The sequence below is a fragment of the Photorhabdus aegyptia genome (assembly GCF_000612035.1).
Taxonomy (GTDB): Bacteria; Pseudomonadota; Gammaproteobacteria; order Enterobacterales; family Enterobacteriaceae; genus Photorhabdus; species Photorhabdus akhurstii.
The window spans coordinates 1-57,671 of the sequence record NZ_JFGV01000017.1 but is presented as its reverse complement, the minus strand read 5'-3'; the positions used below and the strand labels follow the sequence as shown (position 1 = coordinate 57,671).

Annotated in this window: 48 protein-coding genes, 1 tRNA gene and 3 pseudogenes (1 of these 52 running past the window's edge); 38 read left to right on the top strand and 14 right to left on the bottom strand. The window is 40.6% G+C overall.

What is annotated here, in order from left to right; all coding sequences use genetic code 11:
• Positions 1-517, bottom strand: partial view of a flavodoxin FldB gene (fldB, locus tag BA1DRAFT_RS07545; protein ID WP_036777608.1) — the 5' portion only. Its footprint begins 2 nt before the window's first position; only the first 517 of its 519 coding nucleotides appear in the window; its start codon is at positions 515-517; the stop codon is cut by the window's left edge — 1 of its three bases falls inside, at position 1.
• A gap of 107 nt (positions 518-624) precedes the next feature.
• Here fldB and xerD point away from each other — a divergent pair, with 107 nt between their 5' ends.
• The 9 genes from xerD to BA1DRAFT_RS07500 all read left to right on the top strand — a co-directional run bounded on the left by xerD (position 625) and on the right by BA1DRAFT_RS07500 (position 9,369).
• Positions 625-1,536: a site-specific tyrosine recombinase XerD gene (gene xerD, locus BA1DRAFT_RS07540; RefSeq protein ID WP_051560698.1), complete on the top strand. Its 912-nt coding sequence runs from the start codon at positions 625-627 to the stop codon at positions 1,534-1,536.
• 23 nt (positions 1,537-1,559) lie between these two features.
• A complete protein-coding gene (gene dsbC / locus BA1DRAFT_RS07535) occupies positions 1,560-2,258 on the top strand; it encodes a bifunctional protein-disulfide isomerase/oxidoreductase DsbC (protein WP_036777607.1) in 699 nt (232 codons plus the stop codon).
• A gap of 5 nt (positions 2,259-2,263) precedes the next feature.
• A complete protein-coding gene (gene recJ / locus BA1DRAFT_RS07530) occupies positions 2,264-3,997 on the top strand; it encodes a single-stranded-DNA-specific exonuclease RecJ (RefSeq protein ID WP_036777606.1) in 1,734 nt (577 codons plus the stop codon).
• A gap of 157 nt (positions 3,998-4,154) precedes the next feature.
• A protein-coding gene (gene prfB / locus BA1DRAFT_RS07525; protein WP_152544290.1) for a peptide chain release factor 2 occupies positions 4,155-5,253 on the top strand; the annotation gives its coding sequence in 2 pieces (ribosomal slippage) (positions 4,155-4,229 and positions 4,231-5,253; 1,098 coding nt in all).
• Positions 5,254-5,262: 9 nt separating this feature from the next.
• Positions 5,263-6,777 (top strand): lysine--tRNA ligase, encoded by a 1,515-nt coding sequence (lysS, locus tag BA1DRAFT_RS07520; RefSeq protein WP_036777602.1) that lies wholly within the window; start codon positions 5,263-5,265, stop codon positions 6,775-6,777.
• Between the two features lie 150 nt (positions 6,778-6,927).
• Positions 6,928-7,001, top strand: a tRNA-Gly gene (locus BA1DRAFT_RS07515).
• Positions 7,002-7,247: 246 nt separating this feature from the next.
• The gene (locus BA1DRAFT_RS07510; RefSeq protein WP_036777600.1) at positions 7,248-7,871 is read left to right on the top strand and encodes a CatB-related O-acetyltransferase; all 624 of its coding nucleotides are present in this window, start codon (positions 7,248-7,250) and stop codon (positions 7,869-7,871) included.
• Between the two features lie 202 nt (positions 7,872-8,073).
• Positions 8,074-9,057, top strand: a complete 984-nt coding sequence (locus tag BA1DRAFT_RS07505) for an Rpn family recombination-promoting nuclease/putative transposase (protein WP_036777597.1) — start codon at positions 8,074-8,076, stop codon at positions 9,055-9,057.
• A gap of 102 nt (positions 9,058-9,159) precedes the next feature.
• The gene (locus BA1DRAFT_RS07500) at positions 9,160-9,369 is read left to right on the top strand and encodes an RpnC/YadD family protein (RefSeq protein WP_036777595.1); all 210 of its coding nucleotides are present in this window, start codon (positions 9,160-9,162) and stop codon (positions 9,367-9,369) included.
• Positions 9,370-9,769: 400 nt separating this feature from the next.
• Here BA1DRAFT_RS07500 and BA1DRAFT_RS07495 read toward each other — a convergent pair whose 3' ends face one another.
• Entirely contained in the window at positions 9,770-10,537 is a 768-nt protein-coding gene (locus BA1DRAFT_RS07495) for a DJ-1/PfpI family protein (protein WP_051560697.1), read from the bottom strand.
• A gap of 301 nt (positions 10,538-10,838) precedes the next feature.
• On the opposite strand from BA1DRAFT_RS07495, the gene BA1DRAFT_RS07490 reads away from it, so the two are divergent.
• Complete coding sequence (locus tag BA1DRAFT_RS07490; protein ID WP_036777593.1) at positions 10,839-11,810, top strand: GlxA family transcriptional regulator; 972 nt, start codon at positions 10,839-10,841, stop codon at positions 11,808-11,810.
• Here the strand turns inward: BA1DRAFT_RS07490 and prpR are convergent.
• Entirely contained in the window at positions 11,807-13,483 is a 1,677-nt protein-coding gene (gene prpR / locus BA1DRAFT_RS07485) for a propionate catabolism operon regulatory protein PrpR (RefSeq protein WP_036777592.1), read from the bottom strand. The two genes, BA1DRAFT_RS07490 and prpR, sit on opposite strands and share 4 nt — an antisense overlap.
• Positions 13,484-13,784: 301 nt before the next feature.
• Here prpR and prpB point away from each other — a divergent pair, with 301 nt between their 5' ends.
• From prpB to BA1DRAFT_RS07450, 7 genes are all read left to right on the top strand, one after another.
• On the top strand, positions 13,785-14,675 hold the full coding sequence (gene prpB, locus BA1DRAFT_RS07480; RefSeq protein ID WP_036777590.1) for a methylisocitrate lyase: 891 nt from the start codon (positions 13,785-13,787) through the stop codon (positions 14,673-14,675).
• A 60-nt stretch (positions 14,676-14,735) separates the two neighbouring features.
• On the top strand, positions 14,736-15,902 hold the full coding sequence (prpC, locus tag BA1DRAFT_RS07475) for a bifunctional 2-methylcitrate synthase/citrate synthase (protein ID WP_036777589.1): 1,167 nt from the start codon (positions 14,736-14,738) through the stop codon (positions 15,900-15,902).
• A 55-nt stretch (positions 15,903-15,957) separates the two neighbouring features.
• Positions 15,958-17,409 carry a bifunctional 2-methylcitrate dehydratase/aconitate hydratase gene (locus tag BA1DRAFT_RS07470; RefSeq protein ID WP_036777587.1) on the top strand — a complete coding sequence of 484 codons (1,452 nt, stop codon included), beginning with the start codon at positions 15,958-15,960 and terminating at the stop codon, positions 17,407-17,409.
• A 7-nt stretch (positions 17,410-17,416) separates the two neighbouring features.
• A complete protein-coding gene (locus BA1DRAFT_RS07465; protein ID WP_268747228.1) occupies positions 17,417-19,366 on the top strand; it encodes a propionate--CoA ligase in 1,950 nt (649 codons plus the stop codon).
• A 70-nt stretch (positions 19,367-19,436) separates the two neighbouring features.
• Positions 19,437-19,646, top strand: coding sequence for an EamA family transporter (locus BA1DRAFT_RS21845; protein ID WP_338049274.1), 210 nt, complete (start codon positions 19,437-19,439; stop codon positions 19,644-19,646).
• Positions 19,647-19,938: 292 nt separating this feature from the next.
• On the top strand, positions 19,939-20,379 hold the full coding sequence (locus tag BA1DRAFT_RS07455) for a DUF2946 domain-containing protein (protein WP_235200991.1): 441 nt from the start codon (positions 19,939-19,941) through the stop codon (positions 20,377-20,379).
• Positions 20,380-20,528: 149 nt separating this feature from the next.
• Positions 20,529-22,622: a TonB-dependent copper receptor gene (locus tag BA1DRAFT_RS07450; protein ID WP_235200992.1), complete on the top strand. Its 2,094-nt coding sequence runs from the start codon at positions 20,529-20,531 to the stop codon at positions 22,620-22,622.
• 62 nt (positions 22,623-22,684) lie between these two features.
• Here BA1DRAFT_RS07450 and BA1DRAFT_RS07445 read toward each other — a convergent pair whose 3' ends face one another.
• Positions 22,685-23,479 (bottom strand): glycoside hydrolase family 16 protein, encoded by a 795-nt coding sequence (locus tag BA1DRAFT_RS07445; RefSeq protein ID WP_036777582.1) that lies wholly within the window; start codon positions 23,477-23,479, stop codon positions 22,685-22,687.
• Positions 23,480-23,913: 434 nt separating this feature from the next.
• Positions 23,914-25,188, bottom strand: coding sequence for a bifunctional O-acetylhomoserine aminocarboxypropyltransferase/cysteine synthase (locus tag BA1DRAFT_RS07440; RefSeq protein ID WP_036777581.1), 1,275 nt, complete (start codon positions 25,186-25,188; stop codon positions 23,914-23,916).
• Between the two features lie 719 nt (positions 25,189-25,907).
• Between BA1DRAFT_RS07440 and BA1DRAFT_RS07435 the strand changes: the two genes are divergently transcribed.
• The 5 genes from BA1DRAFT_RS07435 (at position 25,908) to BA1DRAFT_RS07415 (ending at position 34,462) form a co-directional block, all read left to right on the top strand.
• A complete protein-coding gene (locus tag BA1DRAFT_RS07435; RefSeq protein WP_036777580.1) occupies positions 25,908-27,269 on the top strand; it encodes an MATE family efflux transporter in 1,362 nt (453 codons plus the stop codon).
• Between the two features lie 890 nt (positions 27,270-28,159).
• Positions 28,160-28,906: a Slam-dependent surface lipoprotein gene (locus BA1DRAFT_RS07430; protein WP_036777578.1), complete on the top strand. Its 747-nt coding sequence runs from the start codon at positions 28,160-28,162 to the stop codon at positions 28,904-28,906.
• Between the two features lie 95 nt (positions 28,907-29,001).
• A complete protein-coding gene (locus tag BA1DRAFT_RS07425) occupies positions 29,002-30,489 on the top strand; it encodes a surface lipoprotein assembly modifier (protein WP_036777576.1) in 1,488 nt (495 codons plus the stop codon).
• 52 nt (positions 30,490-30,541) lie between these two features.
• Positions 30,542-33,556, top strand: a complete 3,015-nt coding sequence (locus tag BA1DRAFT_RS07420) for a TonB-dependent receptor domain-containing protein (protein WP_200868769.1) — start codon at positions 30,542-30,544, stop codon at positions 33,554-33,556.
• 81 nt (positions 33,557-33,637) lie between these two features.
• Positions 33,638-34,462: an energy transducer TonB gene (locus tag BA1DRAFT_RS07415; protein ID WP_036777574.1), complete on the top strand. Its 825-nt coding sequence runs from the start codon at positions 33,638-33,640 to the stop codon at positions 34,460-34,462.
• 70 nt (positions 34,463-34,532) lie between these two features.
• Here BA1DRAFT_RS07415 and BA1DRAFT_RS07410 read toward each other — a convergent pair whose 3' ends face one another.
• Positions 34,533-34,988 carry an acetyltransferase gene (locus tag BA1DRAFT_RS07410; RefSeq protein ID WP_036777571.1) on the bottom strand — a complete coding sequence of 152 codons (456 nt, stop codon included), beginning with the start codon at positions 34,986-34,988 and terminating at the stop codon, positions 34,533-34,535.
• Positions 34,989-35,415: 427 nt separating this feature from the next.
• Between BA1DRAFT_RS07410 and BA1DRAFT_RS07405 the strand changes: the two genes are divergently transcribed.
• Complete coding sequence (locus tag BA1DRAFT_RS07405; protein WP_036777570.1) at positions 35,416-37,362, top strand: autotransporter domain-containing esterase; 1,947 nt, start codon at positions 35,416-35,418, stop codon at positions 37,360-37,362.
• 112 nt (positions 37,363-37,474) lie between these two features.
• On the opposite strand, the gene BA1DRAFT_RS07400 is transcribed toward BA1DRAFT_RS07405, so the two are convergent.
• Complete coding sequence (locus BA1DRAFT_RS07400; protein WP_036777568.1) at positions 37,475-37,930, bottom strand: GNAT family N-acetyltransferase; 456 nt, start codon at positions 37,928-37,930, stop codon at positions 37,475-37,477.
• Positions 37,931-38,135: 205 nt separating this feature from the next.
• Positions 38,136-38,411: a FaeA/PapI family transcriptional regulator gene (locus BA1DRAFT_RS07395; protein WP_036777631.1), complete on the bottom strand. Its 276-nt coding sequence runs from the start codon at positions 38,409-38,411 to the stop codon at positions 38,136-38,138.
• A gap of 1,875 nt (positions 38,412-40,286) precedes the next feature.
• On the opposite strand from BA1DRAFT_RS07395, the gene BA1DRAFT_RS07385 reads away from it, so the two are divergent.
• From BA1DRAFT_RS07385 to BA1DRAFT_RS07365, 5 genes are all read left to right on the top strand, one after another.
• On the top strand, positions 40,287-40,775 hold the full coding sequence (locus BA1DRAFT_RS07385; RefSeq protein WP_235200990.1) for a bactofilin family protein: 489 nt from the start codon (positions 40,287-40,289) through the stop codon (positions 40,773-40,775).
• Positions 40,776-41,105: 330 nt separating this feature from the next.
• Positions 41,106-41,642: a GNAT family N-acetyltransferase gene (locus BA1DRAFT_RS07380; RefSeq protein ID WP_036777565.1), complete on the top strand. Its 537-nt coding sequence runs from the start codon at positions 41,106-41,108 to the stop codon at positions 41,640-41,642.
• A 79-nt stretch (positions 41,643-41,721) separates the two neighbouring features.
• A complete protein-coding gene (locus BA1DRAFT_RS07375) occupies positions 41,722-42,210 on the top strand; it encodes a YhfG family protein (protein WP_036777563.1) in 489 nt (162 codons plus the stop codon).
• A gap of 2 nt (positions 42,211-42,212) precedes the next feature.
• Complete coding sequence (locus BA1DRAFT_RS07370; protein ID WP_036777562.1) at positions 42,213-42,800, top strand: putative adenosine monophosphate-protein transferase Fic; 588 nt, start codon at positions 42,213-42,215, stop codon at positions 42,798-42,800.
• A gap of 1,150 nt (positions 42,801-43,950) precedes the next feature.
• Positions 43,951-44,238, top strand: a complete 288-nt coding sequence (locus BA1DRAFT_RS07365) for a gp53-like domain-containing protein (RefSeq protein ID WP_036777560.1) — start codon at positions 43,951-43,953, stop codon at positions 44,236-44,238.
• A gap of 497 nt (positions 44,239-44,735) precedes the next feature.
• On the opposite strand, the gene BA1DRAFT_RS07360 is transcribed toward BA1DRAFT_RS07365, so the two are convergent.
• From BA1DRAFT_RS07360 to gapS6a, 3 genes are all read right to left on the bottom strand, one after another.
• A complete protein-coding gene (locus BA1DRAFT_RS07360) occupies positions 44,736-44,990 on the bottom strand; it encodes a YceK/YidQ family lipoprotein (RefSeq protein ID WP_049582260.1) in 255 nt (84 codons plus the stop codon).
• Positions 44,991-45,986: 996 nt separating this feature from the next.
• Entirely contained in the window at positions 45,987-49,283 is a 3,297-nt protein-coding gene (locus tag BA1DRAFT_RS07355; protein ID WP_051560695.1) for a tetratricopeptide repeat protein, read from the bottom strand.
• Positions 49,283-49,612 (bottom strand): GapS6a family protein, encoded by a 330-nt coding sequence (gene gapS6a, locus BA1DRAFT_RS07350; RefSeq protein ID WP_036777559.1) that lies wholly within the window; start codon positions 49,610-49,612, stop codon positions 49,283-49,285. The genes BA1DRAFT_RS07355 and gapS6a overlap by 1 nt, the downstream gene beginning before the upstream one ends.
• Positions 49,613-49,888: 276 nt before the next feature.
• On the opposite strand from gapS6a, the gene BA1DRAFT_RS23730 reads away from it, so the two are divergent.
• The 4 genes and pseudogenes from BA1DRAFT_RS23730 to BA1DRAFT_RS21835 all read left to right on the top strand — a co-directional run.
• Positions 49,889-50,098: a hypothetical protein gene (locus tag BA1DRAFT_RS23730; protein WP_036777556.1), complete on the top strand. Its 210-nt coding sequence runs from the start codon at positions 49,889-49,891 to the stop codon at positions 50,096-50,098.
• A 230-nt stretch (positions 50,099-50,328) separates the two neighbouring features.
• Positions 50,329-50,640, top strand: a complete 312-nt coding sequence (locus BA1DRAFT_RS07340) for a toxin HigB-2 (RefSeq protein WP_036777554.1) — start codon at positions 50,329-50,331, stop codon at positions 50,638-50,640.
• 2 nt (positions 50,641-50,642) lie between these two features.
• The gene (gene nadS, locus BA1DRAFT_RS07335) at positions 50,643-50,933 is read left to right on the top strand and encodes a NadS family protein (protein ID WP_036777552.1); all 291 of its coding nucleotides are present in this window, start codon (positions 50,643-50,645) and stop codon (positions 50,931-50,933) included.
• 112 nt (positions 50,934-51,045) lie between these two features.
• Positions 51,046-51,234 (top strand): annotated as a pseudogene (locus BA1DRAFT_RS21835) (IS4 family transposase); the annotation flags it as partial.
• Positions 51,235-51,443: 209 nt separating this feature from the next.
• On the opposite strand, the gene BA1DRAFT_RS21830 reads toward BA1DRAFT_RS21835, so the two are convergent.
• The 3 genes from BA1DRAFT_RS21830 to BA1DRAFT_RS21820 are packed head-to-tail and all read right to left on the bottom strand — an operon-like array spanning position 51,444 to position 53,100.
• Entirely contained in the window at positions 51,444-52,088 is a 645-nt protein-coding gene (locus BA1DRAFT_RS21830; RefSeq protein ID WP_072164779.1) for a hypothetical protein, read from the bottom strand.
• Complete coding sequence (locus BA1DRAFT_RS21825) at positions 52,064-52,702, bottom strand: hypothetical protein (protein WP_152544288.1); 639 nt, start codon at positions 52,700-52,702, stop codon at positions 52,064-52,066. The genes BA1DRAFT_RS21830 and BA1DRAFT_RS21825 overlap by 25 nt, the downstream gene beginning before the upstream one ends.
• A 26-nt stretch (positions 52,703-52,728) precedes the next feature.
• Positions 52,729-53,100 carry a hypothetical protein gene (locus tag BA1DRAFT_RS21820; RefSeq protein ID WP_072164777.1) on the bottom strand — a complete coding sequence of 124 codons (372 nt, stop codon included), beginning with the start codon at positions 53,098-53,100 and terminating at the stop codon, positions 52,729-52,731.
• A 185-nt stretch (positions 53,101-53,285) separates the two neighbouring features.
• Here BA1DRAFT_RS21820 and BA1DRAFT_RS07325 point away from each other — a divergent pair.
• The 6 genes and pseudogenes from BA1DRAFT_RS07325 to BA1DRAFT_RS07300 all read left to right on the top strand — a co-directional run.
• A pseudogene (locus tag BA1DRAFT_RS07325) lies at positions 53,286-53,561 on the top strand (DnaB-like helicase C-terminal domain-containing protein); the annotation flags it as partial.
• Between the two features lie 426 nt (positions 53,562-53,987).
• Positions 53,988-54,659, top strand: coding sequence for a hypothetical protein (locus tag BA1DRAFT_RS07320; RefSeq protein WP_036777550.1), 672 nt, complete (start codon positions 53,988-53,990; stop codon positions 54,657-54,659).
• A 15-nt stretch (positions 54,660-54,674) separates the two neighbouring features.
• On the top strand, positions 54,675-55,874 hold the full coding sequence (locus BA1DRAFT_RS07315; RefSeq protein ID WP_036777549.1) for a helix-turn-helix domain-containing protein: 1,200 nt from the start codon (positions 54,675-54,677) through the stop codon (positions 55,872-55,874).
• A gap of 100 nt (positions 55,875-55,974) precedes the next feature.
• A pseudogene (locus tag BA1DRAFT_RS07310) lies at positions 55,975-56,565 on the top strand (DUF1367 family protein).
• A 15-nt stretch (positions 56,566-56,580) separates the two neighbouring features.
• Positions 56,581-56,841, top strand: coding sequence for a hypothetical protein (locus BA1DRAFT_RS07305; protein ID WP_235200988.1), 261 nt, complete (start codon positions 56,581-56,583; stop codon positions 56,839-56,841).
• Between the two features lie 24 nt (positions 56,842-56,865).
• Positions 56,866-57,381, top strand: a complete 516-nt coding sequence (locus BA1DRAFT_RS07300) for an antiterminator Q family protein (protein WP_036777547.1) — start codon at positions 56,866-56,868, stop codon at positions 57,379-57,381.
• Positions 57,382-57,671: the final 290 nt, after the last annotated feature.

Here is a 57,671-nt window from a genome sequence, read left to right as displayed (position 1 = left end):
AAAGTAGAGGCTCCATTTCTTGCAGGATTTGCATACACCATTGCGATAAACGATCATCAGTTTGTTCATACTGGTTTACGTCATCTAATGCCAGCCCGACAAATTGTGTGCCATTATCCGTTAATGGTTTCGGGCTGGTAAATTCATAGCCTTCGGTTGGCCAGAAGCCAATGAAATGGACACCTGAAGGGCGTAAATGGTGATATAGCATACCGAGAGCGTCAAGAAACCAATCGCTATAATCAATTTGATCGCCCATACCATACATGGCGACAATTTTCCCCTGTAAATCGAGGGAAGGAATTTGCTCCCAAATATCCAACCAATCTTCCTGTAATTCGCCAAAATCCCATGTCGGAATGCCAAGAATCAGTACAGCGTACTCTTCCATTAATTCAGGTGTTGTCTCTTTGATATTGTGGAGATCAACTAAATCTTCACCGAGGATATCGCGAATTTTCTCTGCTACCATCTCGGTGTAGCAGGTGCTGGAGCCGTAAAAAAGACCAATCTTCATCATTAATCATTATGGTTTTTGAATATCTGGATTGGCATTGTAACAGAATAATTGCTTTTTCAGGCATAATAGCCGACAGAGATGTGCAGATTTAAGGGAAGTATTTCGTGTCAAAACAACCAACTCAGTTGACTAATCCACTGATAGAACAATTTCTTGATGCTATCTGGTTGGAACATGATCTCGCGGAAAATACGCTTGCTTCTTACCGGCTGGATTTACAAGCCCTGGATAACTGGTTGATACATCATGGTCATAATTTATTATCTGTCCAGACGATAGATTTGCACTCTTTTCTAGCGGAACGCATGGATGGCGGGTATAAAGCCAGTAGCTCGGCGCGTTTACTCAGTGCTATGCGCCAGTTGTTTCTCTATTTTTATCGGGAAAAAATGCGGGAAGATGATCCGACAGCGCTTTTGTCCGCACCGAAATTACCAAAGCGATTGCCTAAAGATTTGAGTGAAAAGCAGGTCGAGGATCTACTTAATGCGCCCTGTACAGATCAACCGGTGGAGCTAAGGGATAAAGCGATGCTTGAAGTGCTTTATGCCTGTGGTTTGCGAGTATCTGAGCTAGTAGGGTTGACCCTTTCCGATGTCAGCTTGCGTCAAGGCGTGGTGAGAGTGATTGGTAAAGGGAATAAAGAGCGGTTAGTACCTTTAGGGGAAGAGGCGATTTACTGGCTGGAGCATTATGTAGAGTATGGAAGAGCCGGGTTACTGAATGGTGCAACGCTGGATGTGCTTTTTCCTAGCAAACGGGGGCGACAAATGACCCGGCAGACTTTCTGGCATCGTATTAAACATTATGCGCTGTTGGCTGGAATCGATACTGAACGGTTATCTCCCCATGTTTTGCGTCACGCATTTGCCACACATTTGCTTAATCATGGCGCTGATTTGCGAGTTGTGCAGATGTTATTGGGGCATAGTGATCTATCCACAACACAAATATATACTCATGTAGCAACAGAACGGCTTAAATTGCTACATCAACAACATCATCCGCGTGGGTGAGCACGGATTTAAAGGAACCGAAAATGAAAAAAAGCGTGTTATGTTTCCCTCTGTTACTGGCCTGGTTTAGCGGAAATGCGCTTGCTGATGATGCTGTCCATAGAACGATGCAGAAACTAGGGATAAAAGCAGAAAACATCCAGCCATCGCCTATTGTTGGTTTAAATACGGTAGTGACCGAGCAAGGGATCATTTATCTCTCTGATGACGGGAAATATTTATTGCAAGGGCCAATTTATGATGTCAGTGGCAGCTCTCCTGTCAATGTCAGTAATCAATTGTTGATGAAAAAGCTGGAAGCAATGACAGATCAAATGATTATTTACAAAGCGCCAAAAGAGAAGCATGTCGTTACCGTTTTCACGGATATTACCTGTGGTTACTGCCATAAATTGCATGAAAACATGCAAGAGTACAATAAACTGGGTATTACTGTGCGCTATCTGGCGTTCCCCCGTCAGGGTATGCAGCACCAATCTGCTAAAGATATGCAATCTATCTGGTGTAGCGCAACACCGCAGAAATCATTGGATGCTGCGTTTAAAGATGGAGATGTTTCGCCAATTAAGAGCTGTAAGGTGGATATTGCTAACCATTATAAATTGGGTCTCCAGTTTGGCGTCCAGGGAACGCCGGCAATGGTCCTTAAGGATGGCAGTCTGTTAGGTGGATATATGCCGCCAGAGGCTTTGACAGCGGCATTGGCGCAACGTGGTAAATAAGTTTAGTGAATATTGAAACACAACTCCGCCGCCGCCCGGTGGTGGATGACAGTCATCTTCCACAACAGATTCATCCATTACTGCGTCGTTTGTATGCCATTCGTGGTATCCAGCAAGCGAATGAATTGGAGCGTGGCGTTCAAGGCTTATTGAATTACCAGCATTTGAGTGGCGTGGAACAGGCGGTGGCGCTCTTGTTGACAGCACTTCATGAACACTGGCGTATTGTTATTGTCGGTGATTTTGATGCTGATGGGGCAACGAGCACGGCATTGGCGATCCGATCATTACGCTCGATGGGATATCGCCATCTGGATTATCTGGTGCCAAATCGTTTTGACGATGGTTATGGTTTAAGCCCGCAGGTGGTGGAAGAGGTCGTCAAAAAAGGCGCTGACCTAATTATTACCGTGGATAATGGTATCTCTTCCCATGAAGGAGTTGCGGCTGCTCATCAGCACCGTATGAAAGTGATTGTTACGGATCACCACTTGCCGGGCGATATTTTGCCGGCTGCCGATGCCATTATTAATCCCAATTTATCCGATTGCTCTTTCCCATCTAAATCTTTGGCAGGGGTTGGCGTTACGTTTTATCTGATGTCGGCTTTAAGGGCGGCGCTGAGAAAAGATCAGTGGTTTGAAAAGCAAGGAATTGCTCTGCCGAATCTGGCAGAAATGTTGGATTTGGTTGCGTTAGGTACGGTTGCCGATGTTGTACCTTTGGATGCCAATAACCGGATTCTGGTTTATCAGGGATTGAATCGCATTCGTGCAGGGCGTTGCTGTGCGGGAATTCGGGCATTATTGGAAGTTTCCAAACGTGATGCCTATAAGCTAGCAGCCAGTGACTTAGGTTTTTTTCTGGGGCCAAGACTGAATGCCGCCGGTCGCCTCGATGATATGTCCATTGGCGTCACTTTATTGCTAACTGACGACATGGCAAAGGCGCGCCAGATAGCTTGCGAACTGGACAGTCTTAACCATACCCGGCGTGAAATAGAGCAGGGAATGCAACAAGAAGCCCTGCAAATTTGTGACAAACTTGAACGTACCAGTACTGAGCTGCCTTATGGGCTGGCGCTTTATCATCCAGAATGGCATCAGGGAGTCGTCGGCATTCTGGCTTCCCGCATTAAAGAACGTTTTCATCGGCCTGTTATCGCTTTCGCACCGGCAGGGGACGGTATTTTGAAAGGTTCTGGTCGTTCAGTGCAGGGATTGCATATGCGTGATGCGCTTGAGCGGCTTGATACGTTGCATCCGGGGTTGATACTTAAGTTTGGCGGCCATGCAATGGCGGCGGGTTTGTCACTTGAGCAGGATAAATTTGAACAATTTCGGCGTCACTTTTCTGCGTTAATGGCGGATTGGTTAGATATTTCGCAACTTGAAGGTGTTATCTGGAGTGATGGTGAGCTAGCGATCAATGAACTGTCATTGGACATTGCAGAGATGTTGCGTGATGGCGGTCCTTGGGGGCAGGCATTCCCGGAGCCGGTTTTTGACGGAAAATTCAAACTACTGCAACAGCGCATTGTTGGAGAACGTCATTTAAAGGTGATAGTGGAGCCATTAAACGGTGGCCCGATGCTAGACGGGATCGCGTTCAATATCGATCCTACCCGCTGGCCGGATAACAGTGTCCGTGAAGTAGAACTTGCCTATAAACTGGATATTAATGAATTTCGTGGCAACCGTAATGTACAGCTTTTGATCCAACATCTCTGGCCTTATTAACCACGTGATCAGTAGGTAGCCAGTTATTGTCATGTACGCTTGTATGAATGAGTGACAAATCTGTTGAAGTGCTATAAACCCTGTGTCGAATCCGCTACAATACGCGGTTCGAAAATTATCCATTTATCTACGACTACACAACGTAAGACACGAAAATATGTTTGAAATTAATCCGGTAAAAAACCACATTCAGGACCTGTCTGAACGGACAACGGTTCTGAGGGGGTATCTTTGACTATGATGCCAAGAAAGAACGCTTAGAAGAAGTTAATGCTGAACTGGAACAGCCTGATGTTTGGAATGAACCGGAGCGGGCACAGGCTTTGGGTAAAGAGCGCTCTTCACTGGAAGGGATTGTTGAGACTATCGATCAGCTTGAGCAAGGTCTGGAAGATGTACAGGGCCTGCTGGAATTGGCAGTAGAAGCTGACGATGAAGAGACTTTTAATGAAGCAGTGGTAGAGCTGGGACAGCTTGAAAACAAGTTGGGTGAGTTAGAATTTCGCCGTATGTTTTCTGGTGAGTATGACAGTGCGGACTGTTATCTTGACTTGCAGGCCGGCTCTGGTGGCACCGAGGCTCAGGATTGGGCAAGTATGCTGATGCGTATGTATCTGCGTTGGGCTGAATCCAAAGGTTTTAAAACTGAAATCATTGAAGAATCAGATGGTGAAGTTGCTGGCTTGAAATCAGCGACTATCAAGATCATGGGTGATTATGCTTATGGTTGGTTGCGTACTGAAACTGGTGTGCACCGTTTGGTACGTAAAAGCCCATTTGATTCTGGCGGTCGTCGCCATACTTCATTCAGTTCTGCTTTCATCTATCCCGAAGTGGATGATGATATCGATATTGAAATTAACCCGGCGGACTTACGTATCGACGTTTATCGCGCATCCGGCGCGGGTGGTCAGCACGTTAACAAAACAGAATCTGCGGTGCGTATTACCCATATTCCAACCAACATTGTGACTCAGTGTCAGAATGATCGTTCTCAGCATAAAAACAAAGACCAGGCGATGAAACAGTTAAAAGCGAAGCTGTATGAACTGGAAATGCAGAAAAAGAACGCCAATAAACAGGAAATGGAAGAGAATAAATCCGATATTGGTTGGGGTAGTCAGATTCGCTCTTATGTTCTGGATGACTCACGCATCAAAGATTTGCGCACCGGCGTTGAAACACGTAATACACAAGCGGTGCTGGATGGCGATCTCGATAAATTCATTGAAGCAAGCCTTAAAGCTGGCTTATGAGGAACTAAAATGTCACAACAACAACAGGGTGCTGAACAGGCTCCCGATTTAAATAATGAACTGCAAACTCGCCGCGAAAAACTGGCTACTTTACGGGAAAATGGTATTGCGTTCCCGAATGATTTCCGTCGTGAAAATATTTCAGAAGATCTGCACGCGAAATACGACGACAAAACTCAGGAAGAGTTGGAAGCACTGAATATTGAAGTGACGGTTGGCGGTCGTATGATGACTCGCCGCATCATGGGTAAGGCTTCTTTTGTAACGCTACAAGATATGGGCGGTCGTATTCAGTTATATGTTGCCCGTGACGATCTGCCGGAAGGTATTTATAACGAACAGTTTAAAAAATGGGATCTGGGAGACATTCTGGGTGCGCGTGGCAAACTGTTTAAAACTAAAACCGGTGAACTTTCTATTCACTGTACCGAACTGCGTTTGCTGACAAAAGCGCTGCGCCCATTGCCGGATAAATTCCACGGTTTGGCTGATCAGGAAACTCGTTACCGCCAGCGTTATCTGGATCTGATCGCCAACGAAGAATCGCGCAAAACTTTCCAAATTCGCTCTCAGGTCTTATCGGCCCTGCGTAGCTTTATGGTCAGTAAAGGATTTATGGAAGTGGAAACGCCAATGATGCAGGTTATTCCTGGCGGCGCCTCGGCACGTCCATTTATTACTCACCACAATGCGCTGGATATTGATATGTATCTGCGTATTGCGCCGGAACTTTACCTGAAACGTCTGGTTGTTGGTGGTTTTGAGCGTGTGTTTGAAATTAACCGCAACTTCCGTAATGAAGGCGTATCTCCGCGCCATAACCCTGAGTTCACCATGATGGAACTCTACATGGCGTATGCGGATTACAAAGATCTGATCGTCCTGATAGAAGAGCTGTTCCGCACGCTGACGCAGAATATTTTGGGGAATACTCTGGTTAAATATGGCGAGCAGGAATTCGATTTCGGTAAACCATTTGCCCAAATGACCATGAAAGAGGCCATCTGCAAATATCGTCCTGAAACCAACATGGCTGATTTGGATGATATGGATAAAGCGGTGGCTATCGCTGAATCTCTTGGCATTGAAGTGGAAAAAGGTTGGGGTCTTGGTCGTGTTCAGTGTGAAATCTTTGAAGAAACGGCTGAAAGCCATCTGATTCAACCAACATTTATCACTGAATATCCGGCAGAAGTTTCTCCGCTAGCGCGTCGTAATGATGCAAATCCATTTATCACTGACCGTTTTGAATTCTTTATTGGTGGACGTGAGATTGGCAACGGCTTCTCAGAGTTGAATGATGCCGAAGATCAAGCGGAACGTTTTGCTGAACAGGTTCGCCAGAAAGACGAAGGCGATGACGAAGCCATGTTCTACGATGAAGATTATGTAACGGCTTTGGAACACGGTATGCCGCCAACAGCTGGCTTGGGTATTGGTATTGACCGTATGATTATGTTGCTGACAAATAGCCATACCATCCGTGACGTCATTCTATTCCCGGCAATGCGCCCGCAGAAATAACAGCTTGAATTAAATTTTAAATTCCAACTCCCCTGTAGCATAACTGCCAGGGGAGTTTTTATTTTCAACTGCCTTAAATATAGACAACTGAAACAGATAATGGCTTGCTGATGCCAACGAAGTCGCTATAATAATTTATGTTATCCTTAAGCGAGCGTAGTTCAATGGCAGAACGAGAGCTTCCCAAGCTCTATACGAGGGTTCGATTCCCTTCGCTCGCTCCAGTTCTGTATTCTTTCTAGAAAATGCTGTCGCATTGAAAATATACCTTTTGATATGATGTAAATTAAATCAAAAGAATTTAAGAATGATAATCAATATAAGTTAATAATTAACGCATCGTTTAATATGAAAAGAATCCCGTTATTAAATCAACCTCGAATCAGCTGGGCGTGATGTATTTTGAGTGCGAATACATCACCATAGAAAGCATTCTATGGTAAATAAATAATTAATAGAGATTATTTACCATGAAAGAAAAACATTGGTCGAAAACCCAATTTTTACATGAAGCTATAACTAATCAAAGTATTGTCATCAAAGGAACCCATAGCTATTATAGCGATTGCTGGAGTGGCGGTTTTGAAGAATCTGTCGTTCGCTATTTGTATGGTGATAAGATCAGTCTTCAATGGGAGTCTAAGTGGCCAATTGATAAATTGTATATTGGCGATTATGTTTGCATCGGCGCTGAAACTATCATTCTTATGGGTGGAAACAATACACACAGAGCAGATTGGTTCTGTTTATATCCATTCATGGAATATATTGAAGAGGCATATGTAGGCAAAGGTGACACGCATATTCATGATGGCGTGTGGCTTGGTATGCGTTCAATGATTATGCCCGGCGTTACTATTGGAGAAGGCGCTATCGTTGCTGCTAATAGCGTTGTCACTAAAGATGTTGAGCCATATAGTATTGTTGCTGGCACACCTGCGAAATTAGTTAAATATCGCTTTGAGCCGCACATTATCAATGAGATACTTGCGTTAAAAATATATGATTGGTCAGAAGAGAAATTTAATGCTTTAAAACCCTATCTCTGTGCTTCGGATATTAAGGCATTAAGATCTGCTGTAAGGTCATATTGATGGGAATAGTTAATTAGTTCCGTAGAATAATTAATTAGGCTTGATTAGACTAATTAAATGTGATTTTTAAGACGTTCTATTATTGAATTATTTAACTGAAATACATTAATTGTTAGTTTAAATACCGTTTCGGCATTCAAGCCGCAAACGGTATTTATTTAATATTCCTTCAATATAAAAGAAAATATGTTACTATCCTCTTATGAAAAGAAAAAATACACCGACGCCACATGATGCGATTTTTAAAAAGTTTTTAAGTCATATTGATACCGCCAGAGATTTTCTAGAGATACACTTACCTGCGACATTACGGGCAGTTTGTGATCTTGATACACTGCGACTGGAATCGGGATCATTTATTGAGGACAATCTGCGAGTACATTATTCCGACGTCCTGTATTCATTAAAAACTACGCAGGGTGAGAGTTATGTGTATTGCGTGATTGAACACCAGAGTTCCCCAGATAAGATGATGGCATTCCGTCTGATGCGTTACAGTATTTCAGCGATGCAATGGCATCTGGAACAGGGACATGAAAAATTGCCGCTGGTTATTCCGGTGTTGTTTTATCACGGAAAAATACGGCCGTATCCGTGGAGCACCAACTGGCTCGACTGCTTCGATGCTTCGGCTCTGGCGGAAGAGATCTATTCCAGCGCGTTTCCGTTGGTAGATGTGACGGTAATCCCGGATGATGAAATCCTGACGCACAAACGAGTTGCACTACTGGAAATAGTACAAAAACATATCCGGCAACGTGATATGGCGGAGTTACAGCAAGAGCTGACCATGTTGTTTGCGTATGATTATTATACATATGAGTTGCTAAAAAGCATGCTAAACTACATATTACTGGTGGGAGATACCGCCGATCCAGAAGGTTTTATCCGGCAACTGGCAGAACAGTTCCCGAAGTATGAGGAGGTACTGATGACAATAGCGCAGAAGTTGCAACATAAAGGACATCAAGAAGGGCTTAAGGAAGGGCTTCAAAAATGTCAAGAAGCACGCGAAGAAGGGCTTCAAGAAGGATTACAGAAAGGTGAAAAGAAAGGTGAAGAGAAAGGTAAAAAACAGGCGGTTCTGGAAATCGCCTGTAGAATGATGAACAATGGTATCGATCATGAAACAATAATGAAAAACACAGGGTTGAGCCAGAACGAACTTGAACAAATACATCACTGATTCGTGCTGAGAGCCGTAATTGGTATTTAAAGATTCGTGTTAGAAGAGGGGCTTGTCCAGCGAGTAACGGGACCGTCCCCTAGAAATATGAGGAGGTAATTGATGACAATAGCGCAAAAACTGGAGCAGAAAGCGTTCCAAGAAGGATTTCAGGAAGCATACCAAGAAGCATACCAAGAAGGATTACAGATAGGTAGAAAACTGGCGCTTGTGAAAATCGTGTATGCAATGATAGACAATGGTATAGACCATGAAACGATAATTAAAATCATTGTAATGAGCCGGAGTAAGATTGAACAAATAGCCGATTAACTTATGCTGACACTTTATTGGCATGAAAATTCGTGTAAATAAGTGGGCAAAACTTTACATATAAGCGGTATATTATTTGGATAAGTTTGAAATCATACTTTTTCTGTCGGGTATTAAGCTTTTTAATTGAAATAGTATTTGAATAATTAAAGAATATTCCTCAAATAGAATATTCGAAACATCGTAATCCGATAAATTTTCTCTTGGAAGCGGCAACCGGATTGGTTGCCTATACCGTTTAATCTAAAAAAATAAATCTGGATTTATGCACCTCTGAATTAGTCGTTCTTGGAACAGAAAGTATTGCCGTTATTGGTAAACGATCGATCGCTGAAATAAATCTGTTTAAGTTGTTGGCAAGGCTAAAACAGATTAATTAAGCCATCATACGAAAATAGATTCAGTAGATATCTGATATTCTTTTGGCGCTTTTAATTAAGATTTCTTTGTAATCAGGCGTCTGTTTTTCCACATTGGAAAATATAGCTTGAAGCGTGGCATGAGTTATTTCTTTGCCGGCGAATTCTGGCATGCCGCTATTGAACGGGGGTTCTGGGCTATATTGCATTGCCAATTGGACTGCTTGTGCATATTCTTCACCTTTGATTTTAGCAAGTAATGTTAAACCGAAATCAATACCTGCGGTGACTCCACCTCCAGTAACCCGGTTTCTATCAATAACGACTCTTTTATTAACCGGTATTGCACCGAATTCGTTGAGATCGTCTATCATCGACCAATGAGTCGCCGCCTGATACCCTTTTAGCAAGCCTGCGGCTCCTAATAGGACAGATCCTGTACATACACTTGTTACCCAAGACGCTTTATTTCCCACTTTATGCATCCAATCAAGCATGTCTAATTCGGCAAGCAAAGCATAAGGATTTCCTGTACCGGGAACACATAAAATATCCACTTTATCTAATTGCTCAAATGTAGTGCTCGGCGAGAATGATATATATTCCAGCTCAGTACGCACCGGAAGTAAATCGCGCCAAACATATTCGATATTTAACCATCCTCCTACTTCAAGAACTGTCGCGGGACCAATCATATCAAGCGGCGTCATGCCTGGGAAAATGACAAAGGCGAGAGTGGGTTTTTCTCCAGCCGATGCTTTCGTTAACGAAGATAATGCCGCAGGATGTTCCTTAGATGTGTTTTTCATGGAGAAGTTTTCCTTATCGAGATTGAAACGAGAACTGAAATTCATATGCCGCTATTTTTAGCGATCGCTGAACATCTGTATTCCCGGTAGTAAATTGATATACCCGTCATCTTTCAAGTTGCCTCTTTGTTGGCTGCGCTCGCTCACCCCGGTCACATAGTTTGCTATGCTCCCGGGGATTCACTCCCTTGCCGTCGCGATGCATCTTGAAATCCATAGGGTATAGAACAACTGTAACCGTAAGCTAATTGGCGTGTATGCCAATATTGCGACGATTTACGCCAAGTGCCATAATTGCCTTATGGACATTAAAACTCTCTATTTTCTGATCTTCCCCAACGTAAATCTGCTGGACCTCTCAGGGCCATTGCAGGTCTTTACCACAGCTAATGAACTGGCAGAGAAGGCTGGTCACAGGCGGCCTTACGCCATAAAAGTCGTGGCTTGTGAGTCCGGGCAGGTAATGACGCAAGCCGGAATAACTGTGCAGGCAGAACCCTTACCTAAGTTGGATTCTCCCGCCGATACTCTGATCGTTGCAGGAGGTATTGGCGTTGAATCAGCGGCGAACCATCCGCCATTGCGTAATTGGTTAAAGGGACATGCATTGCAGGCTAGGCGTATTGTGTCTGTATGCAGTGGGGCATTCATTCTGGCTGCTTGCGGGTTACTTGATGGTCGCAGAGTCGTCACACACTGGAGTAGCTGTGCTGAACTAGCCCGGCGTTACAGTAAATTGCGGGTAGAATGTGATCCTATTTTTATTCAGGATGGCCCGGTGTGGACTTCTGCTGGCGTCACCGCAGGAATCGATTTGGCTCTGGCATTGTTGGAGGAAGATTTCGGTCATAAATTGGCGCTGGATGTTGCACGGGAACTCGTTATGTTTCTCAAACGTCCCGGTGGGCAGGAACAGTTTAGTGCTCCACTGGCATTACAAAGCAGTACGAGTAAATTTGCAGATCTGCACGCTTGGATGACCAACAATTTGGCGGGAGACCTCTCAGTAGCCGCTTTGGCCGCCCGGGCCAATATGAGTGAGCGTAGTTTCGTGCGCCACTATAGCCAACACGCAGGAATTACGCCAGCCAAAGCGGTGGAGCGATTCCGCCTGGAAGCGGCGCGTCAACTTTTAGTTGAATCTACGCTATCGCTCAAGTGCATAGCCTCCCGTTGTGGTTTCGGCTGTGAAGATACTTTGCGTCGTAGTTTCTTCCGGGCATACGGTAGTACTCCACAGGATTATCGTAAGCATTTCAAAACGACGTTTTAAATCACGTTTTCGTTAACGTTCGTTCCTTCATTCCCGGCCAATTCTTGTTTCAGTCGTCGCCACAATGTAGTGCGGCTAATCCCCAGATACTCCGCGGCGGCTTGGCGATCGCCAGAAAACCGTTTCAAGGTTTCATGGGCTGAAAGTGGCGCAGCAAGTGAGGATTGTTCAGTCAACGAAGGTTTTATACTTTTTTCTGCCAGCTTGAGTGTAGATTTACGCTCCGGTGAAAGGGCTAATATCAATTCCGGTGTTAAGGTATGCTCAGGATGAGCACTGAGATATAACGTTACCCGTTCCATGAGATTACGTAATTCTCGGACATTGCCGGGCCAATGATAGGTTTGCAATGCTTCCTGACAGGCAGCAAGCTCTTGCACTCTTGATTGTGATACCGGCAAGTTCAATGCGGCAAATGCTCGTCGCAGATATTCCAGCGCCAATATACCAACATCGTTGCCCCTTTCTCTGAGGGCTGGAATATTGATCCGTAATACACTCAGACGATAGAACAGGTCTGTTCGAAAACGCCCCTCTTGCACCCAAGTATCCAAATCGCAATGTGTGGCGCAAATGATCCGAACATCAACGGCAATGGGGCGGTGCCCTCCTACTCTGACAACGGATTTTTCTTCTAGTACCCGCAATAGCCGCGTTTGAAGGGGCAGTGGCATTTCACCAATTTCATCCAGAAATAACGTGCCTCGATGAGCAACTTCAAAAAGACCCGCACGTCCTCCACGTCGTGAACCGGTGAAAGCCCCTTCCTCATAACCAAACAATTCAGCTTCCAATAGGGATTCAGCAATGGCGCCGCAGTTAACGGCGACAAACGGGCGTTGGTGTTTACCTGCAATCTGACCATACCGCAGAGCATATTCATGGTGAATGGCTTGTGCCACCAGCTCCTTCCCTGTACCACTTTCCCCTTGTATTAGCACTGTGGCAGGCGAGCGGGCGTATAGCATAATAGTGTTGCGCACATGTTCCATTACCGCTGAATCTCCCCGGATATCATTGAGAGTATGACGGGTACGCAAACTATTCTCGGTTGGATAAGCAGAAATTGAGGCTTGGTTGAGTTTGGTCATTCTGGCGATATCCAGAGCATCACGGAATGCCTGGCGGATAGAATTAGCGGAGTAGACAAAAACACCCACCAATTCAGCTTCATAGGCAAGATCGGTAATCAACCCGGCACCGACAATCACTTTAATGCCGATGGCTTTTAGTGCATTGACTTGGGCCCGTGCGTCTTCTTCCGTTACGTAACTGCGTTGTTCAATTCGCAAGTTGAACCGTTGCTGAAATTCTTCTAGCGCGGGTAACGTGTTCTGATAGGTGATAACACCAATACGAGAGCTGATTTGTCGTGCGCGGGCTAATGCCTGCATAAAATCAAATCCGCTGGCTTTGGCGATAATAACGGGCACTGACAAACGGCTTTTAAGATAGGCGCCATTAGAACCGGCACAGAGCACAGCATCACAACATTCAGTTGTTAACCGTTGACGAATATGCTGAACCGCATTTTCAAAACCGAGTTGGATAGGCGTGATATTGGCCTGATGATCGAACTCTGGTGTGATATCACGGAAGAGATCAAAAAGACGGGAAACAGATACTGTCCAAATGACCGGTTTATCACGTTCTGTTGACGGTATTTCTGCCATGCTATTCCTCTATCTGTACGCTGTTTTCGTTTTTCCCACCACAATAGTTCAATGTTTCGCAATTGTTTCATTCGTGTTTCGTGAAACGTAATTGATTCATTATGAAACAGGTGTGCTTTTCTATCAATGGTGCTTTCCTACAAACTAATAAATATTTTTATCGCTATTTTTCAATTAAAAAACAAAATATTAACTTTATTTTGTGTTTGTTTTTTAAAATCGCCAGCCATTTTTTATTTTATTGGTACACCTATTGCTAGGTAACAAGTGTGTTTCATTATAATAACAACGAGGTCCTAACATGGCGCTTTCCTCTGCTGGTTTGGCATTGCGTCAGGCTATAGAAGCCGAATCTCCACTACAGGTCGTTGGCGCCATTAATGCGAATCATGCGTTGCTGGCTAAACGGGCGGGCTATAAAGCCATCTATCTTTCTGGTGGTGGTGTATCGGCGGGTTCATTGGGGATGCCTGATCTGGGAATTTCAACGCTGGATGATGTGTTAATAGATATTCGTCGTATTACGGATGTATGTGATTTGCCATTGCTGGTGGATGCTGATATCGGTTTTGGCTCTTCTGCCTTTAATGTGGCACGTACAGTGCGCTCAATGATCAAAGCAGGGGCGGCGGGGTTGCACATTGAAGATCAGGTCGGTGCGAAGCGCTGCGGTCATCGCCCGAATAAAGAGATTGTATCCAAAGAGGAAATGGTTGATCGCATCAAGGCAGCAGTCGATGCCCGTACTGATAAAGATTTCGTCATTATGGCTCGCACTGATGCCTTGGCTGTTGAAGGATTAGCTGCGGCTCTTGACAGGGCAAAAGCCTATATCGAAGCCGGGGCAGATATGCTGTTTCCTGAAGCGATCACTGAATTACACATGTATCAAGCATTTGCGTCAACAACCGGGGTTCCAATACTAGCCAACATCACCGAATTTGGTGCGACTCCACTTTTCACGACTGAGGAGTTGAAAAGTGTGGATGTTTCCATCGTGCTATACCCGCTTTCTGCTTTCCGAGCAATGAATAAAGCAGCCGAGCAGGTTTATGCCACACTCCGTCGCGAAGGGACGCAGAAGAGTGTGATCAGCATGATGCAGACTCGCAATGAGTTATATGAAAGCATCAACTACTACGATTTTGAACAAAAACTGGATGTGCTTTTCTCCCAGAAAAAGTCTCAATGATGGACAGTTCCACCTAATTTCATCGTTTTATATGGCATAAAAACAGTAGAGGTGATACCCATGAGCGAACAGAACACGATGACTGAGTTAACCACTTTCAAGCCTAAAAAATCGGTAGCCCTTTCTGGCGTCAGTGCGGGTAACACAGCGCTTTGTACCGTTGGAAAGACCGGTAATGATCTGCATTACCGTGGTTACGATATTCTTGATCTTGCGACCCAGTGTGAATTTGAAGAAGTTGCATACCTACTGATTCACGAAAAATTGCCTTCCTACGCTGAACTGGCTGCCTATAAAACGAAATTAGCAGCACTGCGAGGTCTGCCGAGTAGTGTAAAGGCAGCACTGGAAACATTGCCCGCAGCCGCTCATCCGATGGATGTCATGCGTACGGGCGCCTCTGTTCTTGGTTGTACATTGCCTGAGAAAGACGATCACAACCTTGCGGGAGCGCGTGATATTGCTGATAGATTACTGGCCTCTTTCAGCTCCATGTTGCTCTATTGGTATCACTATAGCCACAATGGGCGTCGTATTGAGGTGGAAACGGATGATGAGTCGATAGGCGGGCATTTTCTGCACCTCCTGCATGGTAAAAAACCCAGTGAATCGTGGGAAAAAGCCATGCATACCTCCCTAATTCTTTATGCGGAACACGAATTTAATGCTTCGACATTTACCAGCCGGGTTATCGCAGGAACTGGTACGGATATCTACTCTGCCATTATCGGAGCGATTGGTGCGTTGAGAGGACCAAAACATGGTGGAGCAAATGAAGTCTCTTTTGAAATTCAACAGCGTTATGAAAATCCTGATGAAGCAGAGAGGGATATCCTGGCGCGATTAGAAAGAAAAGAGGTCATTATCGGCTTTGGTCATCCGGTTTATACCATCTCTGATCCCCGTCACAAAGTGATTAAAAATGTGGCTCTGCAACTTTCCAAACAGGCAGGAACCACCAAAATGTTTGATATTGCGGATCGAATAGAAGCGGTGATGTGGGCCAATAAGAAAATGTTCCCGAACCTTGATTGGTTCTCAGCGGTTTCCTATCACATGATGGGAGTGCCAACTGCGATGTTTACACCATTGTTTGTGATTGCTCGCACTGCGGGGTGGGCGGCCCACATTATTGAACAGCGTATTGATAACAAAATTATTCGTCCAGCAGCCAACTATACCGGGCCAGAAAATCAAGTATTTATGCCAATTAGTAAACGTGGGTAACGCTATTTTTGATGCAGAGATCCCTGTATACGTGTTTTTTTAACAAGGAATTATTATGTCTACCTCTGTTGTAAGCAATCGCCCTGAATATGATCAGGTGATTGTGGATATTGTGGATTATGTTATGGAATACGCCATCACATCATCCATCGCCTATGAAACGGCTTATTACTGTTTTCTGGATACGTTGGGTTGCGGGTTAGAGGCACTGGAATACCCGGCTTGTAAGAAATTGCTAGGGCCGATTGTGCCGGGGACAGTGGTACCTAATGGCGTGCGTGTGCCGGGAACGCAGTTTCAACTCGATCCGGTACAGGCGGCATTTAACATTGGTGCGATGATCCGCTGGCTAGACTTCAATGACACATGGCTTGCCGCTGAATGGGGGCATCCATCCGATAACCTCGGTGGCATCTTGGCAATAGCTGACTGGCTATCAAGAAATGCCGTTGCTGGTGGGAAAAAGCCTCTCACGATCAAAGATGTTTTGGCGAGTATGGTTAAAGCGCATGAAATTCAGGGATGTCTTGCATTGGAGAATGCATTCAATAAAGTCGGTTTAGATCATGTTGTGCTGGTAAAAGTGGCTTCGACCGCTGCTGTTGCTGAAATGTTGGGATTGAATCGGGAAGAGATCCTGAGTGCGGTATCACTGGCTTGGGTTGATGGTCAATCGCTGCGAACTTACCGCCATGCTCCGAATACCGGTTCACGCAAATCTTGGGCTGCCGGTGATGCGACATCCCGCGCGGTGCGTTTGGCTTTGATGGCGCAAAAGGGTGAAATGGGATATCCCTCGGTATTAACCGCAAAAACGTGGGGATTCTATGATGTTCTGTTCAATGGTCAGCCTTTTAAATTCCAGCGTGCCTATGGCTCTTATGTGATGGAAAACGTGCTGTTCAAAATCGCTTTCCCGGCAGAATTTCATGCACAGACCGCAGTGGAAGCGGCAATGAGCCTGCATCAGCAATTGAAAGACGCGGGTAAAACTATCAATGACATTACAAAGATCACCATTCGTACCCATGAAGCCTGCATTCGGATTATCGATAAACAAGGCCCGTTAAACAATCCTGCGGACCGAGATCACTGTATTCAGTACATGGTGGCGATTCCTTTGATTTTTGGCCGCCTTACTGCGGCGGATTACGAAGATAGCGTTGCGGCAGATCCCCGCATTGATGCACTGCGGGAAAAAATAGTGTGTGTTGAAGATCTTGATTTTACCCGTGATTATCACGATCCAGAAAAACGCTCTATTGCTAACGCATTAACTGTTACGTTTACAGATGGCAGCCAGCTTGATGAAGTGAAAGTCGAATTCCCCATCGGCCATGCTCGCCGCCGTAAGGAAGGCATTCCATTATTGCTGAAAAAATTCAGCACCAACTTGGCACGCCAGTTCCCTGAAACACAACAGAAAAAAATCCTGTCTGTTTCCCTTGACCGTTCGTTACTGGAAAACATGCCGGTAAACGAATACCTCGATTTGTACGTTATTTAAATTTGTCATGCTATCGGCGGCCGCTCTCCCAAGTGCCGCTCTATCATCTACGGCAGCACTAGGAGAGATTATGTCATTCAACGCTTTTTATCAGCAATCTATTGATGATCCCAATTCTTTCTGGGCAGAACAGGCGCAACGCATTTTCTGGCAACACCCGTTTGAACAAGTGCTGGATCATAGCAATCCTCCCTTTGCCCGCTGGTTTTGCGGTGGAAAAACCAACCTATGTTACAACGCGGTGGATCGCTGGCTGGAAAGCCAGCCCGATGCCAAAGCGCTTATCACGATTTCAACAGAAACCAATAGTGAGAAAGTATTTACTTTCAGAGAATTACATCAGGAAGTGAATAGAGTGGCTGCCATGATGCTCTCTTTGGGGGTTAAAAAAGGCGACAGAGTTCTGGTTTATATGCCGATGGTTGCCGAGGCGCTGTTTGTTTTGCTCGCTTGTGCCCGTATTGGTGCTGTTCACTCTGTTGTCTTCGGTGGTTTTGCTTCTCAGAGCCTTGCTACTCGGCTGGATAATGCTGAGCCGGTGTTGGTAGTGTCTGCTGATGGCGGATCGCGCGGCGGCAAAGTTATTCCTTACAAGCCATTGTTGGATGAGGCTATCGAACTGGCGAATCACAAACCCCGTCATGTGTTGATGGTTAACCGCGGACTATCGGAAATGGTTTGGGTGCCGGGGAGAGATATCGATTTCGCTACATTGCGGCAAGAGCACTTTGATGCAGACGTACCCGTGATTTGGCTTGAATCAAATGAAACTTCTTGTGTGCTCTATACATCCGGCACGACGGGTACGCCAAAGGGCGTACAGCGTGATGTTGGAGGTTATGCTGTCGCACTGGCAACATCTATGGATATCATTTTTGGCGGTAAAGCGGGGGAGGTGTTTTTTAGCACCTCAGATATCGGCTGGATCGTCGGGCATTCTTATATTGTTTATGCTCCTTTAATTGCAGGAATGGCGACGATTATGTATGAGGGGTTGCCGATACGGCCAGATGCGGGCATTTGGTGGAAAATAGTGGAGAAATATCAGGTAACGCGGATGTTTTCAGCACCTACGGCGATTCGTGTACTGAAAAAATATCCAATTGAATGTATTGGTAAATACGATATTTCATCACTTAAAACATTGTATCTGGCGGGAGAACCGCTAGATGAGCATACCGCCCGCTGGATTGCTGAGGCTATTAATGTTCCTGTCATAGATAATTACTGGCAGACAGAGACCGGTTGGCCAATTATGGCGATTGCCCGCGCTTTGGATGACAGGCCGAGCCGATTTGGCAGTACTGGCTTCCCGATGTATGGTTTTCATGTCAAGCTCATCAATGAACTGACTGGTAAGGCGTGTGGTGATAACGAAAAAGGAATGCTTGTTATTGAAGGGCCTTTACCCCCGGGTTGTATTCAAACTATTTATGGTGATGATACACGTTTTATCAATACCTATTGGCGACACTTTGATCATGCTGTTTATTCCACATTCGATTGGGGTATTCGTGATAGTGATGGCTATTATTTTATTTTGGGGCGTTCGGATGACGTGATTAATGTGGCCGGGCACCGTCTGGGAACAAGGGAGATAGAAGAGTGTATTGCCGGCCATGAAGATGTTGCCGAAGTGGCTGTTATTGGCATTAAAGATGTTATTAAGGGACAAGCCGCGGTTGCTTTTGTTGTCCTTAAGGAGGGGAAGGAGATCCAGAATGCTGAGCATTTTGCTGTTTTGGAAAAAGTCTTGATGGATTTGGTCAATAAGCAAATTGGCAGTGTAGGCCGCCCGGCACGGATCTATTTTGTCTCTCAGCTTCCCAAAACACGTTCAGGAAAAATGTTGCGTCGAACCATGCAGGCAATATGTGAAGGACGTGAACCCGGTGATCTTGCCCTGATTGAAAATCCTGCTTCATTAGAAGTCATTCGAGAAGCTGTTTTTCAGTGAATAGCTTTTCATAATATTGCGGCGCTTTGATTTTTCCTTGTTGATTTTCTAGAAGCGGGATACTGCCTCCATAAACTGCTTTATTAACAATTATTATATACCCTATGGATTTCAACATGCTTCTCGAAGCCTTGCCGCGTTAGTTTCAGCACTGAGGGAAACAAGTGTGATTTTTGGCATTATTTTCAGTGCATGGATTCTCAAAGAGAAGATAGGGCTGGTAAGATTGATTTGTACTTTGATAGTCATGGTTGGCATTTTTTTAACCATTTTAAAGTGAAATAGCATTTGTGTTTTGCCGGGCATAGCTTCTTCGTATAAAAATTCTTCTTGCAAAGAAAAACGGTATTGTTGGAAATACGACGGTTATGGCGAGCTGAAATTTTGGTCGAATTTAATGAAAAAATTCCATTGGTTTTAGAAAAATAATAAATTTTGCCGCTAAAGCGACATTCCTGCATAAAGTGTTTTAACATTTGGTCGTTAAATACGTACAATCCCGTCCCTGAATGTGTTCTCTACAGAATAGGCTTAGTTTGTCACTGATCCAATTTTATACATCGCGAAGCCGCTTGCCAGCTTGGCTCGGTATATTCGCGATACTGATGTTGTTCATTGCGCCAGTGATCTCTCGGTCACTGGAACATGCGCGCATTGGTGAGGCTCATTCATCGAGAGTGGTCGATTGCCATGTGGCGATGTCATCTGACGATGATATGCCTCGCAATATGCCTCATTCTGACATTTCTTCCGCATCATATGTTACTAACCATCATGATGGCATGCAGATGGGTATGCATGGCGGTATGTCGATGTTGGAGGATATTGCCTGTGGATACTGCGTTTTTCTGATCCATGTACCTATGCTGGATTTGGCGAATACACCGCTATTTTGGTCAACTTCGCTGACTTCACGGCCACCACCGATTCAAACCGTAGCTTCATTTCTGCCGCATTTCATCTTTTCTGATTCGTTGCCTCGCGCTCCGCCTGAACAGATCTCATCTCATTAATTTAAACATAATGAAATGTCTTGTCCTGCTCATTGTTGAGTCAGGAAAAGTTTGTTCATACCAAAAACACTTTGGTTGGATTCTATAACGTATTCCGCTTTTGATAGAAATATCACTTTGGAAGGTGGATTTACATTTAAGGCAAGATGATGATATTCGAAAAAAATATTTCTCATAAAAAAAATACGCTGTCCCGTTGTATTAATTCGGCAATGCCGCTTTTTCTGTTAGCTGCTTTTAATGGCTATACGGCTGAAACTTCACCTGATTCACGCGACCATGTGCACGGTTTAAAAACCAATGATGGTGATGTGATCACGGTAACAGCACCTCTGCATTCTCCTTTGTCAATTGTCACCTCGCCAAAAACGCCTCGTCAGCCGGTTCCGGCCAGTGACGGCTCTGACTATTTGAAAACCATACCGGGATTTTCTCAAATCCGTAACGGTGGCACCAATGGGGACCCGGTATTTCGCGGAATGTTTGGTTCAAGGATTAAACTTCTGACTGATGGCGCAGAAATGCTAGGAGCGTGTCCTGGCAGAATGGATGCCCCTTCATCTTATATTTCGCCAGAAAGTTATGATTTGCTGACAGTCATTAAAGGGCCTCAAACGGTATTGTGGGGACCCGGTGCTTCCGCTGGGACCGTAAGGTTTGAACGTGAACATCCGCGATTTGATGAGCTGGGAGCAAAAATCAATGCCAGTGGACTGACGGGTTTAAATGACCGTTGGGATGGCAATGTTGATGCGAGTATCGGCAGTGAATTGGGATATTTACGTTTAATGGCAAATAAATCCCGTTCAAATGACTACAAAGATGGCGATGGGTATCGCGTTCCTTCACGTTGGGATAAATGGAATAGTGATCTTGCGTTAGGGTGGACGCCGGATAAAGATACATTGCTTGAATTGACCGCCGGGAAAGGTGATGGTGAGGCCCGTTATGCTGGACGTAGCATGGATGGCTCGCAATTCAAACGTGAAAGTCTCGGTTTACGTTTTGAGAAATCCCACCTCAGTGAGGTGCTTGATAAGGTTGAAGCTCAAGTTTATTACAACTATACCAACCATATTATGGACAATATCACTTTGCGTTCTCCGAATAGTCCCATGTCGATGGGGATCTCTTCTTCGGGTTGTAAGCATGGATGTGGTATGCACATGAATATGAACCACGGTATGTCGATGCAACTGGATCGTCGCGTTGTCGGGGGGCGAGTCATGGGCACTTGGCTATGGCAAGACGTTAAATTGGAAAGCGGCGCAGATACGCAAACCAATACCCACCGTAATAAATCAGGTAGCTCATGGCAAAAGGATGCTCAATTTTATAACTATGGCCTGTTTAGCGAGCTAACTTGGTATACCACAGAACAGAGCGAATTAATAACCGGCGCCCGTCTTGATCGCAGCCGAGTAAAGAAATTTGCTGGCAATAGTGAAAAAGAGCGTAATGATACTTTACCGAGTGGTTTTATGCGCTTAGAGCATACTCTGGCTGATATGCCAATGATGTTTTATGCCGGTATTGGTTACACCGAGCGTTTCCCTGACTATTGGGAACTGTTTTCGCCTAAATATGGTCCGGCGGGGAGTGCCAGTGCTTTTGATGGGGTAAAAAGTGAGAAAACCACTCAGCTTGATATTGGCGCTCAATATACCGGGGAACGTTTTAATGGTTGGGTATCCGCTTATGTAGGGCGTGTAAATGATTTCATCTTATTTAGATATAGCCCGACAAACGCCCGTATTAGCCAGGCTGATAACGTTAATGCCAATATTATGGGAGGGGAGATGGGCTTTGGTTATCAATTGACAGATCATTGGAAAACGGACGCCAGCCTTGCCTATGCTTGGGGAGAAAACAGAACGGATGGCAAACCGATGCCTCAGATCCCGCCTCTGGAAGCCCGCTTCGGATTGACCTATGAACGTGGTGATTGGAGCAGTACCGGTTTGTGGCGATTGGTGAGCAGCCAGCATCGGATTGCCGAGGGGCAGGGAAATGTTGTCGGTAAAGATTTCCAAGATAGTTCAGGTTTCGGCGTACTTTCTGCAAACGCTGCCTATAAGGTTAACAAAAATATAAAAGTGAGCGCGGGTATCGACAATATTTTGGATAAAGAATACAGCGAACACCTCAACCTTGCTGGTAATAGCACTTTTGGTTATTCAGCGAATACCTCAGTGAATGAACCCGGCCGGACAGTGTGGGCGAAATTAGATATAAAATTTTAATGAGAAAATGGCGTCCAATTATTGGGCGCCAATTATTTGCTTTCCTTTTTCCTGAACGATGATTATTTCTTATTACCGATATACGGATAAACTTTTACATAATCCACATCGAATGTTGCGGTTGTTGTATTTATCGGGCCATAACCTTGAGCTGGATAACTGCGCGGTACTTCGGAGCTTAAAATAATATATTGGTTGGCGATTGAAATAGGGATTTGATCTAGCCCCGACAGATTTTGAGGAATATCATCAACATAAAATGTGTAACCTTTTGGTGTCCATGCTACAGCAAATTTATGGAACTTACCGTCAGTAAGTTGACTCATAGACATTTTCTTTGACCACTGCTTATGAGCGCTGCTATAACCATTCCAGTGAATAGCGTGATTATATTGATCCTGTGTCGCTTCGGCTAAATGTTCAAACACATCAATTTCGACACCTGATTTTTCTGGATTGGTTAAATCGAGGCCCATTGTCGGTGATTGAACCCAGAATGCAACTTGATTACCTTCCGCACGATTAAATCTGACAGCGGCTTCCCAATAGCCATATGATTGTAGGAAACTTTTTTGTGTTGAAATCATGCCGCAATAATTCTGTAGCTTGCCGGAAGAACTATCGGAATAGGTTTTTATGGTTAAATGGCCATTTTGCACAATAACCGCTGATTGAGTATTAATACAATTTTTTCTGACGCCTAGGCCACGATAATCCCATTTTTGGGTATTAAGCGTTGTGCCATCGAAATTATCTTCAAATGATGGTGTTGGGCTGAATTCATTGGGGATTTGTGCTAGAGCATATCCACTGAACAATGTGCTGAATAACAACGTATAGGCTAACTGAATTTTCATCTATTTTCCTTGTATATTTGACGTGAATAACCGTTATTTATCCGAGAGTTATTATTGATTTCCTCTTTTTGTCACGGAGATATGAATTACTTTATCGAATATTGGCGACAGTGTTACCGATTTAATTTATTACCCCTATGCTTTTCGTTTTAGTCATTCAATAGGTGTTAATATTGATTAATAAAAATGAAAGGTAATTAAAGTCGACAACATGGATTAGGAAAAAATAATTGAGATAGGTAGAAAAAAACAGTGAGGATCTATGAATAAGACCCCGTTCGTGAGAACGGGGTATATACCCGTCATCTTTCAAGTTGCCTCTTTGTTGGCTGAACTCACTCACCCTGGTCACATAGTTTTCTATGCTCCCGGGGATTCGCTCCCTTGCCGTCGCGATGCATCTTGAAATCCATAGGGTATATGACAACTTTAAATTATTTCGATGCATCCAGAGCTTGGGCAAGATCGGCAATAATATCGTCGATATGTTCAATGCCGATAGATAAGCGAATCATATCCTGTGATATGCCAGCTTTAATTAACTCCTCATCATTTAATTGGCTATGGGTTGTTGACGCTGGATGACAGGCGAGTGATTTAGCATCGCCAATGTTAACCAGTCGTACAATCAATTTTAGTGCGTCAATAAATCGTGCGCCGGATTGTTGCCCGCCTTTAATGCCAAAAGAGAGGAGCGCGGATGGCTTCCCATCCACATACTGTTGAGCCAGTTGATGTTCTGGGTGGTCTGGCAACCCGGCATATTTCACCCAACTCACTTGAGGATGATCTTGCAGATAATGAGCGACTCTCAGCGCATTTTCAGTATGACGTTCCATTCTTAATGCCAGTGTTTCCAATCCTTGCAAAATAAGGAAAGCATTAAAAGGCGACAATGCAGCGCCCATATTACGTAGCGGAACCACACGGCAATGCCCGATAAATGCCGCTTTACCGAATTGCTCGGTATAAATGACGTTATGATAGGAGGGATCTGGGGTAGTCAATACAGCAAACCGTTGCTTATATTTTTTCCAGGGGAAATTGCCGGAATCGACAATGATGCCGCCAATAGAGTTACCATGCCCTCCCATATACTTGGTTAAAGAGTGAATAACGATATCAGCGCCATGCTCGAAGGGGCGACAAAGCACAGGCGTAGCGACGGTATTATCAACAATTAAGGGGACGCCATGACGATGGGCGACTTCGGCAAATTTTTTCAGATCAACAATATTACCGGCCGGGTTACTAATAGATTCACAAAATACCGCCTTGGTACGATCATCAATCAGTGACTCCAAGGCTGCAATATCATCGTGTTCAGCAAACCGAGTCTCAATCCCGAATCGCGGCAGTGTGTGAGCTAGCAGATTATGAGTGCCGCCATATAACTTAGCAACAGATATAATGTTATCTCCAGCGCTGGCAATGGATTGAATCGCACAGGTAACAGCCGCCATGCCAGATGCAACCGCTAAAGCAGCGATGCCTCCTTCAAGTAGAGCAACCCGTTTTTCTAATACATCATTAGTTGGGTTCATAATGCGGGAATAGATGTTGCCTTCAACCTTTAAATCAAATAGGTCGGCGCCGTGTTGGGTATCGTCAAATGCATAGGATGTCGTTTGATAGATAGGAACGGCAACGGCTTTGGTTGTTGGATCAGGGGAATATCCGCCGTGGATAGCAAGAGTTTCTGGTTTCATTTTCGATCTCTTTTTTTACGGTAAGATGACATATATCTTTGATAAATAGGTGTAAGCGGCTTTTGTTAAAACCATAGCCTTACTTACTATTGTTCATAAGGAATTGCTCACAAAGAACTTGATTTATATCTCTTTTTGATTAATGAACTATTACTGCCTATCCCAATAGGGCTATTTTATTTGCCATTTTGAACCTGGGCAGTGCTCAAAATCCTCACGTACTACGTGTACGCTCCGGTTTTTCCGCGCTGTCCGTGTTCAAACTGCCTGCAACAATTACGCCTAATTGGAACAGGCACTTAGAATAGATATCTGTATAGACATGATATTTCCGCTAATTATTTATTAATTAAAGAAACAATTTGAAAAAGTTACTAATTATCTACTTTAGCTATGCTGGTCTCTTTATTTTTTAATAATGTGGATGTTATCACAAAATACTTCAATAATTTCAGCCAAGTAACATTAACTATTAAAATATAAAATTGAAACAAAATACTTAAATAAATATTCAATCTTTTATAAAGATCACAAAAATTTCTGTGAAATAGTTAGTTTTCGTTAGATTGCTTTAATTTATTTATTCGCTGTTGCCTGAGCGAAAATAGAAGGTATACTCGTAATTCTAATTTTTTCAGACTTTTTTAAATGATTTTGGTCGTAATTTATTGTTAGTATGATCAATTATTGGAACTAACCAATAAATTAATGGGATTCTTATGGCTAAGTTTTCAAACCGGCGGGAGTTAAAACAACTTTTATTTTTCTCTTTCCCTATCATTGTTAGTCAGATAGCACGTACAGCAATGAGTTTTGTTGATATTGTGATGTCTGGTCACTATGCTACGGCTGATTTAGCAGCAGTAACATTAGGAAGTAGTATTTGGTTTCCTATATTTGTATTAGGGTATGGGACGATTATCATGCTGGCGGCAGATGTCGCAAAGCAGAAAGCTGAACATGATGACGAAGGGATTAAAGACAGTCTTAAAAATTACTTGTTTCTGGCGGTGATACTTTCGATACCAATAATTCTTTTATTAATGTTAGTGAGCTGGCTACTTTCGTTCATAGGTATCGATGAGCATATTTTAGACATTACACAGGGCTATGTTATCGCTCTGGCGTGTGGTGTTCCTAGTGTGATGATATTTAATGTTTTTCGTTCATTTCTACAAGGATTGGAAGACACAAAAATCGCCATGTATTTGTCTGCGGGTTCCTTATTATTGAATATACCATTAAATTACATATTTATTTATGGAAAACTGGGTTTGCCAGAAATGGGAGGCATTGGTGCGGGTATTACAACTGCAATTATTAATAATCTAATTGCTGTATTCTTGATTATCTATTTCTTGCTAAAGAAAGAATATCGTCGATATAGGCCAGATTTTAGTTTACCGAAATATAATGATTTGATTAAGACTTTTTATATTAGTATGCCAAGTGGATTGGCTCTTTTTGTTGAAATGGTTTTTTTAGATGTAATTGCGATAACCGCTGCTCCTTTAGGTGCTCAAGTCATTGCTGCGCATAATATTATGCTTAATATTACCTCTATCATCTATACCATAACTGGGGGGATTGCGGCCGCTGTGACTGTAAAAGTCGGTTCCTATATTGGGAAGAGAGATAGAACAGCATTAACAGGGACTATAAAGATCTCAATTGCTTTAATTTTATCTATTTCCGTAGTTATTGGCGTTTTAATCTATTATTTCGCCGGTTCATTTATTTCACTCTATACTAACGACAACGGCGTCATAATAATTGCGCTTAACATAATCTTCCTATTATGCCTGTTCCAATTCTTTGACTCTTGTCAGGCGGCTTTATCCGGTATTTTACGGGGCTTTCATGATACCCGATCGGTATTTTACGCGCCGTTATTCGGTTATTGGCTAGTTGGTTTGCCATTAGGGTTTGTTTTGGCTTTGACAGACTGGGTAACCGAGAGTATGGGAATTATAGGGTTTTGGTATGGATTGGTTTTGGGTCTCTTTGTGAATGCTATTTTGCTGTTTGCCATATTAAAGGTTAGACAGAGAGGAATGATTTCTCAAGTAATTGCGTATTAACCTAATAACCACTATACCCTATGGATTTCAAGATGTATCGCGACGGCAAGGGAGCGAATCCCCGGGAGCATAGGAAACTATGTGACCGGGGTGAGAGAGTGCAGCCAACAAAGAGGCAACTTGAAAGATGACGGGTATATATCTACATAAATTCCCTGTCGAGAGATAGGGGATTTTTCTGGATTTATTTAAATAACTTAATTCAACTCTTTAATCTTAGAGCTAAAAGAGTATCAATTTTGTTATTTAATTATTTATTTTATAAAAAATTACAGTGAATGAAAATTTACTCTCTAAAACTGTGGTTATTTTATTTTTCATCAATGGGAAATGATATTTAGTTATAATTTAAGTCATGTTGGTAATATTTTTGTTTTAGTGAATTTAATAATTGATATATTAGTGATCATTCTCGGAATAAATATATTTATATCTGTGGGGATAATTTTTCTATTTAAATCATTTAGATGAAATATATATTTTTGATTTTCATTTCTCATTGTTAAATGTTTCTTAATTAATACGGAATGGCTAATTTTATATCAAATAGTTGCTATTGTAATAATAATATTTATGTTAATTTACAATTGAAATAATTTCTTATTTCATCTATCTGTGTGTATTGATTTTTTTTACGCTCATTATTGGTGATTCACCTAATATTATATCCATCATTATATTAAGGTTATGGTGAATATTTATTTAATAATTAAATAGTTAGCTGAATTAATTGCCATTCTATACAAATAGACACAATTGTTTTATGATAATGATTATCATTTCATTTTTTATTAAAAGTACGTTAATATGCGCGCCAGTCTTCGGACGGTACTAAAACTATGTAATAAGCAATACTCTAACATTTAATTAGTTAACATAAGGAATATGCTATGAACAAAGTTAAAGTGTTAATTGCAGTATTAGGTACATGTGGATTAGTAACACAGGCAATGGCTGTACCTGGCTTTGGGCAAACTCAAAAGTTTGATGCGAATAAACCTAGCATTAATATAGGTGTGACTAAACAGGGTGGGTCTGGTCATGGAAGCCCTGGGGGGGAACCGGGAGTTGGGGTACATTCCATTGCTGGTGGTCAAATTGTTAGCTTTTCAGGGCTTACCCGTTATGCCGCAGCGGATGCGAATGGAATTCACAAAATTTCTATGCCGGGATCGGGCAGCCACAGCGGGATGGGGGTATTTAATTTTAGTAAAGTGGCTAATGCTGATGTCTATTTTGGTGAATGGTCACAAACCGGCAAGGTGAATGATACTACTCATACCGCCTATTATTCCGGTAAAGATGTGACCACTAATTTGCCTACTGGTGGTATTGCAACTTATACGGTTAAAGGAATTAACCAATATAGTGGCAGCAATGCTCTACATGGAACATTTACTGCTGATTTCGGTCAGAAAAGGCTTACTGGTTCAATAGCAAATAGCGCATTGACTGTCGGTATTAATTCTATTATTAAAGCTGATGGTTCATTTGTGGGTAGTGCGACTGCTGGAGGGGCTGTTGGTAGAAATAGCGGGCATTTCTTTGGTGATAATGCCGCTAGTTTAGCAGGAACTGCTACGTTTACTTCGGACCATAGTAAAGACACCGCCTTTGGCGGAACTAAGAACCCATAATATGCGTTCTTAGTGACTGGATAAGACAAAGTTCATATTGGCTTTGTCTTATTTTTGTTTATTTTTGGCTCGACAATTAAGCAGTGATATTAACGATGTTAAATACCCCAATTGTTCGTTTTGCTTTACTCATTAGCTGTTTGTTTATAAAGCCATCTCTGGTGTTGGCAGATGAAGATACCGGTAGAAGATTGTGGCATAACGTACAGCGGAATTTACAGGATCAAGAAAAAGCGCTGGTTACAGATGAAACTGTAAATAAAAAGACAGATCATTTATCGATAGTACTTAATGGTCAAACGTTTAGTGTTGAAAATAATGTGAATGATATTGGCCAGGCGCTTTATTTAGCCATTAATCATCAACAAGTGAAGGATGTCGAGCGTTTTTTGTTGATATATCAGAAGCTACTTGGACATGATACCCAATTGGTCCATTTTGCTCAGGCAAATCTGGCGCGTTCTCAGGGTGACTTGGCAGCAGCAGAACAGCATTATCAGGCTATCTTGCAGCAACAACCTGATTTTACCCGGGCTAAATTAGAGTTAGCCAGGGTCTATTATGAGAATCAAAAAAATAGAGAAGCCAGTTTACTATTTAATGAAATTTCAGTGGCTAGTCGCGATAATGAAAATAAATTACCACCGGCAGTCATTAAGAATATAACTAATTATCAGGAGGCGATTAATTTGCGCAATGCCTGGCGTGGATCTTTTTCCGTGGGATATATCTTTAACGATAACACGAATATGTCGCCGGATAAGCCTCCTGACTGCATTGAATATCATAAAGATGTTGGTTGTATAACTAAACGTAAGTTGCCTATGGCAAAGAAAGCAAATGGTATTAGTTATGATGCTACGTTACGTAAGATATATCCACTAAGTGGTCATCATGGTATTTTTTTACGTTCGATGACTTATGGAGAAAGCTATCGTCATCACAGTGAGGAGAATGAAAATACTACTTCTACTTATTTAGGTTATAGCTATAAAGCACAAAAAGATGATTTCCTAATGGGGCCAGTCGTTGAGTTTAATTATGTTGGTCATCATTCCCGTTATCGTACTACGGGAGTGAAAACCGAATGGATGCATATTCTATATAAAAATCTGGCATTAAATTTGGAAGGTGAATATAAGCAGTTTCGTTATCATAAACTTTATAATCATAATGACGGTAATATGAGCTCTGTTTATGCCACTTTATCTTATTATTTAACTGATCAAACAGTTACCTTTGCGGGGGGGGATTGGGTTAATAAAACCAGTGTTGAGAAAGCGGATGATTATCAACAAAAAGGCGTGCGAGCAGGCATTTCCACTCAATTGTATCCAGGAATTAATGCAGTGGTATTTACTGCATTGCGCCAGCGGCAATTTGGTGATTACAGCGTCCCTCTAAATGCACGTCGTAAAGATAATGAACAATTCTATGCAGCAATTGTGAGTATGCCTAAATTTGAAGTTTTCGGTTTAACCCCAGTAATTACTTATCGATTTAGAAAAAATAGTAGTAATGTTGATTGGCTCTATTCCTATAATAAGAATGAAGTGTTAGTCAAGTTTGAAAAGTATTTTTGATACTGATTGAAGTAATAAGTTATTTCAATTCACACTATGGCAGATAATGATTATGTATAAATTGAATAATAAATATAGCAAAATAACATTCATGCTGGCATTGGCCTACAGTATGATGCCTTATCGTGCCGAGGCAGAAACACTAATAGCCCCGGCTCAGTCATCTAAACAGCCCGCTGAAAATAAGGCTGACCTCGGTAAAATTAACGTTTCAGCGACCAGCGAAAAAGATGAGGCAGGTTATGATGCGGTTTATGATAAAGATATTACTAATATTTACTTGGGTAAGGATTTGGTAGAACGCTATAAGGGCGCTTCACCGGCGGATGTTTTAAAAAGCGCAGTCGGCGTATTTAGCGGTGATTCGAGAAACAGTGGCGCATTAGATCCTAATATTCGTGGTATTCAGGGGCAGGGACGGGTGCCTGTTACCATTGACGGTACTGAGCAGGCAATTACCACCTGGCGTGGTTATAACGGTGCGAATAATCGTAACTATATTGATCCTAATTTGATCAGCAGCATTGAAATAGAAAAAGGCCCATCACTGACACGTGGAGTAAAAGGTTCGATCGGTGGAGCGGTAATGATCAAAACCTTGGGGATTGATGATGTAGTACCAGTAGATGAACGATTTGGTATTAACTTGAAATTGGAAACCAGCAGTAATGCTGTTAAGGAACGAGTACCGCATCTGGTATTGGGACAAGATTATCGGGATATTCCCGGTTTTAATCAGGGATTTAATTATGTTGATCCTGCGTTAGAAATTACGCCGAAAACTTCAAAAGATAATAAATTATTGGGCCTAAAAGATAATGCGATACGTCTGGCGCTAGGTACCCGGCAGGAATATTTTGATTTAATGGCAGCTTATAGTTACCGCAGTAAAGGAAACTATTTTGCCGGCAAGGGTGGTGCTCATCGTTATGATGATCCCATTAGTAAAGAGGATATAGAGATCCTTGATGGCGGTACCCGGTCATATGATCCTTATCTGCCTTTTGTGGCACGTATATATCGCCCTGGAAATGAGGTGCCTAATACTTCCAGTGAAATGGAATCTTGGTTGCTTAAAAATAATTGGTACCTAGCTAATCAACAGACGATTGGGTTTGGTATTCGCGATACTAAAACGATTTACGGGGAGATTATGCCTTCGCGGATTGGTTGGGTTCGTGCTAAAGATAATGTTGTATCGCAGTGGCCGTTGGCGAATGTGCATCAGCAGGCATTTAATCTGGATTATAAGTGGAAACCTGATGGAAATAAGTGGGTTGATTTTGATATGAAATTTTGGATTACCCGTACTATCAGCGATACCAATACTGCCGGGGGATATCCACGTGAACCGCGAGAACGAGATGAAGTATGGGATGTGAATAAGGATGTGAATAATAAGCAAAGAGATCCAAATAAAGATGGTCGTCTGGTAGATACTGCTTCTACCAATGCTCATAATAACCGTTGGGGTGTTGATCTTTCTAATGCTTTCGAATTGACCTCAAGTTTAGATTTAACCTTGTCAGCTAGCCTACAACAGGAACGTTTAGGTTCCCATGATGATTATAAAGGGAAGAATTTTTCTAATTTTCGATCGCCACCAAGAAAAGGACGCCGCCAAGAGAATAATATTGCTTTTAATTTTGATTGGCGGCCTACTTCATGGTTGGCATTAAGTGCCGGCGCTAGACGGGTAAGTTATTGGTCTAAGGATGATTTTTTAAATGAACGTTTGGCTGCCCGTGATATTGGTTATAGTAAGCATGAAAAATTAGTTGGTAAGGGGTTGCAATATATGAGAACACTTACTGAGCGGGAAGCTATATTGTATAAGAAATATAGCAGTTGCATTGATGATTGTTTCGATGATTTAGATGAATTTTTCGAATATGAAGAAAAGAAGATTACAGAATTAAAAGAACGGGATTCAATTCTTCGTCCTATGGTGCCGGTAGATGTGCTTTGGAAATATCATGACGATGGTAAGTTATATAAACAAGATAATCCCTATTTTAATGGGAAACTTGATATGAACGAACGCGTTATTGATCCCGTGACGAATAAAGAAGTGTATAAATATGAATACAGTACTGCTCAACAGAATAGCCGTTATATTGATGACTCTGGAGAAATACTAAATAACAGTGATAAGGGCGTTTATAAAGCGAAAAATGAACAGGAGCGCTGGTCTAAACAACCTAAACGTAAAGATCATGCCTGGGCGCCGGTATTTTCCGCGACAGCCTATGTGAGTGATAATGCACGTATCTATACCCGCTATGCCGAAGCAGTACGTATGCCAAGTATTTTTGAGGATACCGTTGGCTTTTCTTCCGGTTTGACTGATAAGCCTACACGTGCCTTTAAACCTGAACGTAGTAAAACAGTGGAAGTGGGTTATGTGCATGATTTAAGTCAGTTATTGGGTGCGGAACGTAATGCGGATATTAGATTCGCTTATTATAATACCATCATTGAGCATGTTTTTGACCGTGACAGTAACTTTGTATTTACTCAATTAGATAAACAGAAATTATCCGGTTTAGAAGTACAAGGACGTTATGATAACGGTAGTTTCTTTACCCATTTTGGCCTATCTTATAATCTTAAGAATAAAGTTTGCGATAAAACCGAATCGCTGATGTTAGATCCAAGAAACCAATTTGGTGTTCCTGAATGTATTGATGGCGGTTTTCCCGGTGGCTATTTAAGGACAACTATTCCACCTCGTTATTCTCTTAATCTGAATATTGGTGGTCGGTTATTGGATGAAAATTTAGAAATCGGCAGCCGAGTATTATACCACAGTAGCGTGGAGAATAAGGATGAAAAATGGTTAATGAAGAAATTACCCGGTGCTTATAAAGGGATAAATAATAACCCGATGCGCTGGAATTCAGTAATGACTATAGATGCTTATATTAATTATCAGGTTACGCCAGATGTAGTCGTTGAATTATCCGGCACCAACTTAACCGATCGCTATTATCTGGACCCGTTAACACGTTCCATGATGCCAGCGCCTGGGCGGACGTTTAAGCTTAGTGTCACCAGTCGGTTCTGACTCTTTAAGAGAGATTCGCCAGTTGTCATTAGGAGCGCTGGCAATCTCCATAGATAACGAACGGAAAGATGGCTTGAAGTTATGATAAAAAATCGTTTTTATATTGGCTTGTTTGCTTCCTTACTGTTACACGTGGGTATTGTTGGGCTTATGGCGCGGCATTTACTGCGTGATGACAGTGCGAATAATCAATCAGTGAATTCGCCAATAATCAGTATGTCAATAGAAATGGTTGCTTCGGCAGCACCGGCCGGACAGGAACAACCTGTAGAACCGGAACCTGTTCCGCCCCCGTTGCCGCCAGAGATAGTGGTAGCGGAATCGCCACATGAGGCAAAAATAGCACTTAATAAGCCAGTGGATAGGCCACGGAAACAAGAACGCCCGAAACCGCCGCCAGAAAAACGTACGGATGCTAAACCGAAGAGCAAGCCTCAGCCACAGAAAGAACCGGTAGAAGATCCTCAACCAAAACTGGCAGAGCGTGGGCGTAAACAGGAAGCAGAGCAAAATCAGCCAGAGCAAACGGAAGGCAGCGCTCAATTAGCGGGGAGAGATGCTGCGGATTCACAAGCTGGCGCCCGTCAGGCGACGACCAGTCAACCAATGACTGGCGTGGGAGCTGATGAGTTACAAAGCTATCAGGCTGCCCTGCGTCGTGAAATTGAAAAGCATAAACGCTATCCGCGTCGGGCTAAGAAGATGAAGCAGCAAGGGATAGTTCAGGTCAGGTTTAGCTTGCTGGATAGCGGCGATTTGGCGAATCACCAATTAGTGCAGAGTTCAGGCGCTGATGAATTGGATCGCGCTGCCCTTGCGGCGATCCAGCAAGCTCGGTCGGTAGGGCTGAAACCGGCCGGTTTGCCAAGGGAGCTGACTTTAGCGATAGAGTTTAATTTGAAATAAATATAGGTTTGGGCAGCGAAGAGATTGTCGCTGCCTCGATAATAGTAACGTTATGTGAGGAAAGTGTGAGTTAGGTGGCTTCGGCGTTCGGCCGTTCAATTCGCATATGTAATAACGGAAATGGATTACCTTGACCGTCAATTTCTGAGCGGTTGAAAACTTCAAACCCCAAGTGCTGATAGAATCCCACTCCTTGAGTATTTTGTTCATTAACATCAAGTTCATTGATACCTAATTCGCTAATAGCAAAATTCAGCAACGATTTGCCGATGCCTTTACCTCGGGAATCCGGGGATATGAATAGCATTTCAACTCGATGCTGATCAACACTAATAAAACCCTCAATTTCGTGTTTGTCATTTATCGCTTTATAAACAGTCAGTGCTGGTAAATAAGTATGCAGAATTAATGGGCGCAATTCATTAATCTGTTCGCCAGATAAAAAGTCATGTGTTGCTCGTACCGAGGCTTCCCAGATTTCGATCAGCTTATTGAAATCGGCCTTTATTGCTTGCTGAATTCTCATATTCATTCTTCTTAATATTTTATTTTGCTAAACCGATGATGAATTAACACTATCACATTTATTGTGATGGATCGATTCAGATATTAATTAGATTTAGCCATTATTCTTATCAGAATCTTCTTCTGTCTGTTTTGTGATCTATTTCATGAAACAAAGGAGAGAATTCAATCTATTTGGTCTAATATTACTTCTTATAGATAGTTGAATTTTAACCGATTTGATTAATTGAACAATCAAGCAGCACTACACTTTAAAATCTAAAAAAACAATGCGGGATTCTCTCTGTTACTAACTATAATGAGGTATTGGCTAATCAAAAAAGGAATTGCGTCATATCTCATTAACGTAGTTTCGATTTGGATTGATCATTTCAATTGAACGGCTAGTTCAATGATAAATATAAAATAACTTCTTGAGGATCATATTAATGAAAAGGGCATTTATATTTACACCAGGCATGTTAGCACTTTCGATAAGTGCAATTTCGAATGCACACACTTATGACCATCTATATGTTTTTGGTGATAGTTTGAGTGACAGTGGAAATGGAGGTCGATATACGACCGATGGTACAACCAGTGAGTTGTATAATGATCTTATTGCTCAACACTTAGGGACTAAACTGACTAATTCCAACAGTGGGGGGACTAATTACGCCGTGGGTGGATCGACGGCTGTTCCTGATGTGAACAAAGATAACAATACTCAAAATCAAGTAGACAATTATTTGGCAAGCCACGGTAATCGTGCTGATCCTAATGGCATGTATATTCACTGGATTGGTGGTAATGATATTCAGGCGGCATTAAAAGATCTGGGTAAAGCACAAGGAATGATTGATAAGAGTGCGAAAGCCGCTGCATTCCAAGTACATACGCTGCTCAATACGGGGGCCGGGTTGGTGATCGTACCTACGGTTCCTGATGTTGGTGTTACTCCGAAGCTTATGGAAACCATTATCTTTGAAGGGCTGAAATCCAAAGCTACCCCAAGCCAACTTGAGGCAGCAATGGATAAAGTTCATGCAGCAGTTAACAAGTATCCAACAATCGATGCAGGCACTCGCTTTCAAGTTATCCAAGGTGTTTTCAAAAATATCGGACTTGAAGCTTCTGGGGGGGATGCTAAAAAAGCGGAGGAGATAACTCAGCAATTGTTTGGTGCTTATGAAAAAATGAGCCGTAGTGCGTCAGAGCTGGTTGAGAGTTACAATCGATTAGAAGATATGGAACTGAGTCATAATAATGGCAATATTGTTCGGGTTGATGTTAATGCACTTTTGCATGAAGTCATTGATAATCCTTTACGCTACGGTTTTTCCAATACTTTAGGCTATGCTTGTGCTCGGGGTGTTGAAGCTAAATCCTGTCATTCCACTGTTCCCGGTTTTAATGCCAGTCAACTCTTTTTATTTGCTGATAATTTTCATCCAACTCCAGCCGCACAGCGTATGATTGGTCAGTACACTATTTCAATCCTTAATGCTCCACATCAGGTTATGTCACTGACGAATACCAACAATGTGCCGGTGAAAGGAGCGCTTTCCTCTCTTGACAACCGTTTGCAGCAGCTGCGCAGCGTGGGTAACGAGCAGGGTAAAATAGGTGTATTCGGTGGTTATAGTGGTAATCACAACAGTACACTGACACTGGGTAGTGACTATCAACTTACGGATAATATTCTGTTAGGGGGAATGATCTCGCGTTATCAGGATAAGCGCTCAGTGAATAATTTCCGAGCTGATGGTCGTGGTTATGTATTCACCACTTATGGCTTATGGCGTTACTACGATAAAGGTTGGGTTAGCGGCGATCTTCACTATTTGGACATGAAATATGAGGATATTACGCGCAGTATCGTGCTCAATCAGTGGTTGCGCAAGGAGCATGCTTCGACTACTGGTCATCAGTGGGGAGGACGCATTACAGCAGGTTGGGATATTCCGCTGACATCTACGGTTATGACCAGCCCGATTATCCAGTACGCTTGGGATAAGAGTTATGTTAAAGGTTATCGTGAATCAGGTAATAGCAGTACGGCTATGAATTTCGGTAATCAACGTTACGATTCTCAGGTCGGAACATTAGGCTGGCGTCTGGACACTAATTTCAGTCGTTTTAACCCCTATGCTGAAGTTCGGTTTAACCACCAGTTCGGCGATAAGCATTATCAGATTAGTAGTGCCATTAACTCAACTCAGACATCTTTTGTTAGTAAAAGCCAAAAGCAGGACACCAACTGGCGTGAATACGTTATCGGTATGAATGCTGCTATTACAAAAGATTGGGGCGCTTTTGCGTCAATATCACGTAATGATGGTGATGTTCAGAATCACACTTATGCTTTCAGCTTAGGTGTTAACGCCAGTTTCTAATTTCTGGTTAATAAAACAGTAGCTTCCTATTTATCGCAATAGTGTGGCTATTGTCGTAGTAATGCCCGGCCACCTTGTCGGGCATTTTTCATGACTAATTGATATGACTACTTCATTGCTTAGATTGTTTGTAAATATCTGGTCGAACAATTTGCCAAACAAAGTTTTCTTCGTTTACCGGGGAATAACCCATTTTTTCATATAGCCACGGCGCCATAGAAGTGACCAGCATAATATGACGAAGTTGTGCTATTTGGGGATGTTCCAGGCAACATGTCATTAGCCAACGTCCTAATCCCAATCCGCGATAATCGTCCAAAACAAAAACATCAATAAGATAACCAAAGGTTGTGAAGTCAGTCACGATACGAGCAAATCCTATTTGCTGAGTATTTTTATACAGACCAAAGTTCAAGCTATTTTCGATCGACAACTTAACCGTCTCCTTGTCGATTCCTTCTGCCCAAATGGATTTCGTCAGAAACTGCTGTATGATCGTGATATCTAATTTATTCTTATCTGTAGAGACAACATATCCATCCTTTTCCCAACGATGCAATTTTTCCATTCTGACTACCTCTGAAATAAAATGATAATAATTGATTATGATATCTCTGCGCTTGAATGCGTTGTTGAGACTTTTGTAATGGGAAGAATACAGTGATTTGAATGAATAACACCATAGGGCCGTATGTTGTCTTATCAAGTTTTCGACTATATAGACAGGCCCTACTGTACAGAACAGACATCCATTTCTTCATATTTGCTTGACATTAGACAGACTTAATTTTGTCTTCCGGTATATACCATCGGAGAGAATTCTTAATGGGAGATGGAGTGACCATAACTAATCCTTTGTTAGCCAGTTTCAATAACAGATAACGCGCTTTGTAAATGGTGAAATCGCATTGTTCCGCTACATCACGCGTACTAGGCCATGATTCTGGCGGGGGAGCCGCTTGCATTTTCCGAATAGTACATAATTCGGATATGACATTGAGTACTTGATCCGTCTGGGAAGGGTGAGTCGAATCTTTCCGATTTTCCATATTAACTCCAGGCTTTATTGAACCCAGTTGGATATCTTGGGCAATTCGGATAATCCAACGGTTAATTTCAACACATGAGGGCAATCTGAATGCTCTCCAGTCATAAAAAATTGCCGGGCATATCCTGTTTTGTCAAGGTTGGTTTTTGTACGATGCAGATCAATTATATCGAAAAATTAAAATTTTAGATCTTTTAATTTGAAAAACAAACTGCATAAAGTATTTTATACTTATATAGATATAATTTGCGACACTATAGATCGCAAATGATCGTATTGAAATGTTATCTAAGTATTTTGTTGTGAAATTATTTGAATTTGTATTTTTTGTTTTTATTAATTGAATTATTCTGTAATACTTGAAAGGTCGATAAGGTCATTGTTCATATATAAATGTTTTTGATGATTTATTCCTAGGGTGAAATTTTTTTCTATTCTTCATAAAATTAAAATAGGATTGACAATGAAATTATTTAGAATATGTTGTTGTTCTATACTGGTATGAATCATTATTAGATAATCGTAATAATTCGAAATGAAACTGAGTAAAATTATAATAGCGGCCATATTAATATTGGGCGTTGTGTCTATTTTAAATAAAACTGATCTAAGTTATATCGCAGTGACCCTTAATGGCGCTATTATTGCTGTACCTTATTCTACCGATCAGGATTTTCTTGATAAGACTATCAACCCGAGAAGAATTTCTAACATAATATTGAAAAAGGTGAGAGCTTCAACTCATAAGAGTCTTGAGAATCAGTTGGTAAATTGCAGATTACAGCCAGTGGTTCATCAGTTATTATCCCGGGCAACATTGAAAATATTGCTGGCTTTACCTTGGGGAGCTAATAAGGCTGATAAATCTCCGAAGCTGTGTCAGAGAAAAAAGCTTCATATATTCAGATTAATGATAAATTTTACTTTCTAATTGCTATTTCTTAATTATGAGACAGTTGAAGTCTGATTATTTTCAATAAAATTTTGGCGTTTAAGTTATTCCTACTATATAATTTTTCATTCATTATATCTCCCAATGTTGAATTATTTTCATATCGATCTTATCTCTTTTTTATAGTGATATAATTTAAATGAAGAATTTAGGATTATTGCCCCAGTCTATAATTTATCTTATGAACTTGTAATGGAATCATTTATTCATAAAAATAATTGATTTATCGGATATTAATTGTATTTTTATCGCACAATAATATTGATATTTTTAATAAATTAATTTATTTGTATAAATAAGTGGTATGTTTATTAGATAAATATCAGTAGATATTAATTGAGAAGTATTCTTATAACATATCATTTGTAAATAAAATTAAACATTAATGAAGTGACTTTATTGTTGATTTATGTTAACAATTATAGAAATAAGGCTTCTACTTTAATGTTAATTTTTCCTTGTTAATTATTATCGAAGAATGAATATATACCTTATAGATTTCAAGATGCATCGCGGCGGCCAGGGAGCGAATCCCCGGGAGCATAGCAAACTATGTGACCGGGGTGAGTGAGTGCAGCCAACAAAGAGGCAACTTGAAAGATGACGGGTATAGGTTTTTAACCGTTTAATAACGTTGTAAATACCTGCTTTCCTTTAGTATTGATTGTTATCTGTTCTGTTAAAATAGTGATTTTGGTTTTGTATTTTCTAACGAAAAAAGCATGAAAAATAACAAAAACGTGAACAAACATGGCAAAACATCGTTTTTCGGACAACATTTTTTTGAGCTGTATATGGATCATGTGGAGCATTGCTCTGGGATTCTATCTGGCTGGTAATCTTTTGGGCTGTGCAGTGACAGCGATTCTCTCTTTTTTGGCGCTAATATTTTGCTTTATTCACATGAGGTCGAGATTAAAAACTATGTTTGGAAAAAAATCAGAGGCAGCGGCTGTTGAACCCATGTCTCAATTTGTTGATGATAAAAAGAACGCCAGTGCGGAAGCTCACCGTTGTACTATTGTTGCTAAAAGCTCGGTATTTAAGGGTGATATTGATGTAGAAGGTGATATACAGATCTGGGGCAAAGTGATTGGCAATATCCGAGTGAAAGAGGGTGCGATCCGTATTATGCACGCTGGACGGGTTGAAGGTGAACTTAGTGCGCCGGAAATCATTATTGATGGTAATGTTGAAGGGACTTGTTGTGCAGCGACGTTGGATATTCTTGAACATGGTGAGCTGCGTGGGATCAGTCGTTGCAGCAGTATGTCTATCAAGCGTGGAGGCTTGTTTTTTGGACAATCGGAACAGGTTGAAAACAAAACTGCGTCTGAACGTGTTGTACCGATGATAAAAGATACCAATAATGATAAATCTAAAGATAAGGCCACGGTAAAAACAAGTGCCTGATAAAACAGGCCCGTGTGATATCTGATTCAGATCCTGCCGGCACGGGCCTTTCCTTTTAGTTTCTAACGAGTTGTTCTATACCCAATGGATTTCAAGATGGATCGCGACGGCAAGGGAGCGAATCCCCGGGAGCATAGATAACTATGTGAGCGGGGTGAGAGAGTGCAGCCAACAAAGAGGCAACTTGAAAGGTGACGGGTATATTTCCTCTTTAGTTTTGTTTACTATAACAATCTACCTATTTAACTGTTTTAATTACTCTGATTAAAGTATGTGGTTTGTCGCATGGTAGGTATCCTGTTTATTAATTAATATTGGGAAGAGAAGAATATGACTGTGGTGTTGGAAACAGATAGATTAATCATGCGTGCATGGAGAGAAGAAGACAGATTACCATTTTGCCATTTGAATAATAACGCAGAAGTCATGGAATATTTTCCTGCCACTTTGACGGCTGAACAAAGTAATACGATGGTGGATACGATTATCCAGAGATTTGAGCAACAGGGAGGTTGGGGGTTATGGGCTGTGGAGCTGAAAGAAACTGGGGATTTTATTGGTTTTGTCGGTTTGAATATTCCTGTGGCGGAATTACCATTTTCACCTTGTGTTGAAATTGGATGGCGTCTTGATAAACCATTTTGGGGTAAAGGTTATGCCAGTGAAGCCGCACGTAAAGCTTTGGATTTTGCTTTCACCCAATTAAAACTTGAGGAAATAGTTGCATTTACGACAATTTTTAATTTGCGATCTCAAAAAGTTATGGAGCGGCTTGGTATGGTGAAAGATGAAAATACTTTTTTACATCCTTTATTACCGGATGGACACCCACTTCATGAACATGTGCTTTACCGGATTCGTCAATAATAGCGTGATTCTCTTTTCTGGTTTTCGTTACTTTGATGTTTTATACTATCGTTGCATAGATTGTATCTTGGAAATTCAAATGAAATATGAATTAGCTGTTATGGCGGCCTTGACGAAGTTAAATCATCCTAACACGCGTTCAATTGTAGAAGCGACAGGGATATCTGAACGTAAGGTACAACAGGTCTTGCAAATATTGCAACAAGACTTAGAAGTAAAAATTAATCGTATTAGGGATGGAAAAATCAGTTATTTTGAAGTTATTTCTTGGGGAATATTTGAAAGCGGTCAGGCGATTAACTGTAAATTAAGCGATTTGGATCTGGCTAAGTTTAAATATTCCCGCCAACAAGAGAAAGGTATTAGAAACCAAAAGAATAGAAAAACAATAATGACAACTTATGATGAAAAAAAACATTATTTTGACAATGTAAAATTAAAAAACTATAGAGACAGTATGCGTCTTGAAGGAATGAATATTGTTATGAATAGTTTGCCTGAAACGTCGAAAGAGCAAAAAAATCTTAAAGATAAACTCATTAGAAAGTATAGTTTACAATTGAGGTAATTATGGTAGATAAATATGGAGCAGGGCAAGATCCCTACACATATCCGGGTATCGACACACTTATTAATAAATTAGGTATTCGTGATTCTGTTGTGCTTGAACAGGCAGAAAGGGAACTCACTGAACTTGCTATATTGAATATTTCATTCCAGGAACCGCCTTACGATTTGGTCTTTTGGCGTCAACTCCATAAACAGATATTTTCTGATTTATATGACTGGGCTGGTCAGCTAAGGATAATTGATATATCTAAAGGGGATACCCGTTTCTGTCATGCTAAATGTATTGAGATAGAAGGGAATAGGATATTTAATATGTTAGAGAATGAAAATTATCTTGTGGGATTAAACTATAAAGAGCTTATTAAAAAGCTTGCTGAATATTATGCAGAATTAAATGTAATTCATCCTTTTAGAGAGGGAAATGGTCGAACCCAGCGGCTGTTATTTGAATATATTGTTATAAACTGTGGATATAAAATCTCTTTTGAATCTATAAATGTTAAGCAATGGATTGACGCTAATATTTCTGCTTATCAATGTAACTATCAGCCATTAATAAGAATTTTCGCAGATTGTGTTTCTATTTGATATTTTTGGCTATTTTATTGATTATTTATAAGTATGGATTTAAGAAATAATAAACTTAAATAGGCATAAAAATAGCTTTAATTATGGACTTATGTTAGTTGCTATTAGATTATATCTTATAACGAAATTTTCTCATCTAAAATAGCTCCCTATAGATAATTTTATATTTTATTCGATTTAATAATTGTGCAAATCACTTAATTTGGATTAGATTTATTTAGTGTGCTGGACGATTAGAATAATTGAACTGTGTAAAGATATATCATTATGAATAAGAGTAATAACCACATGATAAAGTGACAAGAATAAAATTATTCCTGTCACTTTTGCTTGCTATTGGTTGATTTAAAAGCAAGCCATTGAGAAAAAAATACTATAAAGAGCTATCGGTCCGCATATTTGAGTACATTTGATCAGTGGCTTATCGCTTTGCAAACAGATAGTTGCGAACACCGGATTGGAGGAGAAAGTGGTAATACTTAACGCTAAAAGGCAAGCTGATAACTTCTTCATCGTTGGTACCTCATTCAGGGGTTTATTGGAGTCAAATAATTTATCTGCGTTACTAATTATTGTTCAATAAAAGGTAATAAGTTCCCTTTTCGTATAATTTTTTGTTGTATTGTTGAAAATCTGTTGAGGTAACGTTGGTGGATTTGTGAAAAAAGATGGGAAAATAATTGCTACTGATTAATAATAATGAATAATTAAATGCTGATTTATTGATATTTTGTATTTAAATATATTGTTTTTATTATTTTTTTACATGGCAATACATTCATTTCATATTGATATTGTGAGAATTATGATAAATTTTTCTTGTTTATACTACTGCGGCCATATTTATGTGACAGGTACATGGGACATCACGCAGGGAAAACGGTAGGAAGTGGGAAGGTAGCTTCCTAATATTATTAATAAATAGCTTTGTATATTTTTTGTCTTCAAAATTATTTATTAATATTAATTACTCCGTAATGGTTAATCACTATTAGCGATAAAAATAATTCATCATACTTCATTTAATAACTACTATAGTTAAAGTGTATTATCAATGCATGATTTATGAAATTAAATCTATTGCATTAAATGATTTAGTCGGTAGATCTCTTTTGAAGAAAAGATTAATTATTAATACTAAGGAGAACCCATGAGTAATCTCATTCAAAACACCGCCTTAAGAGCCGCAAACGGTTGGTGGAAATGTGGCGATACCGGAATAATTTATCAGTGGGGGTATAATCCGAATGGGGGAGCTGGAAGAATTACAGTAACATATCCAATACCTTTTCCCAATGTATGCTTATCTATGCAAGTTAGTGTCTATGCCAATGGGGTTCCTTCGGATAACTATTCAGTAGTTTATGGATTTAATTCTACCAATGCTACAATTGGGCGTGACCAATTAGGCTCATATTGGTTTGCAATAGGATATTAATTAATACGTTATTACAGAGGTAATTAATATATTCTAGCTTTGGAATTGAAGAAAAATTATATTGAAAGCTATTTAGTGAATTGCTCCCATAATATTGGATGTCAATCTATATATACATAGGGAGCAGTTCTTATGGGATGTTCGTTGGGATTTAAATTAACCATTGTCCGCTATTATCTGGTTGGGTATGAGGGAGAAAAGACTACGGCTTAGAAAGATGGTAGATAATAAATACGTAAAATATGCTTATATCTGAATAGAGCATTATATCAAATGGCATTTATACGCTTTAAGGAGTGAATTTATTAATCTAGAGATTGACGGAAAAACGGGGAACGTAAAGAATTTTTGTGTAGGAAATCTGTTTATTATTGAAGTGGTATCAACCTGAGTATGGATTGTTAGCATGGCTTTTATTCTGAGTTTTATAGAAGAGTTGCTTCATCCGGTTTAGCTTATTTTAGCGGGTGTTGATTAATATAATTTAGCATGGTTTTTTAAGGATGTGGTTTTTTGCATATTTCATCAGTGTATAAACGATGAGTATCCCACGGAAGTATAAGTGTGTCTGTGATTATTGAGAATGGAATGTCTATCAGGCTTGAAAATGGGTAGCCTTCCTTAATACCTTGTATATCAAATTGAGTTGCTGGGTAGACTTTGCATTCATAGCCGTGAGTTACACGAGAGCCAAAGGTTCCACATCCGCTTAAAATAGCTGAAATTAAGACAACTCCGATAGATTTTAGCATTGGTAATACTCCTGATATAATTGAGTTAATATATTGAATAGTAACATCCAGATTTCAAATTGAAAATATAAGATTAACAAATTCATCCCAGTTTTAATTAAACCCAGATATTTTTATATACGTTCACATTATTTACTCAATAACTTGATATTGTACGGATATCGGCTATTAAACGATTGCTTGGGAGTCTTTAATGGCAGTGTACAGGTTACCAAAAATGTTTAAAAAACTTATGAGAAAACAATAAACAAAGTAGGCAATATGCTTATGTCGCTTGACAGATGAGTAGATAAAATGAACTCAATGTATATTAGTCACACGGTCATTGATGTGTATGTTAAAAGCTCTTCATTTGAAAGGGAACATTTTAAACGATTACATGAAGAAGTTGCATAAATATACTACACAGACTCGTTGTATGCGCCATTTATTAGCTAGTAATCAGTTTGATTCATTACAACGCTGGAGTATAAATATAACCAAAGTTAAGGGCCAGTTATTGCAAAAAGCAAGTGGAATATACTGAGCTTTTTCTTGTTGAATATTCTCTACTGGGTAACGCTCCAATGAAAAAATAGTGCAGCTCTAATTGGATGTAATGATAACGTCCTGTCAATTTTGTAGCCTATAGCTTCCGAAATTTTCTTTTGCAAGTCAGGGTTAATTACAATCAGATGGTTTTGACCTAAAAGAGCACTTTGAAGCATGTAAAGCCTTCTTCCTTGTTTGATTACAACTCGATACCATTTAGTGGCTTTCTTAATTTCTGTAAACTATTTGTTCTCATTAGTTAAATATTTCCAATAGAAAATGAGTCCTCGCATTCTTCAGATTGTGGGACAGTTCAGTGTAATAATATATATTTGAAAATATTTTGATTGTATGATTTCAGTTTTGGATGTTTTGCTATAGTTTCTTCAATAAAAGAAAGTGGAGGCTTAATTTTAATCGTAACGCTGTTCTCCCAATTTGCTGTGAGAGACTGTGTTGTTTTATTTATATTCGAGTGTCACTCGGTGAGTCAGTAGTATCGTTTCGAATTGTAATGATTTTATCGAGTTCATTATTGATAGCTTCTATATCTAAGAAATGACCAGTTGAAAATGATGTTGCTAAATTGAAAACTAACTTTCGGAAAGAAACAATATGGTAAAAAGGTTTTAGAGTTTCTGAAATTAGCAATGCAACTCTTGCTTCTGCGGTCTTTCCTTCGAGGCATAACGTTGCTGTATGGCAGCAAACATTAAAAACATATTCTTCATACCCATCATAAATTGGATTAGAAGCACGTCCACCAATCAAAATATCTCTATCTAAATATGCTTTTATTATTACATTTCTCATTATTTCTGAAAGAAAGTTCAAGACTTCACTAGAAGTGTTATTAGGGAACTTATGCTTTTCAATGAATTTTGCAACAAGATAAATATCATTTTTCTCATGAGAACAACTTAATATAGCTATATCTTTATAGAAGACAGGAACAGAAAGACCACAGATCAAACTAATAAAAATGCTTTTTTTTCTTTCTTTATAAGTTGATGAGTTTATGATCTCCCTTAAGAAATTATCCATATTCGCCACTGGGAAATCTGAATTCTGAGCTAATATACAAAGTAAATGATCAATGCTTAGCCATGGGATTTCATTTGCATACGAAAGTTGAATCGTAGAAAAAATAGTTGGGTCTATTAAGTCCTTTATTTTCACAAGGTTTTCAGGGGTGTCTACGACATTGAGATTTTCATCTTCTGCAATGCTAAGTAGCAATTGTAATTCCTGAATGAAATCATAAAGATTTTTTCGAATGTCTTCTGCCGTAATCCGTTGTATTCCAAGAGTGGTGATATCAAATGAAAGATAATCTTCTCTCGTTATATCTGTAATCCAATTTTCCAAAGTGATTTTGGTGTAATTTGATATTACAATGGTGATAGATTTTTTTACAATTATTGAAATAAAACTCATCAGAGAAAGATAGATAGATGTATATATATCAACTATCACTTTATGTGGATCGATTATGCCTTGATCATATAGATTTATATATTGCGTTGTTTCTTTTGATGTTAGATGAAAATATGCTGCGCGAAAATAATCGCCAGAGTGTGTGAGGTTGCCCCTCATGCAGAGCGGAATGTTAGGGTTTAGAAGTATAGGATTGTGTTGGGAGGGTTTATTAGAGTAGCGGCGTAAAATTTTTTCAAAATATGGGAGAAAATCATCATCATTAGGCGGTAATTCAAATAATTTAAATGCGTCTGATCCATCATTATTTTGATCTCTTATTTTTATCGCTGCTTGATATGCAGCGACAAATGCAGGAGTTTCATCTGTAAGGGTTAATTCCCCAAGCATAGGATCGTCGATGGTTTCCCCGATCGCTAATTTTTCTATTACCTTTCCTAATGGCGAATTCACATTAAGAAATAGAGGGTGCTCAGTTACTATATCCTTTACCAAGATGCGTTGATGCTTTCTAAATCCATCGTCAAATTCGACCCCTTTAATGCAAAATCTTGGCAAGTATACAAATTTGTTTACCTCAGAGCGAAACATCAAGGAGTTATGATGAATATCTATAAGATATTTTGCCAATTTATTGGGGTTTACTACAAACCAGTCTACTAAAACTCTCTCGGAAATATTATGGTCTACAAATTTTGCTATGCTATTTAATAAAGGGATCTTTGATTCATCGTATGTGGAAAAAATCTCTTCTGGAATTCCCATGACCATATTAGTTAAATCAACTTTACTTATGTTCTTATTTTGGTATAAATGTAATAGCAAATCCCACGAGTAAGCATTTTTATTCTCTAGTTTAATCGCTGCTTGGATTGCTCTAATGGCATCATCGTTTTTTTGTAAGCGCTCATATGCCTGAGCTTCTAGCAACCATACTAACTCACTTTTTTCATCATCTGAAAACAGGGCTAGTTTCTTGAAAAAAAGATCATTTTGGTCACTTAAGTATAAAGCTTGCAATAAACTTTCTAAAAGTGGAGACAACCATGGTTCGTCAGGTAATATAGGTTCGAGGTACTTTACTGCAATTAGCGGAAGACCTAAGTCCATAAATTTTTCGCATAAAAAAATTAAGTTTGATGGGGTCATTTCCTTGTATCGAATTGCGTCAAAATTCAAGAATTCTTCAGCTTGTTTCCCTAGATCAAAAATGGCTTTTTTATCTTGAGGAATACATAACCAAACAGAAACTTGGAGTTCGAGGAGGGCGTTAATGTAACTATCGTTAGTGCTAATTTTTCCTCCATCACCTCTCCAGTCAGCTAGTAAGGTTTTATCAAATGAATCAGTTTTTAATAACTCGCCAAGTTCAGAGAATGTCTCAATACTTTTTATTTCTTTAGGTAAAGAAAATTTTGTATTTTGCAAGGCTGTTCTATTAGTTATTTTTGAAATAACTTCGGCACATTCGGGACTTACTTCTGATATTTTATTCAAATATTTCTGAGCAAGTTCAAGCAGCTTTCTATCAGTAAAGTTAGTAATATAAAGTTGATTTATTAACGGTGATGTATAACGAGGTATATCTGATGCAAAATTCTTTAGAAGTGTACTAACTAAACTGTCAATATGATTTTTTTGTTTTTTATCAAATGAAAGAATATGTCGATTCTTAATTTCTTTTAAAAATAAAAGTGTTTCGCAATGAAGCATGAAAAACATCGAGTTTTCAGATGGGTAATTTTTATTTAGATAATCACTAATGCCATATGCCGTTTTAAAATCTCTATTTCTCAATGAGCCTCGGATCAGACCTATAATCTCTTGCTCTAAAAAATTTAATTTTTCTGAGCTATTAAATGATGAGTTAATTTCATCAATAGTTGCTAAGTGTTCGAAAAAAACCTCATTAGAATATGGTCCCTTCAATTCTGTGAAAAGATATCTCTCTCGAGCAGATTCGAGTTGAACGTGGGATTCTAGGTGAATGAGTATTGAGAGAACTGCGTCTCTAACTTCATTACTCAATGCTGGGTTTCTCAGAAGGACTTGTATTTCTTGTTTAGGTAAATCCGTCTTTCCTTGAACCAAGGAAATTTTAACCTTCAATGCATTTAATATTGATTTTACATTATTGTCCAGTGCATCAATATTTGTAATGGCGTTTATCTTCTTTTCAGCTTCGGATATCTTTCTGTAAGAAATGTCGTGCATTAAATCATCAATGAACCTTCTAATATCTTTAGGTTCAATGCTATTAATAATGTTGACAATTTTGTTATTGCCAACATTATCCCCTGATCCAGTATGAATTTGCTTTTCCATTATTTCCCGTTGTTGATAACTTTATTTCCCGCAACATTATCACCAGTACCATAGTGGTTTTGATTAACAGATCCAATAGTTTGTTCCTGCTTAATACCTTGCATGCATTGCAGTATTTCGGGAGAGTTATCAATACGCTTTTTGATCGCATGCTGACCTAACTCATCTAAATCAAGGTCATTTAGTCTATCGGATAATTTTTCGATTAAAGCATCGTCAAATAACCATCCCTGCAATTTTTCTTTTAAAAAGCTGGCCGAGATTTTAGCCCCTTTGACAAAACCGTCATAAAGAATCCCTGAAAGGATTGTGCTGCTCATAAAGTCCATATCAACTCCTAATGCCATGGTAGTGTGCTAAAAATCACTCTTTTTTATAAAAAAATCAACCTCCTTTAGATGATACCTTAGAATTGGTAACCTATCTTCATGAAGAAATTGCTGCTGAGGAACTTGAGCGCCATAAGTTGCAACATTGGGTTCTATTTTAACTGTCTGTTTTAATTTGGTTTGTGGGGGGTAATATATCTTCGTACTTTGGAAATTGATGGGTTGAAATGATTTGGTGAAAAATTTGATGTTGAATTCAATGATGGCCTGAATGTTTTGGTTGGCGAGAATGGAGCTGGCAAAACGGGCATCATTAGTGCAATTCGTCAGCTATTCAATGACTCAGAATCGGGCAAACGTTCTATCCGTGACAGGGACTTTTATCGCGGTTTTACGAAAGGCGTAGCTGTGGCTGAAAGTATTCATATCCAGGCAACATTTTCCGAGTTTAACCAAGAAGAGAGCATCCTCTTGAGCAGCGCGTAGGGCAATTCAACAGGGAACCCTTATACAGTTTCCGGAGATAAATTTTTCGAAAATCGTTGCGGGTCTTAGGCTACTCTATTTCCCTGACTTCAGCACTGTTGACGCAACCCAATATCGCTCATTAGAGGAGAGTAGCCTCGGTTACAACAATATGTTGTATATGCGCCATTGACTTATACCGGCAAGGCGTATATCATCACTTAAAATATACACCAATGGCGCACTGAGACATGATATTTATTGAGACTCATATCTTCACTGAAGATTGTAAAGAGTTGTTAAGTGAAGGTGAATATCGCGAGTTTCAGCAATATCTTGCAGACAACCCTATTGCTGGTGATGTTATCCAACACACTGGTGGCTTACGTAAAGTCAGATGGGCATCTGGAGGTAAAGGTAAGCGAGGCGGTGTGCGCATTATTTATTACTATAAAGTAGATGTCTCACATATCAGGCTGTTGTTGATTTACAAAAAAGGTATCAAGGATGACCTTAGTGAATCAGAAAAGAAAGTCTTGAGAGCACTAAATGAGGGGTGGTAATAATGGATAGTAAATTATTTTCCAGGCTAACTGAAAGCATGACACAGATGAACGAAATTATTAACGGCGAACGTGCTGCCTCTCGTGAAACTCACGTTGAAGCAGTAAAAGTCAAGAATATTCGTCAGGCAACTGGTTTAAGTCAGACCGGTTTTGCTAAGTTAATTTCTGTTAATGTTGGAACCCTGCGAAACTGGGAGCAGGGGAGGCGTGAACCAACCGGACCCGCAAAAGCTTTGTTGAAGGCAATAGAGAAAGATCCGGTTCATGTTTTAAAGGCGTTATCTATGTAAGTAGAGCACATAAAAATTCCTAAGCCTCGTTTCTGCACTGAGGAATCCCCAGAAAAAATGAGACAGGCATAACATTATGTGATCTACTGATTGCGTTAACAATTTCAGCGAGATCACTACTACGCCTGTTCGTCGAGTATGCCATAATTTCTTCTGGGATGCCTTAGCACCGTTTCATCAATACCGACAGAACGCCCTGATAGACGCCACCGTTGCGCTGCTCAATGGTGCATCGCTGATATTGACCAGTATCGGGCGTTTTCTGCCCAGGTGGGCGCAGGTTAAAAACAAAATTAAACGTTACGTTCAAGTACCTTAAGTAGTTTCAGTGATGAGCCAGAAGGAATGCGGCGGTGCTGGTAGTGTCCACTGATGCCCATAAAAATAAAATAGGTGGACGTAAAGTGGACATAGACAAAGAAAAAGGGGCTACGTTCTCACGTAACCCCTTGATTTATTTGGTGGAGCTGGCGGGAGTTGAACCCGCGTTAATTGTTTTGCATCTTATTGTTATAAATAATATTTGGAATTGCCTAAATGAATGCTTAATTCACGGATAAGGGTAGATGCTATGCCGCGAATTTCATGTTTGCTGACAGCGGTGCGCATAGTGTCTGTATTACGGGTGAACTTATCGTCTAGTTCCTTGCGTAATCTGACTAAATCCTCGGCCTTATCACTGGCGGCCTTGATTTCAAATTCAATATTGTTGTCAGCCAGATATTCAGGGTTATCATGCATACCCATAAATACATCAGCAGAAAATCCAAGCATCGATAACGCTTTCTTTATAGCATCGGTGAGTGATTTCTTGATGGCCTCTCCATCTGTTTTAATTCCATATTTGGTTCTGTACATGTATGGTGTTGCACCATAACTTTCAATTTCAGCACAAATGTCACATTCAACCAGAGACCAAAAGAGAATTTTGATAGAGTGATTTTGTTCATATATTAATGTGCCGTCAGAATCGCGTAAGAATCGGCTCCCAATTTGTTTATTTTTGTCGTCATAGATAGGTTCTGACATGGATGCACCATTGATCAGCTTTTCTTCTGTGACATTACAGCCCCATCCATAGCCGAATGGTCCGAATAATTCTGTTGCCCGCATAAACATATAGTTACTGTTTATGCTTGTACCATTGAACCCCATTCCCTCCAATGGTTTTGTAAAGTGGGGATCGGTACGTTGGACAGCCTTCCAGATACGGAGATTAGTTTGCTGTTCATCGCTTTGTGCCTTGATAGTTTCTTCCAGCAAATTGGCCCGATGTTGGAAGTTATCATCATTGGCATTCGGGGTAGCGACAGGAGGCAATGAGGTGACGCCGTAGTGTTGTCTTGTGCAGTCTCTTCTATTGCTTTGTCCTCTTTGGTTTGCTTGGTTTTTCTGGTCTTGAGAGACTTGGCTTCGCTTTTTTTCTCCTTAACCTGTAGTGCTGCCTGTTGGGTTTCAACTTCATCTGGAGTGACATCTGTTATCGAGGCTTCTGATGTTGACACCGGATAATTGGAAACCTTGGGTTTCTCTTCTGGTAATTCAACGGGTATGTCGGTATCACCTAAAGTACAGTTTAAGAATTCCTTCATAGCGACGGCATCGGTCAGAAATTCAGGGTGGTGTTTACCTTCACGTACGACTCTGAAAAGCGTTTCCCGTGGAATGGACAGAGCGTCGGTTCTGATACGAAATGCGGTAGACCATTGCCGCCATGCTTCATTGTTATCTGTTATTAGTTGCTTAGCTTCTTTCATACTGTGTGACATAATCGCCCAGCAATGAAAGTCACCGTCTAGTATGCCAGTGCAATTTCCAGATCTAACGTGGCGTAAGTGTGATTAAAATCACGTGTAGTAATAGATGGGGTTTTCGTTGGTTCGAGCGTTCTAGCCTGCCATGTGGTGCCGTTGAACTCATATTCAATAGCAAATTTTTCATCAAATTTACCAATTGGTAGGCGAGGGAAACCTTGTATATCTTTACAAATAATCGGTTTTGATGTGTTGAAGTTGCTCATATCGTCCGCGTACTCTTCTCCAAGGTAAACAATGGCCATAGCTTTAGCCATTTTTTCGGAATTGGCTTCGAGTGCAATTGCAAGTGGTACGGCTCCATTTTTTTGAGCTTTTTTTGTCGGCTCAAAGACACAGATATATGTGAACATTGGTCTTGCCTCTTTAATAAATTGCTTTTTTTGCCAATCTTATTGCTGCCTTAATCCCGGCTTTTGGCATTTTGACTTTTGGATATAATCCCTTGACAGCATTTGAATAAACCATTCCTGTCGTTGGGTAATATTCAACTCGCCTTTTGCCACCGATAATAGATATATGCATAGTTGCGTTTGTTGTATCAGCGGATTTACGAGACTCAGGTAGCCTAGAGCAAGATGCAGATCGAATTATTTTTACTTATCGTGATGTTGTTTATAACCCACTAAGTCCAGCCAGAAATTATGCCGAGATTATTTTGGATAAGAATCGTTACGGTGAAACCGGAACGATATTCCAGGAATTTAAAAACGGGCATTACTTACCAACTGATCAAATTGTTGCTGCTGAAATATGTCGTACACAGCAACAGGCTAAACAAAAAGAGCGCCGATACGCAGACAAAGCATTTTAACTAAAGACCAAAAGAGGCAGATCAAAATGACCATAAACAGTAAACTGATTTTATTAGATAATTTGGGTAGTTATGAATTATCCCGTTTTGGGTGCAGTGCTGAAAGCATCGTTATCTTACAAATTTAGACTGAAAAGCTAGTCGATTCAACGTAAACGCCAGCAGGATGCTGGCTTTACCAAAATTGCTGGCGGATAACTAGGAGCTGGAGATGCTGAAGCGCAATTGTACTCTTCGAAGGCGGGAGAAAGCCTTTCTGTAGCTGAATATTGTTTTTCTAGTGAAGTGGCCTGATGGAACACACTGGGATGGTATAAGAGTTGAAGTTGTATTTGTAACGTACAAATTACATATCAAGTATATTGCTTGCGTTCAAAACGAAAAAAAAATACCATAAAATCTGCTTAACGCAATCAGGGTATCTAAATGAGCATTAACGACACACAAAGTGATATTACCGATTTGATAATAAACGCTTTCAGGCGTGATTTTTGGCTTAACGTACAAGATGCATTATATGCTAAGTATGCTGCAGCACAGGAAGTAACTGTAGGCAATATATTAAAACTTGGTGAACCGGAGCAACGTAGATTTAGGCCTCAGGCTAGGCACTATGGCCTTAATTCAGCATTGAGGGAGGCCGCAAGTCGCTCTGGTTATCTTTGTTACGATGCTGATACATCCCCGAAAGGGGAGCATTACATTATTATCGATTCAGAAGGTGTTAAAATTAGCCGTATTGGGTTAAATCACGATGAGCGCCATATAAGAGGTGCTAAACATCGTTCATTGATAGCCCAATTGAATGAAAAATTTGAAGGCTATACTCCAGATCTTTTTAGAGAAGAAGGTAGTAAACATCATAATGATATTGATACGTTAGGTGTGTTGTTAATAAATATTAATCCACCATATCATGAATCTCAGGCCAGCATGATGGATTTAAGGATTGTGGTTCCTTTTACCAATATGAAAGGTTTTCACTATAATAAATCTGTAACGGAGCTTTTAGCCCTCTATACTGGAGAGAAGAAGATAGTCATTCCTGATATGGTTTTACCTAAGCTCAAGAAGCGCCTGAAGGATCAGGAAAAATAGAATAGGTGAGACATTATGAGAGTGGGAATTTCTGGTTTCCAATCTGAAAGGTTGACACAGATAAGAGAAGCGAGGGGATTATCGAAAATTAACCTTGGTAGGTTAGTGGATCGTTCACCATCAACTATTACCAAATGGGAAAACGGTAATCATTCCCCCGATGCAGAAGTATTGCATAGCTTAAGTCAGATTCTTAATTGCCCGGTAAGTTGGTTCACAAAGCCTATTGTTAAGTACGAAAAAAAACCAGTATTTTTCCGAACACTTTCAACCACGGCAAAAGACTTATGTATCGCCTCAGAGCGATACATGGGGTGGTTTCAAGAGTTATCATGTAAGATGCAAGAATATCTTGATTATCCAGAGGTTAACATTCCTCATCTTAACGTAAAGGATTACAGAGCGATAGATGATCAATTGATTGAAAGAATGGCTTTTGAGTGTAGGAAAGCTTGGGGATTAGGTATTGCACCGATAGATGATCTATTACTGGTAATGGAGAATGCGGGGATAGTCTGTGCCAGATTTGAACAAGGTAGTTCTGTAATGGATGGCTATTCTCAATGGAGTGATTTAGAGAATAGACCGTATGTGGTTTTAGCTAGTGATAAAGATAACTATTATCGTAGTCGATTTGATGCTGCTCATGAATTAGGTCATATAGTCTTACATCGATATATAAATAAATTTGATAATATCAATTTTAATCCAATAGAAGAGCAAGCACATAAGTTTGCGTCGAGTTTCATGCTGCCGGAAGAGTCATTTTCTGTAGAGCTTCCTCCATATCCTACATTACAGAATTTCATATCTCTAAAAAATCGCTGGGGGATGTCTGCGCAATCTATGATCCTTAGAGCGAGAAATTTAGAATTAATATCTTCTCTGGAATATCAGAGGTTATATAAAAATATTTCCGCTAGAGGTTGGCGAAAAGGAGAGCCGCTTGATGATCTTAGAAAACCAGAGTCGGTTCGTTTGTTACCTAGGTGCTTGAATCTATTATTGGATTCTGGAACTTTTAATAAAAAAACACTTCTTGAGGAATTTGGTTTCCCAAAAGGAGATTTAGAGGATTTATGTTCAGTTCCTAAGGGATTCTTGTCAGAATCACAGGTACTTGATTTCCAATCCAGAATACAATTGAAGAATAGTATTAATATATCTACTACACAACAAGATACAAATGTCGTTAATTTATTTAATAGAAAGTAAAATTGGGAATTAATACTAACACCTGTTATTCTGTTCGTATCGGCCTGAACATCTGATAACCTAAACAAAAGCTGCTGTGTCATAACTTTGAGGATAAGTAATGACGCAGCATAGTTTTATCAAAATCTCGAATGATACCCTGAGACCTGCGACTCCCGCAGCCAGGGAATACCTGCACTCCAAAGTGAAGTGGGGTGATGTGCTCTATGCGGATTTTAAGAAAGCACGTAACCCGCATTTCCATCGTAAATATTTTGCCCTTCTGAATCTCGGCTATGAATACTGGGAACCTACTGGGGGCACCATTTCCCCGGAAGAGAAAGCGCTTGTGCGTGGCTACGTACAATTTCTTGCACACTTCGCGGGCAGTGAAGATGTCTTACAATCCGCTGCGGATGAATATCTTGCTGGCATATCTAAAAACCGAGCCCAGAATATTACCGCCACCAAATCCTTTGATGCCTTTCGGCGCTAGGCAACAGTGGAATCAGGGCACTATGATTACGAAATGCCCAACGGCAGTCTGTACCGTGAACCTCGTTCAGTCAGTTTCGCCAAAATGGAAGAGATGGAATTTCAGGAACTTTATAAAGATACATTAAACGTGCTTTGGAACTTTATTTTGTATCGCAATTTCCCGACCCGAAACGCCGCTGAACATGCAGCTTCTCAGTTGTCCGATTTTATGTAATGAGAGGCAGAGCCAATGGCTAAAAGTGAAAAACAGTGGCTTTCTAATGTGACATTACTGGGATGTATCTGTTGTCGGAATATGGGGTTGGGAGTAACACTTGCGGAAATTCATCATGTGAGAGCGGTACAAGATATGGACCAAAGGGCTGCTCATTTCTCCATTCTGCTGCATCCTCGCTATCATCGAGCGTTTGCATCCCACGGGCTTTCATGCGGCACCGAAGACATAGCAAGCAATCCACGGTATGGCAACGGAACTATTGCCCCAAGTTAAAAGGGAAGTTGAAGAGGTACAGTTATGTCGGGTGTGATATTTTCAACGGATGGGTTGCAATTGACTCAGGCACAAGAAATTTGGTTGCAGGACTGGTTATCCAAGTTCGGTGCATGGGTGTATTCTGGCAGGCTTGATAAACGTCAGGGTAGTATGATTGCTGAGCTTATGGCGACGGTAGAGCTAAGAGGTTATCCAGAACGTCCGATATGCAATGATGATGACGGAATGCTAATCGCTAGGGTAGTAGACCATATTTACCACATTGATCGGGTTGCATTTGGGATGTTGCTTAGTCGATATGTTTATTGTGTATCTGATAGAGCAATTGCCAAACATTATCATGCAACGGTTCAGCCAAGAATTATGATCCGCAGAAATGGTATGTTGCGTAAGCGAAAGCCATCAATGTCAACTTGTCGGCGTGAGGTTGAGGAAATATTAAGAGCAACGGAATATTTGATTTATCAACCATTGCAAGATGTCTTTATAAGACGGGAACAGGAAAGAAAATCAAGACTTTTGTCACAAACGTGTTGATATCTTTGAACTTATGAGCCACTATTTCAGTATATGTTGTGATAGTAGTATTCGTGACTGATACCCTCGCCCAGTGCGGGGTTTTTTATTGCCTGAAATTCAGATAAGACTTGCTGTTGTCATTGGTCAGAGTTACATGTGTGTCTATGCACAATAACTGACCAAATGTTTAAATTATCGTGCTAAAACATGAAGCCTTCATTCCGCACCTAATTCAGGAATAAACCGCTTTATATTGTGCGCCTAATAAACTCAAAAGCTCATGGTGGTAAGATTGCATTCCTGTCACC

What these genes read in the sequence shown, in the direction of transcription:
- dsbC (WP_036777607.1), top strand. Translation starts at nt 1,560, where the DNA reads ATGAAAAAAAGCGTGTTATGTTTCCCTCTGTTACTGGCCTGGTTTAGC.
- lysS (WP_036777602.1), top strand. Translation starts at nt 5,263, where the DNA reads ATGTCACAACAACAACAGGGTGCTGAACAGGCTCCCGATTTAAATAAT.
- BA1DRAFT_RS07510 (WP_036777600.1), top strand. Translation starts at nt 7,248, where the DNA reads ATGAAAGAAAAACATTGGTCGAAAACCCAATTTTTACATGAAGCTATA.
- BA1DRAFT_RS07505 (WP_036777597.1), top strand. Translation starts at nt 8,074, where the DNA reads ATGAAAAGAAAAAATACACCGACGCCACATGATGCGATTTTTAAAAAG.
- BA1DRAFT_RS07500 (WP_036777595.1), top strand. Translation starts at nt 9,160, where the DNA reads ATGACAATAGCGCAAAAACTGGAGCAGAAAGCGTTCCAAGAAGGATTT.
- BA1DRAFT_RS07495 (WP_051560697.1), bottom strand. Translation starts at nt 10,537, where the DNA reads ATGAAAAACACATCTAAGGAACATCCTGCGGCATTATCTTCGTTAACG.
- BA1DRAFT_RS07490 (WP_036777593.1), top strand. Translation starts at nt 10,839, where the DNA reads ATGGACATTAAAACTCTCTATTTTCTGATCTTCCCCAACGTAAATCTG.
- prpR (WP_036777592.1), bottom strand. Translation starts at nt 13,483, where the DNA reads ATGGCAGAAATACCGTCAACAGAACGTGATAAACCGGTCATTTGGACA.
- prpB (WP_036777590.1), top strand. Translation starts at nt 13,785, where the DNA reads ATGGCGCTTTCCTCTGCTGGTTTGGCATTGCGTCAGGCTATAGAAGCC.
- prpC (WP_036777589.1), top strand. Translation starts at nt 14,736, where the DNA reads ATGAGCGAACAGAACACGATGACTGAGTTAACCACTTTCAAGCCTAAA.
- BA1DRAFT_RS07470 (WP_036777587.1), top strand. Translation starts at nt 15,958, where the DNA reads ATGTCTACCTCTGTTGTAAGCAATCGCCCTGAATATGATCAGGTGATT.
- BA1DRAFT_RS07465 (WP_268747228.1), top strand. Translation starts at nt 17,417, where the DNA reads ATGCTATCGGCGGCCGCTCTCCCAAGTGCCGCTCTATCATCTACGGCA.
- BA1DRAFT_RS07450 (WP_235200992.1), top strand. Translation starts at nt 20,529, where the DNA reads ATGATATTCGAAAAAAATATTTCTCATAAAAAAAATACGCTGTCCCGT.
- BA1DRAFT_RS07445 (WP_036777582.1), bottom strand. Translation starts at nt 23,479, where the DNA reads ATGAAAATTCAGTTAGCCTATACGTTGTTATTCAGCACATTGTTCAGT.
- BA1DRAFT_RS07440 (WP_036777581.1), bottom strand. Translation starts at nt 25,188, where the DNA reads ATGAAACCAGAAACTCTTGCTATCCACGGCGGATATTCCCCTGATCCA.
- BA1DRAFT_RS07435 (WP_036777580.1), top strand. Translation starts at nt 25,908, where the DNA reads ATGGCTAAGTTTTCAAACCGGCGGGAGTTAAAACAACTTTTATTTTTC.
- BA1DRAFT_RS07430 (WP_036777578.1), top strand. Translation starts at nt 28,160, where the DNA reads ATGAACAAAGTTAAAGTGTTAATTGCAGTATTAGGTACATGTGGATTA.
- BA1DRAFT_RS07425 (WP_036777576.1), top strand. Translation starts at nt 29,002, where the DNA reads ATGTTAAATACCCCAATTGTTCGTTTTGCTTTACTCATTAGCTGTTTG.
- BA1DRAFT_RS07420 (WP_200868769.1), top strand. Translation starts at nt 30,542, where the DNA reads ATGTATAAATTGAATAATAAATATAGCAAAATAACATTCATGCTGGCA.
- BA1DRAFT_RS07415 (WP_036777574.1), top strand. Translation starts at nt 33,638, where the DNA reads ATGATAAAAAATCGTTTTTATATTGGCTTGTTTGCTTCCTTACTGTTA.
- BA1DRAFT_RS07410 (WP_036777571.1), bottom strand. Translation starts at nt 34,988, where the DNA reads ATGAGAATTCAGCAAGCAATAAAGGCCGATTTCAATAAGCTGATCGAA.
- BA1DRAFT_RS07405 (WP_036777570.1), top strand. Translation starts at nt 35,416, where the DNA reads ATGAAAAGGGCATTTATATTTACACCAGGCATGTTAGCACTTTCGATA.
- BA1DRAFT_RS07400 (WP_036777568.1), bottom strand. Translation starts at nt 37,930, where the DNA reads ATGGAAAAATTGCATCGTTGGGAAAAGGATGGATATGTTGTCTCTACA.
- BA1DRAFT_RS07395 (WP_036777631.1), bottom strand. Translation starts at nt 38,411, where the DNA reads ATGGAAAATCGGAAAGATTCGACTCACCCTTCCCAGACGGATCAAGTA.
- BA1DRAFT_RS07385 (WP_235200990.1), top strand. Translation starts at nt 40,287, where the DNA reads ATGTTTGGAAAAAAATCAGAGGCAGCGGCTGTTGAACCCATGTCTCAA.
- BA1DRAFT_RS07380 (WP_036777565.1), top strand. Translation starts at nt 41,106, where the DNA reads ATGACTGTGGTGTTGGAAACAGATAGATTAATCATGCGTGCATGGAGA.
- BA1DRAFT_RS07375 (WP_036777563.1), top strand. Translation starts at nt 41,722, where the DNA reads ATGAAATATGAATTAGCTGTTATGGCGGCCTTGACGAAGTTAAATCAT.
- BA1DRAFT_RS07370 (WP_036777562.1), top strand. Translation starts at nt 42,213, where the DNA reads ATGGTAGATAAATATGGAGCAGGGCAAGATCCCTACACATATCCGGGT.
- BA1DRAFT_RS07365 (WP_036777560.1), top strand. Translation starts at nt 43,951, where the DNA reads ATGAGTAATCTCATTCAAAACACCGCCTTAAGAGCCGCAAACGGTTGG.
- BA1DRAFT_RS07360 (WP_049582260.1), bottom strand. Translation starts at nt 44,990, where the DNA reads ATGCTAAAATCTATCGGAGTTGTCTTAATTTCAGCTATTTTAAGCGGA.
- BA1DRAFT_RS07355 (WP_051560695.1), bottom strand. Translation starts at nt 49,283, where the DNA reads ATGGAAAAGCAAATTCATACTGGATCAGGGGATAATGTTGGCAATAAC.
- gapS6a (WP_036777559.1), bottom strand. Translation starts at nt 49,612, where the DNA reads ATGGACTTTATGAGCAGCACAATCCTTTCAGGGATTCTTTATGACGGT.
- BA1DRAFT_RS07340 (WP_036777554.1), top strand. Translation starts at nt 50,329, where the DNA reads ATGATATTTATTGAGACTCATATCTTCACTGAAGATTGTAAAGAGTTG.
- nadS (WP_036777552.1), top strand. Translation starts at nt 50,643, where the DNA reads ATGGATAGTAAATTATTTTCCAGGCTAACTGAAAGCATGACACAGATG.
- BA1DRAFT_RS21830 (WP_072164779.1), bottom strand. Translation starts at nt 52,088, where the DNA reads ATGGGGTTCAATGGTACAAGCATAAACAGTAACTATATGTTTATGCGG.
- BA1DRAFT_RS21825 (WP_152544288.1), bottom strand. Translation starts at nt 52,702, where the DNA reads ATGTCACACAGTATGAAAGAAGCTAAGCAACTAATAACAGATAACAAT.
- BA1DRAFT_RS21820 (WP_072164777.1), bottom strand. Translation starts at nt 53,100, where the DNA reads ATGTTCACATATATCTGTGTCTTTGAGCCGACAAAAAAAGCTCAAAAA.
- BA1DRAFT_RS07320 (WP_036777550.1), top strand. Translation starts at nt 53,988, where the DNA reads ATGAGCATTAACGACACACAAAGTGATATTACCGATTTGATAATAAAC.
- BA1DRAFT_RS07315 (WP_036777549.1), top strand. Translation starts at nt 54,675, where the DNA reads ATGAGAGTGGGAATTTCTGGTTTCCAATCTGAAAGGTTGACACAGATA.
- BA1DRAFT_RS07305 (WP_235200988.1), top strand. Translation starts at nt 56,581, where the DNA reads ATGGCTAAAAGTGAAAAACAGTGGCTTTCTAATGTGACATTACTGGGA.
- BA1DRAFT_RS07300 (WP_036777547.1), top strand. Translation starts at nt 56,866, where the DNA reads ATGTCGGGTGTGATATTTTCAACGGATGGGTTGCAATTGACTCAGGCA.